Consider the following 57,117-nt stretch of genomic DNA (forward strand, 5'->3'; position numbering starts at 1 on the left):
CAGCGGCAGCCGGCCGAATATCCGACCGACGAGATCACCGATTGGCAGTTGGCGGCCAACGCCGAGCACACCTCGACGGGTCTGCGCTCGGCTGAGGTCGAGGCGCTGGAAGCCCTGCCGGACACCGAGATCAAAGCTGCGCTGCAGGAGCTTCCGGAGGAGTTCCGGATGGCGGTGTACTACGCCGATGTCGAGGGCTTCCCGTACAAGGAGATCGCCGAGATCATGGATACCCCGATCGGGACAGTGATGTCCCGTCTGCACCGCGGCCGCAAGATGCTGCGTGATTTGCTAGCTGACGTCGCCCGCGATCGGGGCTTCATTCGCGGTCAGGAGGTGTCGTCATGAGCGAACAGCGAGGAGCCGAAGGCGGATCGCGCATGGGTGACGAATTCACTCGTCCGGAAGGACATACGTTCCAGCCGCCGATCGGTCCGGTCGACCCGGATCATCCGGAATGCGCTGCGGTCATCGCCGAGGTATGGACGCTGCTCGATGCCGAGTGCACCGACGAGACCCGCGACAAGCTGCGTCATCACCTCGAGGAATGCCCGACCTGCTTGCAGCATTACGGCATCGAGGAGCGAGTCAAGGCGCTGATCGCCACCAGATGCAGCGGCGAGAAGGCCCCTGACAGTCTGCGGGCGCGGCTCCGGCTGGAGATCAGCCGGACCACCATCGTCCGCGGCAGTTAGAGACCGTTAGCCGCGCGTTTCCTGCGCGGTTGACTGATGGACCGCGGCAGCCCGACGGTGGCTTGGCGCGGCGTGTGGGCATGGTTTCAAGACAGACAAAACCGCCCGGCTCCACAAGGGATCCGGGCGGTTGGAAATGCAGTCGATCAGGCGTTGGGACGCCGGCCGTGGTTGGCCTTCGAGTGCTTGCGGTCACGCTTCTTGCGGCCACGCTTGGCCATGATGGTCCTCCGTAGGGTCAGTTAAGTGTTTCCCATTGTCTCATGAGCACACCACGCAATGACAATCCGACGGTTGTGGTTCGATATACGGGCAGGCGGCGCCTGCACACAAGACGCCTGGCGACGCCCGGTGTCTGCCGAAGACGAGTGGGGTGAAGATGGCCGAGGATGTTCGCGCTGAGATCGTGGCCAGCGTGCTTGAGGTCGTGGTTTGCGAGGGCGATCAGATCGGCGAAGGGGACACACTGGTCCTCCTCGAGTCGATGAAGATGGAGATCCCGGTGTTGGCCGAGGTGGCCGGAACGGTGACGTCGGTGAACGTCGCCGTCGGTGACGTCATCCAGGCCGGCGACCTGATCGCCGTCATCGGCGAGGTACCCGCTTCCGACGGATAGTGCATCGTGTCCACACTCGGTGACCTGCTTGCCGAGCACACAGTTCTGCCCGGCAACGCGGTCGACCACCTGCATGCCGTGGTGGCTGAGTGGCAGCTGCTGGCTGACCTTTCGTTCGCCGATTACCTGATGTGGGTGCGCCGCGATGACGGTGCACTGGTCTGTGTGGCCCAGGTGCGGCCCAACACCGCTCTGACGGTGTTGCTCGCCGATGTCGTCGGCACCATCAACGTTTCGGCCGACATGCCGGTGATTGCGGCGGCCTTCGAGTCCGGCCATATCGGCCGGGAAAGCGATGCGGGACAAGACAATTCGTCGGGCAGTACGCGACTGAACGTCGAGGCGGTGCCGGTTCGCTACCGCGGCAACGTGGTTGCGGTGCTGGCCCATCAGACCGCTCAGGCCGAGCGGCGCAAGGCCAGCCCGCTCGAGCGGGCGTATCTGGACTGTGCCCGGGATCTGCTGCGAATGCTCGCCGAGGGCACCTTTCCGAACGTCGGTGATGTGGCGATTTCCCGTTCCAGCCCACGGGTGGGTGACGGTCTCATCCGCCTTGACGTCGACGGCGTGGTGTCGTTCGCCAGCCCCAATGCCATCTCGGCGTACCACCGCATGGGCCTGGTCGCCGAACTAGAGGGCCAGAACCTGGTCAGGGCCACCAGGCCGTTGATATCAGACCCGTTCGACGCGCAGGAGCTGGCCAATCACGTCAGCGACTCGCTGGCGGGCGGCTCCAGCATGCGCATGGAGGTCGACGCCGGCGGTGCCGCGGTGTTGCTGCGAACCATCCCACTGGCGGTCGGCGGCGCAGGGCTAGGGGCGGCGGTGCTGATCCGCGATGTGACCGAGATCAAGCGTCGGGACCGCGCGCTGCTGTCCAAGGACGCCACCATCCGCGAAATCCACCACCGGGTGAAGAACAATCTGCAGACCGTCGCGGCCCTGCTGCGCCTGCAGGCCCGCCGCACCAAACACGACGAGGCCCGCGACGCGCTGATGGAGTCGGTGCGCCGGGTGTCGTCCATTGCGCTGGTGCACGATGCGCTGTCGATGTCGGTCGACGAAGAGGTCAACCTGGACGAGGTGATCGACCGGATCCTGCCGATGATGAACGACGTCGCATCGGTGAACACACCCATCCGGATCAGGCGTGAGGGTGATCTGGGCGTGCTGGATTCGGACCGGGCCCACGCGCTGATCATGGTCATCACCGAGCTTGTGCAGAACGCGATCGAGCACGCGTTTGAGCCGGGGACCGCGCAAGGGTGCGTCACGATCCGCGCCGACCGGTCCGCCCGGTGGCTGGATGTGGTGGTCAACGACGACGGTCGTGGCCTGCCCGATGACTTCAGCCTGGAGGATTCAGACCGGCTGGGCCTGCAGATCGTGCGGACCCAAGTCTCGTCGGTGCTCGACGGTTCGCTGGGCATGCGGGCGGTGCCGGGGGGCGGTACGGATGTGGTGTTGCGGGTGCCCATCGGGCGCCGTGGCCGAGCCGCGCACTAGGCCGAGTGGCCGAGCCGCGCACTAGGCCGAGTGGCCGAGCCGCGCATTAAAGCTGAACCGCGCAATTAATGGCGCGGAATTGACAGTAATTGCACAATTTGTCAAGCATTTGTGTCGCACGTGACCATTCGGCTGACGAACATCACAAAAAAAGACGACCCCGACAATTTGTCGGGGTCGTTGGGATGCCGATGCAGGCTAGACGCTTGTACGCGTCTTGGTGCGGGCGTTGCGACGCTTGAGCGCGCGACGCTCGTCCTCGCTCATACCGCCCCACACGCCGGCGTCTTGGCCGGACTCCAAAGCCCAGCTCAGGCACTCGGTGGTCACCGGGCAGCGGTTGCACACCAGCTTCGCGTCAGCGATCTGAGCGATCGCCGGGCCGCTGTTTCCGACGGGGAAGAACAGCTCAGGATCCTCGTCGCGACAGACCGCCTTATGGCGCCAATCCATGATTCCAACTCCTTACTGAGTGCGCAGCAAAGCGCACAAGCTTTTCTTGGCTGTTAACGCGTGCACACGAAATGTTTCTGCACTGTTGCATCCGATGCTTTCACAGGCTGGACAGAAGTCAATAGCGACGCGTTAACACGTGGGCAATGTCACTGCGGACCCGGGTTACCGGACCCATAACCCCGTTGTACTACACTAGGACCACTTCTGCCCTAAATTCGGCAAAATGTAACCGAGATCGCAGGTCAACGGGCTTTTGCCGGCGGCGCAACCACGTTGAGAGCCTCGGGTACCGAAGTGAACGTCATGCATTCGCGCAGGCCAACGAAATCTCCGTCAATCTGGCAGGCGATGGGTGTGTCACTACTCACGTGCAGCCGTGGAACGTCGTCGTCGCGGATCAAGTGCGCTGCCTCGATCTGCGGCGAAGCGGACAGCATCCGGCGGACTAGTCGCAGGTTCGCCCACACGTTCATGCTGGTTGTGGCGAATACCCCCAGACCGGACTCGAACGTGGTCGTCGGGTTGGTCCACACCGGCCGGGTGTTGGCGTACGTCCAGGGGCTGGAGTTGGACACGAAAGCGAAGTGCACGCCGGTCACCGGCTCGCGGCCAGGTAGGTGCAGTGTCAGGTGCGGCGGTTTGCGCGCACTGGAGACGAGTTCGCGCACCGCAACCCGGATATAGCGCGATGCGGTGACCTTGCGGCCCTTGGCACGCTGGGCTTCCACTGCGGCCACCACCTCGCCATCGGCACCCATCCCTGCGGTGAATACACACCAGCGCTCGCCGCAGTCCATTAGGCCGATCCGACGCCACGGGACGCCGCGTCGGTAATCGGTCAGCAGGTCGACAAGTTGGTTGGTGGCCTCGAGGGGGTCGCAGCTGATGCCGAGTGCTCGGGCGAAGACGTTCGCCGACCCGCCAGGCACGACACCGACTGCGGTCCGGGACGACCCGGGCACCCCGTCAGCGTGCCCGAGAATGCCGTTGACCACCTCGTTCACTGTCCCGTCGCCGCCATGAACGATCACTACGTCCACCCCGTCGGCCGCCGCAGCGTGGGAGATCTCGATGGCGTGGCCGCGATGGTCGGTGTGGGCGACGGTCAGGTCCACGCGACTTTCCAGCGCGTGGGCGAGCAGGTCCCGTCCCGCTGGGGTGGTCGAGGTCGCGTTCGGGTTGACGATCAGCACGGCGCGCACGAATTACGACCATAGTTGCCGACGCTTCCACAAGCGAGTGAACGTTTCGGTACTGCAGGCTGTGGCCGGTCCGACTGTTGCCTGAATCACATTGCTGCCCAATGTGATTCACTACTGACGCCCACGTGGTCGGCTGCGCTGGATCAAACGGCAGCGTTGGGCAGCAGTGGTGGACAGTTGCCGGCCGCATCGGTAGCCAACTCGAAATGCCACAGCTCGTTGGTGTAGATACGGCACAAGCCGAACCGTGCCCCATTGGCTATGAGCCATTGGTCGGCTCCGGTACCGCCGACGTCGACCGCCGCGCCGATCACATGTTTGGACTGCTCAGGCGTCTGCACATACTGACGTGCCGCAGCGAGGCTGCCGTAGGTACTCACAGCTTGATCGAGCAACGCCTGCTGAAACGCTGGGGAACGCCAACCCGAGGTAATGGTCATGTGGATTCCGTCGGCGGCAGCAGCGGTGGTGGCCTGCTGGATGGCGGTCAGTAGCGCTGGCTCGAGCCGGCCGATTGCCGGGTTCTGAACGTCGAATGCGGTCAGGGTCTGGCCCGCGGTCAGTGATCCGTCACCGGCATCGGCCTGGGCTGACGGCAGCATGCCGAGCAGCAGCATGCCGACAAACGCCATGGCTGCCACCGCTACGGCCGGTATCGATCGTGTCTGCATGGAACTCACAGACCCACCCTTTCACGGTTGCAAGAACACCTTGATGGCGCGGCGCTGGTCCATCGCGGCGTACGCCTCTGCTACCTCGGAGAGTGGCAAGGTCTGGTCGAATACCTTGCCGGGGTTGATCTTTCGACTGAAGATCAACTCGATCAGCTCTGGGAGGAACCGGCGCACGGGGGCTGGGCCGCCGTGGACACCCACGACAGAGCGGAACAGCGTGTTGCCGTCAATGCTGACGTCGTGAGGGACGCCGACGAATCCGACCATTGCACCGGGCCGAGCAGAGGCGATCGCCTGCCGCATCGATTGGTCGGTGCCGACGCACTCAAGCACGGCGTCGGCGCCGATGCCCTCGGTCATGTCCTTGATCCTGGCCACTCCGTCGTCACCACGTTCTTCGACGATGTTGGTGGCACCGAACTCGAGCGCCAATCGCTGTCTGGGCTCATGCCGACTCATCGCGATGATTCGCGCGGCGCCGCGCTGAGCTGCCGCGATCACCCCGCACAACCCGACCGCGCCGTCACCCACCACCGCGACGGTCATGCCGGGCGCTACCTGGGCGGCTTCGGCGGCGAACCAACCGGTGCCCATGACGTCGGAGGCCGCCAGCAAGCTAGGGATCAGATCGGCAGTCGGCTGCTCGGGCGTGGCGACCAGGCTGCCGTCGGCCCATGGAATCCGGATGGCCTCGGCCTGGCAGCCCGACATCAGCTCCTTGTGCAGGCATGAGGTCTGAAAACCGTTGCGGCAGTTGGGGCAGGTGCCGTCCGAGGCGAAGAACGAGCCGATGACGAAGTCGCCCGGCTTGACAGTGGTGACCGCATCTCCGACTGCCTCGACCACACCGCAGTATTCGTGGCCGAACGGCGTCGGCTTGGACGGCGCGGGGTTGATGCCCCGGTAGTGCCACAGATCCGAACCGCACACGCAGGTGGCTGCGGTGCGGACGATGGCGTCGGTGGGTTCGACGATCGTGGGGTCGGGCAACTGCTCGAACCGGACGTCATCCTTGCCGTAGAGGACCGCACCTCGCATGATGGTTCTTACCTTTCGTGGTTTGTGTGCACTTCGCCCAAGTGGTCCGATTATGTTGTGATGCTTGGCAATTCGCAGCAGTCAGTCGGTGATCTCACCGTGCAGGTAGACCCATTGCCCGTTGACGCGGGTGAATCTGCTGCGCTCGTGCAGCACTTCGTGTTGGCCGTCGCGAACGCAGGTGGCACGGAACTCCACAACCCCTTCGTCGTCGTCCGTGTCACCGGCCTCGGTATCCACGATCTGCAGCCGCCGCCAGATCACCGAGTCGTCGAGTTCCACTGCCCGCGGCCGGGTTTCGGGATGCCAGCTCTTGATCAAATATGGCGCGTCGCCGACCGAGAAGGCGGTGAACCGGGACCGCATCAACGCCAAAGCCGTTCCGGCTGGGCGGTCACCGCGGTGCACCGGTCCGCAGCAGGCGTCGTAGGTCTGGCCCGATCCGCACGGGCAGGCTCCGGTGTTGGGCATCGGGTCCATTATGTCCCGGTTCGCAGGCAATGTGGCCGGCTCGGCGGCGGCGCTTCGACAAACGTGGCTCAGACAATTGAGATAACAGCGGCAACGCGCCGGTGCGTCTTGCCATCGGGTGGGCCGTAGACCAACTGCTGCCGGTACCGTAGTTTCGTGACCCAACGCCGCTTGCTCCTCGTCAACGGGCCGAACCTCAATTTGCTCGGTACCCGGCAGCCCGAGGTTTACGGGGCCACCACCTTGGCCGAGATCGAAGCCAGTGTCACAGCCCTGGCCGCCGAGTCGGGGCTTGAGGTGCGCGCAGTTCAGAGCAACCACGAGGGCGTGCTCATCGATGCCATCCACGCTGCCCGCGGCGATTGTGGAGGCATCATCGTCAATCCGGGTGCCTACAGCCACACTTCGGTGGCCATTCGTGATGCGCTGACCTCGGTTGAGCTACCGGTGGTGGAGGTGCATCTGAGCAACATCCACGCCCGTGAGGAGTTCCGCCACCACTCGTATGTGTCCGGTGTGGCTGCGGTGGTGATCGCCGGCGCCGGGCCCGCGGGCTACGAGTATGCGGTCCGTTATTTCGCTGAGCGGCTGGGCCGGTGAACGACCGGGAAAGTACGCCGCCGGACGAGCCGATGCTCACGCCGCCCTCGGTCCGCTACGCGGGGTATCTGGTTGCTGCCGAAGGGGCTATCGGTCTGCTCGTGGCCGCCGTGCTGGTGGCGCGCGGTCTGGGCGGCGCAGACCAACACAAGGTCAATGGCTTCGGTACGGCGCTGTGGTTCGTCGTGACGAGTGGCGCGGTGGCGGTTGCCGGCTGGGCGCTGATCAACGGAAAGCGGTGGGGCCGCGGCATTGCGGTGGTGGCCAACCTGTTGTTGCTCGGGGTGGCCTACTACATTTTTGGTTCGCACCAGCTGCAATACGCCATCGTGGTTGCCTTGGCCGCGTTGGCCACGCTGGGGCTGTTGTTCAGTCCGTCGACCGTGCAGTGGATGGTCAAGCGCGACTGAGCTTTTGCCTGATCAGCTGTCGGCGAGCGCAGTCAGTTCCGCGCCGCTGACCCGGTAGGTGGTCCACTCCGTCTGCGGTTTGCCGCCCACTTCGTCGTACAGCGCAATGGCATTGACGTTCCAGTTCAGCACTGCCCACTGCAGCCGGGAGTAGCCGTTGTCAACGCATTCGCGGGCAAGTATCGACAACAGGGTGCGGGCCAGGCCCCGGCGCCGGAATTCCGGACGCACGAACAGATCTTCCAGGTATATGCCGGATACCCCGTCCCACGTGGAGAAGTTGAGGAACCACAGTGCGAAGGCGGCGGTCCGGTCATCGATCTCCACCAGATGTCCGAATACCACCGGGGCCGTGCCGTCGGCGCCGAAAAGCGCTGTGCGAATCTGGGTTTCGGTGACCGTGCACTCGTCGGCAGCCTTTTCGAAGGCGGCCAGCTCATGGATCATCGCGGTGATCTCGACTTCATCGCCGGGCCGGACGCGGCGGATGGTGACGGTCATTGCGGTACCCCCAATGCGGTCAGGATGGTTTTGAATTTCGTCGTGGTCTCGGCGACTTCGTCGTCGGGGTCGGATTCGGCGACGATACCGCCACCGGCGCGGGCGTTCACGGTGCGGCGGTCGGCGGACAACTGACCGCACCGGATGGACACCACCCAGCGGCCATCACCGTCGGCTCGGCACCAGCCGACCGCACCTGCATAGAACCCGCGGTCGCCCTCGAGTTCGGTGATCAGGTCGGTCGCGGCCGCGGTGGGGACGCCGCCGACCGCCGGTGTCGGGTGTAGTGCCACTGCCAAATCCAGTGCGGTCGTTGATGGGTCGCGCAGCTTGCCGACGATCGGTGTGCTCAGGTGCCAGACCGCGGAGGTGGCGCTGAGCCTGGGCTCCGGCGCGATCTGCAACTCGGAGCACAGCGGTTCGAGCGCCTCGCGCATGATGTCGACCACCAGTTGGTGCTCATGGCGGTTCTTCGCCGACGCGGCCAGCGCGGCTCCGTTGGCGCTGTCGGTGTCGGGATCTGCGGAACGGGGTGCAGAGCCCGCAAATGGCTTGCAGGTCACCACATCTCCACGGCGGGCCACCAGCAGTTCCGGGCTGGCGCCGATCAGCGCGGTACCCGCGTAGTCCGGTCCGGCGGCAGACAGGTCGGTGAAAAATGCTGTGGCGGTGTGGTCTTCGGCAAGTCGGGTGATCAGGGTTGATACATCCAACGGTGCCTCGGCGGTCAGCTGCAGCGCCCGGGCCAGTACCACCTTGTGCAGTCCGCCGGTCGGGTCACGCAGCGCCGACACCGCCGCGGCGACGCGGGCCCGGTGTACTTGCGGGGCCGGCAGCATCGCCTCAACCTGTACCGGGGGCAGCTCGGTCCGCGGCCAGGGCGGCAGCGCGGCTCCGAACGCCACCCGCTCGGGTGACATCAGTGCCGCCGGTGCCGAGAGGTCAAAAGGTAAGGCACCCAACAGGATTGGTACTTCACGGCGGGACAGTGCGGCGCGCGCCGAGGCCAGGTCGGCGAACCTGCGGGCAGGGCCGTCGGCCAGTACGACACCATCGGGACCGGCCAGCACAAAGACCGGAGTCACGCCGGCAGACACGGGTTGGGGTGGCCGGTCAGTCCCAGCGCAACGAGTTGACGCACACTGTGTTCAAAACCGCACACCGAGATCGACGCGGCAGCCATCGACAGCCGGATACCGTCGGACACCGGCAGTTCGATCCACCGGGTCATCACTGCCCGGGAGAAGTGGCCGTGCCCGACGAACACCACATCATGGGTCACGAGGTGCTCCAGTGCGAGCAGCACGGCACGGTCGGCCCGAGCACTGACGTCGGCCGCGCTCTCACCGCCGGGACACCCGTGCGTCCACACCAGCCAGTTGGGCTCCTGCGCACGGATCTGCGCTGTGGTGAGGCCCTCGTACTCGCCGTAGTCCCACTCGGCCAGCAGCTCGGTGGTCTCGGCGATGTGCAGACCGGCCAGTTCGGCTGTGGTGACGGCGCGTTGGCGGGGGCTGCTGATCACAATGGGGTCGGACAGTTGCAGCTCGGCCAAGGCATCGGCGGCCAGGCGGGCCTGCTCTCGACCTTCGCTGGTCAATTCGAGATCGGTTCGCCCGGTGTGCCTGCCGATGCTGGACCATTCCGTTTCACCGTGTCGAAGCAACATCAGCCGGTGTGCCAGCTGATCCCCTCCGTTACTCACGCCCGCGATTCTGCCTCACAGCAGGCGCGACCGGTTGATTGCATGCCAGGATGAATGGTGTGACGCGGGTACTGGTGGTCGCCAATCAAAAGGGTGGGGTCGCAAAGACGACGACAGTGGCATCGCTGGGGGCGGCGCTGACGGCCGAGGGGCAGCAGGTTCTGCTCGTCGACCTCGATCCGCAGGGATGTTTGACGTTTTCGCTGGGCCAGGATCCGGACAAGCTGCCGGTTTCGGTGCACGAGGTGCTGCTGGGGGAGGTCGAGCCCGATGCTGCGCTGGTCTCGACCGACGAAGGCATGACGCTGTTGCCGGCGAACATTGATCTGGCGGGTGCCGAGGCCATGCTGCTTATGCGGGCAGGCCGTGAATATGCCCTGAAACGGGCGCTGGCCAAGCTGGACGGCTTTGACGTCATCATCGTCGACTGCCCGCCATCCCTGGGGGTATTGACCCTCAACGGGCTCACCGCGGCCGACGAAGTGATCGTGCCGCTGCAATGCGAAACGCTCGCACACCGCGGTGTCGGACAGTTCCTGCGGACGGTCAACGACGTCCAGCAGATCACCAACCCGAATCTGCGCCTGTTGGGTGCGTTGCCCACGCTCTACGACGCGCGCACCACGCACAGTCGCGACGTCCTGCTGGACGTGGCTGACCGCTACAGCCTGGTGGTGCTGGCCCCGCCGATTCCACGGACTGTGCGCTTCGCCGAGGCCAGCGCGTCCGGGTCATCGGTGTTGGCCGGACGAAAGAACAAGGGCGCGTTGGCATATCGGGAGCTGGCGGATTCGCTGCTCAAGCACTGGAAGAAGGACAAGGCGCTGCCGATCTTCACCCCTGAAGTGTGATTTATGCACGAAAAGGGGCGGTCAGCCCCCTAAAACGTGCACAAATCACTCGCCCAGCGCGACCAGTTGATCCCCACGCTGCTCCAGCAGCACCGACCCCGCGACCGCCGGGATCACCGCGCCGTTGAGCGGTTGGCGGTCCAGCGGGATATGGGACTGGCCTGCTCCGGTCTGGGTGTCGAAGGTGTCGTAGCCGGTGGTGACCGGCACCAAAAGGTGACCCGCCATGACAGTGGCGGGCCCGATCGGAGCCTGTCCGTCCTGCGGGCTGATCGTGTACTTGTAGTTCAGCCCTGCGGCGTCGAACACCATCACCGAATCGCCGGTGTACCAGGTGATCAGGTCTCCGGCCCGGGTCATCGCGGTCACCGGTGTGGCCGGCGCCGGCATCAGCGTGCTGGCTATCGTGCCGCCGGTCCCGTCGATCAGGTTGACCGCCGGCTGGGGCGTCGGCACATACACCGCGACTTTGGTCTCGGAGACAGCGATTACCTTCGCGTCGGAGTCAACGCTCACCCCGGGCTGAGATACCCGCTTGATGTCAGGCTGGTCTTCCTCTTTGGCCGGCTTGAGCAGCGTCAGCCGCATGTCGGCCTGCTTCGGGCAGGCCTCCATAACCGCGATCGACGCCGGGCTGGCGGCCGCCGAGACCAGACGGCACAGCGGCGAGGCCGGCACACCCGGCTTGACGTGGGCGTCCAGGTAGCCGTAGCTGATCATTCGGACCATGTCCGAGCGCCACTGCTCCAGTCGACTGTCGCCGTACGACAGGACGGTGCTGCCGTCAGTGGACAGCGTCACCTCGTCGTCGGCGACGCTACTGCGGGCCGGTCCCCGATGACCGGTGACCGCGTTGACGGTGCTGATCTGTCCGCAGCCACGGACGTCGGGGTAGGCAGCCACCGCGTACTGGGCCACCGAGGTGACGCCGCAGAGGTCGACGCCGCGCGCGAAGCTCCACAGTGACGCGCCGGTGGCCGGGTCGCGGCCGTCGACCTGCTTGCCCTGACCGGTCACCACCGAGCCGCCGACCACCACCGGTTGGGTGGTCTTGGCGCTGGGCTGCGTCCACAGTTCATGCAGCGCGGTCGGCACCGACCTGGCGGTGTGCAGTGCAGGCACGGTCGTGGCTGCCTGTTTGATGACGGTTGCGCGCGCGTCGCTGTTCCACCAGATCAGCGTCGCGCCGACTGCGACCGCCAGCACGATTGCGGCGGCGGCGATCAGGTCGGCTTTGGTGCGTCGTTCGGGTTTGACCATCTGTGGGCGCCGACAGACCTGCGGCTATTCGGCTGTGGACGAAATGGGGGCCGCAGCCTGAGCCTCAGCTGCCGGGGTCGCCGATGCCGAGTCCTTGCGCGGGCGGCGGCGCCGACGACGGCGCCCCGAGTGGGTGGACTCGGCAGTAGCATCGTCAGCCTGGGTGGCGGCCTCGGCGGGCGTGGCCTCGGTCGCTCCCTCGACGTGACCCGTCGCGGCCTCGCCACCGCGGGTGCGGCGCCGCGACCGGCTGCGGGCGCGGGCCGGTCGGTCGGCGTCGGCGCTCGATTCGCGCTTCGCGCCCGGTTCGTCGGTACGCGACCGCTTGGCGGGCTTGACCGTCGACGGACCGATCGAGCCGGTGACGTCTGTCGGGATGTTCAGTTCCTCGTACAGGTGCGGCGAGCGCGAATAGGTCTCGGCGGGATCGGGGCAATCCAGACCCAGTGCCTTGTCGATCAGCGCCCAGCGGGTCAGCTCGTCCCAGTCCACCAGCGTCACCGCGATGCCGGTCTTGCCGGCGCGCCCGGTGCGGCCGATGCGGTGCACGTAGGACTGCTCGTCCTCGGGGATCTGGTAGTTGATGACGTGGGTGATGTCGTCGATGTCGATGCCGCGAGCTGCCACGTCCGTGGCAACCAGCACGTCGATGCTGCCCTGGCGGAACGACTTGAGCGCCTTCTCGCGGGCGATCTGGCCCAGGTCACCGTGCACGGCGCCGACCTTGAAACCACGCTCGGCGAGTTCGTCGGACACCTTCTGCGCGGTGCGCTTGGTGCGGGTGAAGATCATGGTCGCGCCGCGGCCATCGGCCTGCAGGATGCGGCTGACCATCTCCACCTTGTCCAGGGCATGTGCGCGGTAGACGAACTGCTCGGTGGTGTCGTGGGTGGCCGCCGAATGCGGCGCTTCGGCCCGGATGTGGGTCGGCTGGTTCATGAAGGTGCGGGCCAGCGTGATGATCGGGTCCGGCATGGTCGCCGAGAACAGCATCGCCTGACGTGAGTCCGGAGTCAGCCGCAGGATGCGCTCGATGTCGGGCAGGAAGCCCAGGTCCAGCATCTCGTCGGCCTCGTCGAGCACCAGGACGCTCAGCCCGCCGAGCTGGAGGTGGCCCTGCTGGGCCAGGTCCAGCAGGCGGCCGGGCGTGCCGACGACCACGTCGACGCCCTTCTGCAGGGCTTCGATCTGCGGCTCGTAGGGACGTCCGCCGTAGATGGCTTCCACGCTGAACTTGCGGTCATCTGCAGGCAGATGTTTGCTCGCCATCGCCAGGTCGCCATGGACCTGGATGCACAGCTCGCGGGTCGGGACGACGACCAGGGCGCGCGGCGTACCCGTCAGGGGGCGGTTCTCGTCGGACGAGACGCGGTGCAACAGCGGGACGCCGAACGCCAGGGTCTTGCCCATGCCGGTGCGGGCCTGGCCGATCAGGTCGTCGCCGGCGAGCGCGAGCGGCAAGGTCAGCTCCTGGATGGCGAAGGGATGTTCCTTGCCGTCCTCGGCCAACGCGCGCACGATTTCGTCGCGAACGCCCAGGTCAGAGAATGAAATTTCAGGGGTTGTCTTGTTATTCAGTGCGGTCATGCGGGGTGTGGATGCCTTCCGGTGTCTTCCGAGTCAGTTACTCGCATTTGTCCACGCGCGCACGAGTCTGACGAGAAAACACTGGGCCCAGGGGCGAGGCTCGAACACTCCCGGAGGGGCCGGGGTGTCTGAGTTACGCCAACCAACTGCTCACGCGAATGGTCGCGGGCGGAGGGCGGGCCAACACGTGCACGCACATTTCTTTGGTCGCGGCCGGTTCGGCATCGTCTGAACGGAACCCGTGAACCAGGCCCTGAATTAGCTCAGAACTTGCTCGTCACTGGCCGCAGCCAGCTCTATTGTAGCTGGTCGTATCCGCCGTTCCGCCACGTCGCGCCGAGCGGACTACAGTTGGGCCATGCCTTCGACGTCCCAGGCGCAGCCCGAGCAGGCGGCAACTCCGGTCAAACCGGGCGTGTCCGCGGACCATCCCGGTATCACCGAGCTGTTCGCCTTGCTCGCATATGGCGAGGTCGCGGCGTTCTACCGGCTGACCGAGGAAGCGCGGATGGCGCCCAATCTGGCCGGGCGCATCAACCTGGCCCGGATGGCCGCTGCTGAGATGGGGCACTTCGACCTACTGCGCGAGGCGTTGGCGCGCAGGGGCGTCGATGTTGTTCCGGCGATGACGAAATATGCTCCGGCACTTGAGAATTACCACCGGCTGACCACACCGAGCACCTGGCTGGAGGCGTTGGTCAAGACCTACATCGGCGATGCGCTGGCAGCCGATTTCTACTTGGAGATCGCAGATTCGCTGCCCGCGGAGCCCGCCGATGTGGTGCGCGCAGTGCTCTCGGAGACCGGTCATTCACAGTTCGTGGTGGCCGAGGTGCGGGCTGCGGTCGCCAGCAGCGACCGGCAGCGGCACCGATTGGCGTTGTGGTCGCGCCGACTGCTCGGCGAGGCCATCACCCAGGCCCAGTTCGTCATGGCCGAACGTGAGGATCTGGTCGACCTGGTGCTCTCCAGCGGCGAGGGACTGACCCAGATGACGGAGTTCTTCGGCAGGTTGCAAGAGACGCATGCGAATCGGGTGCGTGAACTCGGCCTCGACTGAGCTCACCTCACCCGACTTTCACCCCACGAACGAGAACTGGCCGGCGAGAATCCTCGCCGGCCAGTCTGTTGTTCGAGCACTACCTGGTGCAGGTGGTGATCATCGAGTTGTTGTTCTGGGCGGCGATCGGCGCCCCTGAACCATCGGTGATCGAGCAGTTCAGCTGACCGGTCACACTGGTCGCGGTCACCGAGCTGAGGGTCACTCCCGGGTTCAGTGTCACCACCTTCGACCACGGCAGGGCGACGTTGAGGTCGGTCTGCAGCGCGCCCTGAGAGTCGGTGTAGATCACCGTGACGAGGTCCAGCAGAGGCCTGTTGCCGGTGACCCGATAAACGACCGTGTTCGCAGCCGCTGAGGCCGGCGCGGGCACGGCGTCGGGAGCCGGTACCGCCGGGGCAGCTTCGGTGGGTACCGCCGCGGTCGGCGACGGCGTGACAGTGGTGACCGTCTCAGGCGCCAGCGCGCTGGTAGAAGGAGTGGCCGGGCGGCCCGTCGGTGACGGGGCGGACGCCGACGGCGTCGTCGTCGGCGCGGCGTGGCTGGTGGTTGGCGCGGCCGGGGTCAGCGTCGCGGTTACCGGGCCGCTGTCGCCGCCACCGAGGATGATGACGGTGCAGATGACCGCAACCAGCAGGATGGCGCCGGCGACACCAGCCACCCAGATCCAGCGGCGATCGATCGGTTCGTCGTAGGCATAGACGTCGTCGTCGTCGTAATCGTCGTCGTCCGGTGCGGCGTCATGGTCGGCGTCCGGGTGGCTGTTGTCCAAGCGGTCGGTGTCCGGACGGTCGGCCAGGCCGGTGGCAGCCCCGGCGGGGCTGTATGAGCCATATGCACCGCCGGAGTACGAGCCGGGACTGTCGTAGCTGTCGGCGGCCGGAGCAGGGCTGTCCCCGTAGCCACCGGCCGATTCCGGTGTTGATGTGGAATATCGTGAATATGGCCTGGTCATGGCAACTGTCCCCGATCGATTAGCGCTTACCTGGCCGATGCTAGTGGTGTGAAAGTGACAGATGAGGCTGACGCGCTGACGATCAGATAACGGTCGGGACTCGGTTCGCTGACGACGCTTTATCTGACAGCGAACGACCACAGCGGCACGCGGGGCGCACTGTCCACTAGCCTTCCTTCCACAGCCTTGACGCCATGGTCTGTGTCACCGTCGGTGCCATTGATCCGGGGCATATGGGACGACGAGCTCATCGAATGAAAGGGGTCAGCGTGGAGGTCAAGATCGGTATCTCCGACAGTCCGCGTGAACTGTTCTTCAACAGCGGGCAATCACCCGAAGAAGTGGAGAAGCTGATCACCGATGCGCTGGGCAACGACGCCGCTGTCCTGGCGCTGACGGATGAGAAGGGCCGACGCTTCCTGGTCCAGACCGCCAAGATCGCCTATGTCGAGATCGGTGCAGCCGACTCTCGCCGGGTCGGCTTCGGCGTCGCGGCGGGCATGGACGCCTGAGGCGTATGGAGCGGGTGCCGCTTACGAACGGGTGAGCGGCACGTGCGACAGTCCGCCCCAGGCGAACTGCACGGTGCCCTCGACGGCCGCTTCCTTGGTGATCGGCCGGTTGTTGTTGAGCCAGTAGCGGGCGCAGTCCACGCTGGTTGACACCAGTCCGACGGCGATCATCCGCGCGCGGTGGGCCTCCAGGCCCGAATCACTGCTGATCAGCTCGAACACAGCGTCGGTACACGCGCCGGTGGCAACGTTCACCTGCGCCGCGACCTGCGGTTCGGAGGTGTAGTCGTTCTCGAAGATCAGCCGGTAGCCCTGGCTGTCGTGCTCGACGAAGTCGAAGAACGCCTGCACCGCTGCGCGCAGTCGCTCGTGGTTGTCGGTGGTGGTGCGCAGCGCCAGGCGAACCCCGGACACCAGGTTCTCCACATGTCGCTGGAGCACCGCGAGATACAGCTCGAGCTTGGATGAGAAATGTTGATAAAGAACGGGTTTGCTGACACCGGCGCGATCGGCGATCTCGTCCATGCCGGCTGCGTGGTAGCCACGGTCGACGAAGACGTCGCTGGCCGCCATCAACAGCTGGCCGCGCCGCTCGTCGCGGGGCAGCCGATTGCCACGTCGGTTCGTGGTAGAGCCGCTCTGCGCGCCGCCGTTGTCGGCCGGCGCGGCCCTGTGCTCTGAGGTGTTGGCGACCTCGCTCATCACGTCCTCATCTGGATTCATCGGTACGGATACCGTGACGTTCGGCACTCGGTCATGCGACCGACCTCGCTGCGTCGCGCAGTGTTCATACTGGGCGAACCGGCAGTTTATCGCCACGACACTACTACCGTGAGGTCTCGGCGGGTGTCAGCCGGCCCGCCCTACCGATGTCGGTCCCGGGCGTCGCGGCATTCGGTGGCGTGCCGTCATCTGCGTTGGCGCAGGTCTGTGCCATCCTGGTTCGGTGACCTACGACCCGGGCCAAGGCGGCGCCGGTCGCGTTCCCGTGCTGCGCAACGAATGGCATGAGCCGTTGCGGGCCCAGCGCGACCCGGTGGCCGAGGGGTCAGGTCGTTTGCGGTCCAACCGAGACGGGCGCGAGCATTTGCCTAAACAGAGCTGGTTGGGTCGATTTGTGTCGACCTATGGCTGGCGCGCGTACGCGTTGCCAGTGCTCGCCGTGGTCACCAGTGTCGTGGTGTATCAGGCCGTCGGCAACACGCCTACGGCCCAGCCCACGCAGGTGCACGGTCCGCTGGTCGGACAGCCCACCATCAACGGCGGTGGCACCGCCATCGTCGGCGCACCGCCCAAGGGGCTCACCCAATTCGATGTGAATCTGCCCACCGGGGTCTTGCCCGAGGGCGGTCAGTACACCGAGGCCGGGGACAAGACCTGGCACATCGTGCCGGGCACGACGCCGAAGATCGGGCAGGGCACCACCCGCTCGTTCACCTACACAGTCGAGGTGGAGGACGGCGTCGACACTTCCAGTTTCGGTGGCGACGAGGCGTTCGGCCGGATGGTCAGTGAAACCCTGGACAACCCGAAGAGTTGGACGCACGACGCGAAATTCGCACTCACCCGGATCGACGCCAGTGTGCCCGAGCAGCCGGATTTCCGGGTGTCACTGACCTCGCCCATGACGGTCCGTGAAGGCTGTGGGTACGACATCGCGTTGGAGTCTTCGTGCTTCAACCCGGCCTATTTCCCGGGTGACGGCGGCAAGGCCCAGTCCCGCGTGTTCATCAATGAGTCCCGCTGGGTGCGGGGAGCGGTGCCGTTCCAGGGCGATATCGGGTCGTACCGGCAGTACCTGGTCAACCACGAAGTTGGGCACGCCATCGGGTACCGGTTGCACGAGCCGTGCGGCGACAACGGCGGGCTGGCCCCGATCATGATGCAGCAGACCTTCTCGACCAGTAACAACGACGACGCCAAGTTCGACCCCGACTCGGTCAAGGTGGACGGCAAGACCTGCCGTTTCAATCCCTGGCCATACCCCATCCCCTGACGCCCGGCCTGGAAGCTGCCGAGATCGGTAGTCGAGTCGGCCCGAATAGGATGTAACCAGGGTGGCTGATCACGATGAAGGAGATGCGGTGTCGACGCCGTTGCCGCCGCTGGTTGAGCCGGCAGCAGAACTGACCAGGGCAGAGGTCGCGCGCTACAGCCGCCATCTGATCATCCCGGACCTGGGTGTCGACGGGCAGAAACGGCTCAAGAATGCGCGCGTTCTGGTGATAGGCGCCGGCGGACTGGGTTCGCCGACGTTGCTGTACCTGGCCGCGGCAGGCGTCGGGACCATCGGCATCGTCGAGTTCGACGTCGTCGACGAATCCAACCTGCAGCGCCAGATCATCCACGGCCAGTCCGATATCGGCAGGTCCAAGGCGCAGAGCGCGGCTGAGTCGATCCACGAGATCAACCCGCTGGTCGGGGTCAACCTGCACGAGTTCCCGCTGGACGCCGACAACGCCGTCGACCTGTTCGGCCAGTACGACCTGATTCTGGACGGCACCGACAACTTCGCCACCCGCTACCTGGTCAATGACGCCGCGGTGCTGGCGCACAAGCCGTATGTGTGGGGCTCCATCTACCGCTTCGAGGGTCAGGTTTCGGTGTTCTGGGAGGATGCTCCCGACGGCCTGGGCCTGAACTACCGCGACCTCTACCCCGAACCACCCCCACCGGGCATGGTGCCGTCTTGCGCCGAAGGCGGTGTGCTGGGCATTCTGTGCGCCTCGATCGCCGCGGTCATGGGTACTGAGGCCATCAAGCTGATCACCGGTATCGGCCAACCGCTGCTGGGCCGGCTGATGATCTACGACGCGCTGGGAATGACCTACCGCACCATAGGGATTCGCAAAGACCCGGCGGCCCCGAAGATCACCGAGCTGATCGATTACGACACGTTCTGCGGAACGGTGTCCGACGACGTCGCTGCGGCAGCGGCCGACAGCACTGTCACGCCTGCTGAACTGCGGGAGATGCTCGTCGCCGGCAGCAACATCGCCCTGATCGACGTCCGGGAACCGGTCGAGTGGCAGATCAACCGGATCGATGGCGCCGAGCTGATACCCAAATCGACGCTGGAGTCCGGGGCCGGGCTGGCCGAGCTGCCGCACGATCGCACGCCGGTGTTGTACTGCAAGACCGGTGTCCGCTCGGCCGAGGCGCTGGCGATGGTGAAGAAGGCCGGATTCGCCGACGCGCTCCATCTGCAGGGCGGAATTGTCGCCTGGGCGCGGCAATTCGAGCCCGACATGGTGATGTACTGACGTCGGGTTGGGCAAAGCACACCTTAGGCTGAGGCGGTGACCGTCGAGCGTCCTCCCGAACATGTGCTTGCCGCGTTCGGTCTGGCCGGTCTTCGACCGGTATCGCTCGGTTCGAGCTGGGAGGGTGGCTGGCGCTGCGGCGAGGTGGTGCTGTCCATGGCCGCCGAGAACGCTCGGGCGGCCTGGTCGGCAAAGGTTCGCGAGACGTTGTTCGTCGACGGCGTGCGACTGGCTCGTCCGGTGCGTGCCACCGACGGCCGCTACGTCATCGCAGGATGGCGGGCAGACACCTTCGTCACGGGCACACCTGAGCCGCGGCACGACGAGGTCGTCTCGGCCTCGGTCCGGCTGCACGAGGCCACCGCCAAGCTGGAGCGGCCGAGGTTTCTGACCCAGCCGCCCGCGGTGCCTTGGAGCGACGTCGACGTATTCATCGCCGCGGACCGCGCGGCGTGGGAAGACCGACCGCTTCATTCGCTACCGCCCGGGGCACCGACCCCGCCCAACACTCCGGACACCAAGCGGTGCATCGAGCTGATCAATCAGCTCGCGCCGCTGCGCCGCTCCACTCGTAACCCCAGTCAGTTGGTGCACGGGGACCTTTACGGCACAGTGCTTTTCGCCGGTGCGGCGGCTCCCGGGATCACCGACATCACACCGTACTGGCGGCCGGCGTCCTGGGCTGCGGGTGTGGTGGTGGTCGATGCGCTGGCCTGGGGTGAGGCCGACGACGGCTTGATCGAACGGTGGGCCTCACTACCTGAGTGGCCGCAGATGTTGTTGCGTGCGCTGATATTCCGCTTGTCGGTGCATGCGTTGCACCCGCGGTCCACGGCTGCGGCATTCCCCGGTCTGGTCCGTACTGCGGCGCTGGTCCGGTTGGTTCTCTAGGTTCTGCCCACAGCTGCTGTCCAGCGTCAAAAGGTGTGTCGCACAGAGTCCTTGCCGCGCAGTGGAACCCGGCCGTCCACCGCCAGTACTCCCTCGGCGCGCAACCGCTCCAACTGCCGGGTGGCCAAATGAGGTGCAGGCTTGCCGGAAGCGGTGATCACCCGGTGCCAGGGCAGGTCTGACGAGTCGGTTCGCATGATCCAGCCGACAATGCGAGGGCTGGAAAGCATTGCAGCACAAGCGATATCGCCGTACGTTGACACCCGGCCGGGCGGTATCGAAGCGACCAGCGCCCGAACCTGCTCCACCTGTTCGTCCGTGACGGCGGCCATGCTCAGTCCAGGTGCCGGCGGATCACCTCGGCGGTCTGGGCGGGCATCGCCAGATTCACCATGTGATCGCAGTCGAATTCGGTCAGCACGAAATCCGTGCCCAGACGAGACTGAAGTCCGGACTGCAGCTCCGTCGTCACATAGGCCGGTTGGGTTCGGCGGGCCACCACCACGGTGGTCGGAGTGCCCAGGGGCGGCAACACAATTGGCCGAGCCAGCTCGCTCCAGTACGACATCATCGCCGGGACGCTGATCCGCCAACTGAAACGTCCAGAGGGCAGCGTGATCAGATGCTCGTCGAGTTCGCGGTCGAGCACCGCGGAATCGAGCTCGCCCCAGGACCCATGCACCTTCTCATCGCGGGCCTGCTGCCGGTCCGGATAGTCGGGGGAGCCGAACATGCCGTCGGCGATCTGGCGCATCCAGGCGCCGTCCAACCCGGTCGCAGGGTCCAGCAGTACCAGTGCCGACACCAAATCCGGGTGCGCCGCAGCAAGATTCATGGCCACAGCCGAACCGAAGGAATGCGCTACCACGACAACCGGGCCGTCCGCCTCGGCGCGCAACAAGTCTGCCAGCGCGGCCACGTTGGCATCGATGGTCCACGGTGCATCCCACGACGAGTGCCCATGGCCCAGCAGATCTGGTGCCAGCAACGCGTACTCAGGCAGATGCTCGTCGGCCAGGGGTTGCCAGCGTTGACCGTGACCGGTCAGGCCGTGGATCGCCAAAATCTGCGCCGGCCGCTGCGGGCCGTAGCGGTACACCTGCAAGCTCACCCCGTTGATGCTGCCAGCACGCTCTCCGACCGAATTTGTCGGTACCCCATGGTTGCATCCCAAGCCATGGCCGCCCCGCACACCGCACTGACCGCCCCCGGTTCGGTTCACGCCCTGACCGAGCCAGGTCAGCGCGGCATCGTGCGGGTGCTCGGCGGCCCCGGCACCGGCAAGACCGAGTTGCTCATCGATACCGCCGCTGCGCATATCGCTGCGGGTGCTGACCCGGAGTCGGTGCTGCTGCTGACCGGTTCGGCGCGGCTGGGTACCCACGCCCGGGGCCGGGTGACTGCGGCGCTGCTGGTCGGCGCGGGCGAAGTCACGCGCGAACCGTTGGTCCGGACGTTGCACTCGTACGCCTTCGCCGTGCTGAGGCTGGCCGCCCAGCGCGCCGGTGATCCACCGCCCCGGCTGATCACCAGCGCCGAGCAGGACGGCATCATCCGGGAACTGCTGGCCGGGGACCTCGAAGACGGTGACCGCGGCAGCGTCAACTGGCCGTTGCACCTGCGCCCGGCATTGGGCACCACCGGGTTCGCCACCCAATTGCGGGATCTGCTGGCCCGCTGCACCGAACGGGGTGTGGACGGGGCTGAGCTGCGCCGCATCGGCCGTCGGGCGGACCGGCCGGAGTGGGTCGCTGCGGGACGGTTTGCACAGGTCTACGAGCAGGTCATGCTGCTGCGCAGCGCAGTCGGCATGGCCGCCCCGCAGGCCACCGTGCCGGCGCTGGGCGCCGCCGAACTGGTCGGTGCCGCGTTGGAGGCCTTCGCCGTCGACCCCGCGTTGTTGGATGCTGAGCGATCCCGCATTCGGTTGCTGCTGGTCGACGATGCCCAGCATCTGGACCCGCAGGCCGCGCTGTTGGTTCGGGTGCTGGCCGCCGGCGCGAAGTTGACGGTGATCGCCGGCGACCCGAGTCAGACCGTGTTCGGTTACCGCGGTGCTGACCCGGCATTGCTGCACAGCCCGGGTGACCAGCCGACGGTGGTGCTGACCGAGTCCTACCGGTGCGCCCCCGCGGTGGCCCGTGCAGTCTCCGCGGTGGCGGGCCGGCTGCCTGGGGTGGATCCTTCCCGGGCGCTCACCGCTGTCGATGGCTCCGAGCAGGGCGCACTGGCCGTGCGGATCGCCGGGTCACCGCACGCCGAATCGGCACTGATCGCCGATGCTCTACGGCGCGCACATCTGGTCGACGGGGTGCCGTGGTCGCAGATGGCGGTCCTGGTCCGGTCGGTGCCGCGTACCGGTATTGCCTTGGCGCGGGCATTGACCGCGGCCGGAGTCCCGGTACAACAACAGCCGGACACCGCGCCGCCGGCTGAACACCCTGCGGTCGCGGCGTTGTTGACCGCGCTGGAGGCCACTGCCGACGGGCTGACCGGTGATCAGGCCCTGGCGCTGCTGTGCGGCCCGATCGGCCGGGTTGACCCGGTGACGCTGCGCCAGCTTCGTCGTGCGCTGCGTCGACTCGATCGGGGACAGGTGCCACGTGAATTCGGCGAACTGCTCGTCGAGGCCGTCACCACGGACCTCGACCTGCCCGATCAGCTCGCCCGTCCGGTGCGGCGGGTGCGTGCGCTGCTCGATGCGGCACGCCGCTCCGCGGCAGCAGGCCAGGACCCTCGGTTCGCGCTGTGGCAGGCCTGGCACCACAGCGGGCTACAGCGCCGCTGGCAGGCCGCGCTTCAGCGTCAGGGGGCGGCCGCGGCAGCCGCCGGACGGGATCTGGATGCGGTTACGGCGCTGTTCGACACCGCTGAGCAGTATGTGGCTCGCACCGCGGCCGCGTCGCTGACCGGCCTGATTGATCATGTCCGCGCGCTGGCTTGGGCTGGTGCGGGTGACGACGGAGCCGATACCGAGGGCGTCACCGTACTCAGCCCGCATGCGGCATTGGGTAGGGAATGGGACTTCGTGGTGATCGCCGGACTGCAGGAAGGGTTGTGGCCCAACACCATTCCACGCGGGAGCGTGCTGGGAACCCAGCAGCTTCTGGACATCGTCGATGGCGTGGGTGATGTGCCCGGGCTGTCTGCATCGGCGCCGCTGCTGGTCGAGGAGCGTCGCCTGCTGGTCGCTGCGCTGGGCCGGGCCCGCCGCCGCGTTCTGGTGACTGCGGTCGACAGTGACACCGGTGATGCGGCACTGCTGCCGTCGGCGTTCTGCGATGAGTTGGCAGCGCTGGCTGCGGGGGACGACGAGGGCTTTGTCGCTGCCCCGGTGCACGCCCCGCCGGTGTTGGCGCCGGCCGCGCTGGTCGGCCGCCTGCGTGCCGTGGTCTGCGCTCCGGAGGGTGCCGTAGAGTTGCGGGACAGACATTGTGCAGCAACGCAGTTGGCGCGTTTGGCGGCTGCCGGAGTGCCTGGTGCCGACCCGGCGCAATGGTATTCCAGCACCACCATGTCCACCGAGGCGCCGTTGTGGGACGGCGGCCAGCACACCGTGACGTTGTCGCCGTCAACCCTGCAGACCCTGACCGACTGCCCGCTGCGTTGGCTGTTGGAACGCCACGGCGGCGGTGCGGGCCGAGACCTGCGTTCGGCACTCGGGTCGTTGGTGCACGCGATTGTTGCCGGCTCAGGTCGCACTGAGGCGCAGCTGTTCGCCGAGCTCGAAAAGGTATGGCAACAGCTGCCTTTCGATTCACCATGGTATGCCGACAACGAGCTGGAGCGGTACCGCGCCATGCTCTCGACCTTCACCACCTGGCGTGAGCAGACCCGCGGTGAGCTGACCGAGGTCGGCACCGAGCTCGACGTCACCGGTCTGGTCGCCGATGGCTCGGACGGCCCGCGGGTGCAGGTCGGTGGTCGGGTCGACCGGTTGGAGCGGGACTCCGAGGGCCGTCTGGTGGTGGTCGATGTCAAAACCGGCAAGAGCCCGGTCACCAAAGCCGACGCCCAGCAACACGCCCAGCTTGCCCTGTACCAGCTAGCCATCGCTGAAGGTGTTGTGCCACAGGGTGATCAGCCTGGTGGCGGTCGGCTGGTCTACCCGGCCAAACCCAGTCGGGACGGCGCCACCGAGCGGCAGCAGGACCCGATGGGCGAGCAGGACCGTCAGGAATGGCTAAACCGGGTCACCGCTGCCGCGGCAGCGACTGCAGGTCCGCACTTCGTCGCACGGATCAATGACGGCTGCGCGAACTGCCCGGTGCGGGCCATGTGCCCGGCACAAGTTACGAAGGACGGGTGCGCATGACCTACAGCCCAGTTGAACTGGCCGAGGTACTCGGACTGTTCGCGCCGACCGAGGAGCAGGCAGCTGTCATCGCCGCACCACCGGGGCCGTTGGTGGTGATCGCCGGCGCCGGCGCGGGTAAGACCGAAACCATGGCGGCCCGGGTGGTCTGGTTGGTGGCCAACGGGTTTGCCACGCCGTCGCAGGTGCTTGGGTTGACATTCACCCGCAAGGCCGCTGGGCAGTTGATGCGACGGGTGCGCACTCGCCTGGCCCGGCTCGGCGGGTCCGGCCTGCTGCCGGGTGTCTCACTGGCCGACGAACACGCCACCGTCGGCACGTACCACGCCTTCGCCGGCACGCTGCTGCGCGAGCACGGCCTGCTGCTGCCGGTCGAGCCGTCCACTCGGCTGGTCACCGAAACCGAGTTGTGGCAGTTGGCTTTTCGTGTGGTATCTGGCTATCCGGGAGCGCTGGACACCGACAAGACCCCGGCCGCGGTCACCGGCATCGTGCTGCGGCTGGCCGGTCAGTTGTCCGAGCATCTGGTCGACACCGGGGCCTTGCGCGACACCCACCTGGAACTCGAGCGGTTGGTACACACCTTGCCGGGCGGTCCGGGGCAGCGTGGCGGACCCACGCAGTGGCTGTTGAACATCCTGGCCACCCAGACCCAGCGCGCCGAATTCGTGCCGCTGATCGACGCCGTGCGGGACCGGATGCGCGCCGAGCAGGTGATGGACTTCGGCGCCCAGATGTCCGCCGCGGCCCGGCTGGCTTCACGTTTTCCTCAGGTAGGTGAGCAGCTGCGGCAGCGCTATCGGGTGGTGCTGCTCGACGAGTACCAGGACACCGGGCACGCGCAGCGGGTTGCCTTGTCGTCGTTGTTCGGCGGCGGCGTCGACGACAACCTGGCACTGACCGCAGTGGGTGACCCGATCCAATCCATCTACGGCTGGCGTGGTGCTTCGGCGACCAACCTGCCTCGGTTCACCACCGACTTCCCGCGCTCCGACGGATCGCCCGCACCGACCCTGGAACTGCGGACCAGCTGGCGCAATCCACCGCAGGCTCTGCGGCTAGCCAATGAGGTGTCAGCCGAGGCGCGAGAGCGCTCGGTGAGCGTGCGCGAACTGCTGCCGCGGCCGGGCGCCGAACCCGGCACCATCGCATGCGCATTGCTCTCTGACGTTGTCGCTGAACGTGATTGGGTGGCCGACCACCTGGCCCGGCGCTATCACGCGGCGGTCGCTGCGGGCGATCCGATTCCGACGATCGCGGTGCTGGTCCGCCGCAACGCCGACGCTGCACCCATCGCCGAAGCACTCGCGGCACGCGGCGTGCCGGCCGAGGTGGTGGGGCTGGCCGGGCTGCTGTCGGTTCCCGAAGTGGCTGACGTGGTCGCCATGCTCCGCCTGCTCGCGGAGCCCACCGAGGGCGCGGCGGCCATGCGGGTCTTGACCGGTCCACGCTGGCGGTTCGGGGCGGCTGATCTGGCGGCTCTGTGGCGGCGGGCCTCGGAGTTGGACGCGCGACCGGCCGGCCCGCAGATATCAGCCGCCGAACAGGCCGTCGCGCAGGTTGCCCCCGACGCCGACACCGCGTGCCTGGCCGACGCCATCGGTGACCCCGGCCCGGCCGAGCGCTATTCGCCCGAAGGGTATCGCCGGGTGGTGGCACTGGCCGCCGAACTCACCGCGCTGCGTGGCCATCTGCACCAACCGTTGCCGGACCTGGTCGCCGAGTTGCGTCGCGTCCTGGGTGTCGATGCTGAAATCCGTTCCACCAGTGGGGTTTCCGAGGGTTGGTGGGGCACGGAACATCTCGATGCGTTCGCCGACGTGGTGGCGGATTATGCGGCCCGGCCGTCCAGCACCGATGTCGCCGGTGGCGCGGTGGCCGGGCTGCTGGCCTATCTCACCGCCGCCGCCGATGTGGAGAACGGCCTGGCACCGGCACAAGTCATGGTGGCAGCGGACCGCGTCCAGATCCTCACTGTGCATGCCGCCAAGGGATTGGAATGGCAGGTCGTCGCGGTGCCGCACCTGAGCACGCGGGTGTTCCCGTCGACGGCCTCACCGCGGACCTGGCTGACAGACCCGTCAGACCTGCCGCCGTTGCTGCGCGGGGACCGTGCCGAGCTGACCGAACACGGTGTGCCGGTGCTGGATGTCTCCGACATCAATGATCGGAAGATGCTGGCGGACAAGATCGCTCAGCACAAGGCAAGCCTGGATCAGCGGCGGACCGATGAGGAGCGACGGCTGCTGTACGTGGCGCTTACCCGGGCTGAGGACACCCTGCTGCTTTCGGGTTATCACTGGGGTGCCACCGCGTCCAAACCCGCCGGGCCATCAGAGTTCCTGACCGAGATTCGCGACATCATCGAACGCGCAGACGCCGAGGGTGACCCGTGCGGAGTGATCGAGCACTGGGAGCCCGAGCCGGCTGAGGGTGTGGTGAATCCATTGTGCGACAACGTAGTTGAATGTGCATGGCCGATAGATCCGGCGGGTTCTCGGCGCACGGATATTGATCGGGGCGCGCAGTTGGTCCAGTTGGCACTCGCCGACCAGACGGGCCTCGACCAGACGGGTGCGCCAGACCCGCATGGCTGGGCCGCCGACGTCGACGCGCTATTGGCCGAACGGGAACGCGGGCAACGACAAGTCCCGATCGAGCTGCCGCCGCAGTTGTCGGTCAGCACGCTGGTGGATTTGGGCCGTGACCGCACAGCCGCACTACAACGGTTGCAGCGCAGGTTGCCTACTCGCCCGGACCCACATGCGCTGTTGGGCACGGCATTTCACGACTGGGTTCAGCGCTATTTCTCCGCCGAGCGGCTCTTCGATCTCGACGACCTACCGGGCGCCGTCGATGCCGAGTTGGGTCGGGCCGTCGCGGAGGAACTCGCGGAACTGCAAGAGCAGTTCGCCGTCTCGCAGTGGGCCACCCGAACCCCGACCGACATCGAGGTGCCATTCGACATGGTGATCGGGGACCGCGTGGTGCGCGGCCGCATCGATGCGGTGTTCGCCGATACAGACGGCGGCTTCACCGTGCTGGACTGGAAGACGGGCGAGCCGCCAACCACGCAGGAGGCCTTGCAGCACAACGCAATCCAGTTGGCGGTGTATCGCCTGGCCTGGTCGTTGATGCAGGGGGTGCCGGTGGAGTCGGTGCGGGCGGCATTCCACTATGTACGGACCGGCCAGACCGTCGCACCAGCAGACCTGCCTGGTGCCGATGAGTTGGCGCTGCTAGTTCACGCCGGGTGAGTTGCGATACGCCTTGACCGCTTCGGTCACCATCGGCACCTGCAACGGCAGCCGGGCCAGCGCCACGATGCGGGCGGGCCAGCCTTTGGGCCACCACAGCCGGACCATGTTGACATTGCCCGGGAACACGCCGATGAACACTGCGATCGCGGCCAGCGCTCCGAGTCGCCGCAGCCGCGGCGCGAGCAGGGCTGCGCCGGTGGCGACCTCTGCTACGCCGGAGGCGTAGGTGTATAGCCGTGGGCTGCCGGGTAGTTCGGTCGGAATGATCCCGTCGAAGGGTTTGGGCGCCAGGAAATGTAGGGACCCGACACCCAAAAGCAGCGCGGCCAATCGGTGTGCGGAGGACTGGCTCGCCGAGGTGTTCCCTGCTGCACCGGATGTAGTCATGGTTACATAGTGCTGTGCCGAGCCGTGCTGCGCTGTGCCTCAGGCAGAAAGCAGGCCCCAGTGGCCAGGGTTAGGTTGCGTCAGCGGTTGGCTCCCATCGACCAGAATCTGACCTCGCGAGACAACGCCGACCTGGTCGAGATACTGCGCATTCCGGAGCCGTTCGTCAGTCCCGGGACCAAGATTGCGCGACGGCTGTTCTACGCGTTGGTGGTGTTGTGCGCTGCGGTGATGGTGGTCTACGTCGACCGGAGCGGGTACCACGACATCAAGGAACAGCCGCTCACGCTCCTGGATTGCATCTACTACGCGACGGTGTCGTTGTCGACCACGGGGTATGGCGACATCACGCCTGTCTCGGAGTCCGCTCGAACGGTCAACATCCTCATCATGACCCCGCTTCGGGTCGCGTTCCTGATCGTGCTCATCGGTACCACCGTCGAGACGCTGACCACGCAGTCCCGACAGTCCTTGAAGATTCAGCGATGGAGGAAGTCCGTGCGCAATCACACCATCGTCGTCGGCTATGGGACCAAGGGCCGTACCGCCGTGTCGGCGATGGTCGGTGACGAAGTCGCCCCCGGGGACATCGTCGTCGTCGACGACGATCCGGCCGCACTGGATCGAGCGCGAGCCGCGGGATTGGTCACGGTGGCAGGCGATGCCACCAAGTCGGAGGTGCTGAGATTGGCGGGTGCGCACCACGCGAAGTCGATCATCGTGGCGACAGACAAAGATGCCACCGCGGTGCTGGTCACTCTGACCGCTCGCGAACTGGCGCCGCAAGCCAAGATCATCGCCTCGGCTCGGGAAGCCGAGAACCAGCATCTGCTGCGCCAATCCGGCGCGGATTCGACGGTGGTGTCCTCGGAGACGGCAGGCAGGCTGCTGGGCATCGCCACGGTGACTCCGAGTGTGGTGGAGATGGTCGAGGATCTGCTGACGCCGGATGCCGGGTTCACCATCGGCGAGCGGGAGGTCGAAGCCAAGGAACTGGGCGGGTCGCCGCGGCACCTGAGCGACATCGTGCTCGGAGTAGTCCGTGAGGGCAGGCTGCTGCGAGTTGACTCGCCGGAAGTTGACGCACTGGCCGCTGGGGACCGGCTGCTCTACATCCGCAGTGCTGAGACCGCACGATGAACAGCTTCGAACTACGCAACGTCCCGCTGCTGTCCCGGGTCGGGGCCGACCGCGCTGATGCCCTGCGCACCGACGTCGACGCCGCCGTCGCGGGCTGGAAGGACGCCCTGCTGTTGCGGGTCGATCGGCGCAACCAGGTGCTGATCTCCGGCGGCAAGGTGGTGCTCGGCAGCGCCGGCAAGCTGGGTGACACGCCTGACGAGCAGGCGGTATTCCTCGGCCGATTGTTGAACGGGCAGCACGTGTGGGCTCTGCGGGCGGCGCTCGACCCCGAGGATCTCACCGACGAGTCCGAGGTGCTCGATCTGCGTCGGGCCGGGACGGTCTTTGATGACGCCAGTGCCCAACTGGTGGCGACTGCAACCGCGCTGTTGAACTGGCATGACGGCGCCAGATTCAGCGCGGTCGACGGAGCGCCGACCAAGTTGGCCAGGGGCGGTTGGGCGCGGACCAACATCGTCAGTGGTCAGGAGGAGTTTCCGCGGATCGACCCCGCGATCATCTGCCTGGTGCACGACGGGCACGACCGGGCGGTGCTGGCCCGGCAGGCGAACTGGCCGGAGCGCCTGTTCTCGCTGGTGGCGGGATTCGTGGAGGCCGGTGAATCGTTCGAGTCGTGCGTGGTGCGTGAGATCGCCGAGGAGATCGGGCTGGCCGTCACCGGTGTGAAGTACCTGGGCAGTCAGCCGTGGCCGTTCCCGCGCTCACTGATGGTGGGATTCCACGCAGTGGGCGACCCCGAGCAGCCGTTCTCGTTCAACGATGGCGAGATCGGCGAGGCCGCGTGGTTCACCCGTGCCGAGGTACGCGCGGCACTTGAGGAGGGCGACTGGAACAGCCAGTCCGACGCTCGGCTCCTGCTGCCCGGCTCAATCTCGATCGCCCGCGAGATCATCGAATCCTGGGCTGTCCTCTAACCGCCGGCACGGACAAACGAGCCGCAAAGAACGGGTAGATCCTGCCATTTCGTCGATCTTGGCGATAGCCGGGATAGCTAACCCAGCTTGGCTTTGACCTGCTTGATGTTCGGGTTGGTCAGCGCCGAGCCGTCGGGGAACTTCACGGTCGGAACCGTCTGGTTGCCGCCGTTGACCGACATCACGAAGTCCGCCGCCCCGGGGTCGAGCTCGATGTCGACCTCGGTGTAGGAGATGCCTTCGGCCTTCAGCGCGGTCTTGAGCCGCGAGCAGTAGCCGCACCAGGTCGTTGAGTACATGATCAAGTCACCCATAAGACCTTCAACGTATCTGATCGGCCAATGCTGCCGCCTGTAGGTTGCCCACCCCGTCACATGGTCCGCGGTGCGCACGGTGTCAGACAGTCGGCAGTGCGCACGGTGTCGCTGCCGGCTGCCATGATGGGGCCATGCCAGCCGGGGCCCCACCATCGTCGCTTCTGAACGACCTTGATGACGAGCAGCGTGAGGCCGTGCTCGCACCCCGCGGACCGGTGTGCGTGCTGGCCGGTGCCGGAACCGGCAAGACGCGCACCATCACCCGGCGCATCGCCTACCTGGTGGCCGCCGGTCACGTCGCTCCCGGACAGGTGCTGGCAGTGACATTCACCCAACGCGCGGCCGGCGAGATGCGCGGCCGGCTCCGCAGCCTGGACAACGAGGTTGACGGCGCGCAGGGCACCGGCGCAGTGCAGGCCATGACTTTTCACGCTGCAGCGTTGCGCCAACTGCGGTACTTCTGGCCGCGGGTGGTCGGCGATACCGGGTGGGAGCTACTGGATAGCAAGTTCGCCGTCGTCGCGCAGGCCGCCAACCGTGCCCAGATGCAGGCCAGCACCGACGATGTGCGTGACCTGGCCGGTGAGATCGAGTGGGCCAAGTCGTCGCTGATCAGCCCTGAACAATACGCACAGCGGGTGGCAGATACCGAGCGGGACATTCCGTTCGACGCAGCGAAAGTCGCTGCGGTGTATGCCGGATACGAAAACCTGAAGGCCCGCCGCGACGGCAGCACCATGCTGGACTTCGACGACCTGCTCCTGCACACCGCTGCGGCCATCGAGAACGACGCCGCGGTAGCCGGCGAATTCCGGGATCGATACCGGTGTTTCGTCGTTGACGAGTACCAGGACGTCACGCCGTTGCAGCAGCGGGTGCTCGACGCTTGGCTGGGCGAGCGCGACGATCTGACCGTCGTCGGCGATGCCAACCAGACCATCTATTCGTTCACCGGCGCCACTCCGCAGTACCTGCTGGACTTCCCTCGGCGCTTCCCGGACGCAGCACTGGTCCGCCTGGAGCGCGACTACCGCTCCACCCCGCAGGTGGTGTCGCTGGCCAACCGGGTGATCTCGGCGGCAACCGGCGCCATGGCCGCCAGCCGGCTGCAACTCGTCGGTCAGCGCGATCCCGGCCCCAAGCCGATCTTCCGTGAGCACCCCGACGAGGTTGCCGAGGCCAACGCGGTCGCCGCCGCGATCAAGAAACTGATCCAATCCGGCACTGCCCCTTCCGAAATCGCGGTGCTTTACCGGATCAACGCGCAGTCCGAGGTGTACGAGGAAGCGCTCACGGAGGCCTGCGTCGCCTTCCAGGTGCGCGGTGGCGAAGGATTCTTCAGCAGGCAGGAGATCCGGCAAGCACTGTTGGCATTACAGCGCGCCGCCGCTCACCAAGGAGATGTCGCCGGCCCGGAATTGCCGGTCATGGTAAGGGAGTTGCTGGAACCGCTGGGACTGACCGGTGAGGCGCCGGCCGGTACCCGCGCGCGCGAGCGGTGGGAGGCGCTGGTCGCGTTGGCAGAACTGGTCGACGATGAAGTCGCGGTACGCCCGACGCTGGACCTGCGCGCGTTGCTGGCCGAACTGCGGCAGCGGGCCGATTCCCGGCATCCGCCGGTGGTACAGGGCGTCACGCTGGCGTCGCTGCATGCGGCCAAAGGCTTGGAATGGGACGCGGTGTTCCTGGTCGGTCTGGTGGACGGCACGCTGCCCATCTCGCATGCGTTGTCGCACGGCGCCGACAGTGAGCCAGTGGAGGAGGAGCGTCGGCTCTTCTATGTCGGAATCACCAGGGCCAGAGTGCATTTGACCATTTCCTGGGCGCTGGCCCGGGCGCCGGGTGGTCGCCAGAGTCGCAAGCCGTCGCGGTTCTTGAACGGGTTGACCCCGCAGAGTCAGCGGGATGCACCCAAACAGCAACGCAAGCGTGGCCCGGCCCCGCGCTGCAGGGTCTGTAATTCTGCGCTGACCACGTCGACGGCAATCCTGTTGCGCCGCTGCGAAAGTTGCCCGTCCAACTTGGACGAGGAGTTGCTGGCCCGGCTCAAGGAGTGGCGACTACACACGGCACAGGAGATGAAGGTGCCCGCATACGTGGTGTTCACCGACAACACGCTGATCGCCATCGCCGAGGCGCTGCCCACTGATAACGCCGCATTGGTCGCCATTCCAGGGATCGGGGCGCGCAAGCTCGAGCAGTTCGGACCTGACGTACTGGCCTTGGTTAAGGCGTCCACATAGCGCCAATCATGGTGCATATAGCGCCAAAACCGCTGGTCAAAAAATCGCTTGTCGGTTTTGCGTGCTACCGTCTAACCTCGAAGTCGCAAGGAATTGCGCAGATTGCAGACCCGAGAATCACTAATAGACCGCTGAGGAGGTGGCCCGAGATGATCAATTTTGACGCGTACCCAGGCGCCGCCTTTGGTGGCGCCTGCAGTGCTGCTTTGCTCGCAGCTGCATCCCAAAAAGCTTCGGTAGCTCGCGTTGGCGCCAGCTGGCGTCTCGCTGTCCTGGCTGCTGGCGCGGCCGCCGCTATGCCGGCGGCACGTCCCGCAGTTGCCGGACATGTCGCCGACATCCCGCAGCGCAAGCATGCCGAGACCTTTGCGTCCGTGAATCGGGGTACTACTTAGGTAGCGCCCAACGATAGCCACCTGGCCACGGACCCGAAACTCACCGGATCCGTGGCCAAAGTTTTTGGGGCACACCCGAAAACGCCAAACCTGGTCGCGGGTCCATCAGACAAAAGATGGCCCACCACAAAGACGACGACCAGGAAGCAGGTGATACGGACATGACTAGCCAGACTTGCCGGCAAAGGCTGGCGGTGCCATGTCGCGTCGGTGACCCCGACATGTGGTTCGCGGACAACCCCGCCCAACTGGAGCAGGCCAAGGCGCTGTGCTCCGACTGCCCCATTCAGCGGCAGTGCCTGATCGAGGCGCTGGAACGCGAAGAGCCATGGGGTGTTTGGGGCGGGGAGATCCTCGACCGCGGCAGCGTCATTGCGCGCAAGCGCCCGCGCGGGCGCCCGCGCAAGGACGCGAAAGAGCCAGTCGCCGCTTAGTTTTCACGCACCAGTTTTCAGCTAGCGACAACGCGTGAAAACTGGCGCGTGAAACTCGTTAGACCGCATCGGGGTTGGCGAACCCCGGCACCATCGTGTCGGCGATCCGGCGGGTTGGGACGTGTGCGTCCAGCTGGCAGGAGATCGCTACGACCGATGCCATCACCCGCATCGGAATGGCCAACTTCGGTGGGATGTCCATCTGGCGGGCGGTCTTGATCTGTCCGGCCGCGCGATCCAGCTCGATGTTGGTCATGCGCTGCAGCCACTTGCGTCGGTAGTGGAACACCGGAACCTCAAGGGGCTCAACGTATTGCTTGAGCATGTCCTCGACATCAGCGGGCGACACCTGCTCGCCCTTCTGGATGAAGCCGGCTTTCTGCATGGTCGGCAGCAGCTTGTCGTAATTCCTGTCCACCGCATACCGCAGGATTTGGCCGAGTTCCACCGGCCAGCCGCCGGGCATCGGGCCAACGGCACCGAAATCGATGACGCCCAACTTGTCGCCGGGCAGGAGCATGAAGTTGCCCGGGTGGGCGTCACCGTGCACCATCTCGAGGCGCCGCGGGGCGTCGTCGCAGAACTCGAACAACCGGGTGGCCATCAGGTCGCGCTGCTCCTGGGTGCCTTCGCGGATGATGTGCGACATCGGGATGCCGTCGATCCATTCCTGGATGACGACCTTGGGTGCGCTGGCCACCACATGCGGGATGAGGAAGTGGGGGTCGCCTTCGTAAGCTTTGGCAAAGGCGCGCTGGTTGTCGGCCTCCAGCCGGTAATCCAGCTCCATCTCGGTGCGGTCGATCAGTTCGTCGACTACGCCTTGGATGTCGGCGCCGGGTGCCAGCTGTTTGAACACGTTGACCAGCCGCTGCAGGGTCTTCAGGTCGGCGCGCAACGCTTCATCGGCGCCGGGGTACTGGATTTTGACAGCAACCACGCGTCCGTCGGACCACACGGCCTTGTGTACCTGGCCGATGCTCGCCGAGGCGACGGGTGCGTCATCGAACGAGCTGAAGCGCTCGCGCCACCTGGTGCCGAGTTGGCCGTCGAGCACGCGATGCACCTTGGCCGCGGGCAGCGGGGGAGCGTCCTTCTGCAACTTGGTCAGGGCCTCGCGGTACGGCTTGCCGTACTGCTCGGGGATGGCGGCTTCCATGACGGACAGCGCCTGGCCGACCTTCATGGCGCCGCCTTTGAGCTCACCCAGCACGGTGAACAACTGGTGGGCGGCCTTGTCCATGAGTTCGGCGTTGACCTCGTCTTTTGACTTTCCGGCCAGTCGCTTACCCAGTCCGAGCGCGGCGCGGCCGGCCATGCCACCGGCCAGGCCGGCGAGCTTCGCATTGCGTGCCACACTGCCGCGTTTGATATCTGCCACGGAACCATCATCCATGACGTGGTTGAACAAGTGAGACGGGTGCTGCGACGGCGGTTGTCACGGTGTGCCGCTGCAGCCGCACTGGGGATGCTTGGTCCACTTGCGCACCACAGTCGTACGTGTGCGTACGTCGAATTCCAGGGTGGCGTCCAAAGTGTCCGGAGGCGGGTCACCTCGCTCGGTGCCGCGGATCGCGCCGATCACCTGGTCGACCTGTTGCAGCGCGACAGCGGCGGTGGCCAGCACTGTCGCCCGATCCGCGGTGCCCACGGTGCCCTGCAGTTGGGCGGAAACCACGGGCCAGGATTCGTCGCGATCCCGGCGATGCAGGTCTGCGCAGTGTAGGCATCTGTTCTACCATCATGATGACAGGTTGTCTAGCCTTAGGATGTCGTCATGACTGGCCGCGCCGCGCTGTATGCCCGAATCTCGTTCGACAGGTCTGGCGAGGCGATCGGTGTTGACCGCCAGCTCCACGACCTGCGGGCGCTCGCCGACACGCGCGGTTGGCGGGTGGTGGCCGAGCTGTCCGACAACGACATCAGCGCATCCAAAGGGCAGGAACGCCCCGGTTATGAGCAGGTGTGGCAGTTGGTCCGCAGTGGGCAGGTCGATCACGTTGTGGTGTGGCAGACCTCGCGCTTTGTGCGTAGCCGTGCGGACCGCGCCCGGGTCATTACCGAATTCGGAAAACTCGGTGTGGACGTTGTTGCCGCGCAAGGGCCGAGTCTGGACTTGCGGAGCGCCTACGGTCGTGGGGTTGCTGATCTGATGACGACCTTCGACACGATGGAATCCGAAGTGAAGTCCGAGCGGGTGGCCGCAGCGATCGCCGACAACGCCCGTCGGGGCAAGGCGTGGGGAATGGTCCCGTTCGGATGGGACCGCACTAATGGCGTGCAGACCATAAATGAGGATGAAGCGGCGATAGTACGGGAACTTGTGGACCGACTTCTGGCCGGCGAGGCGCTGTCGGCGCTGCGGGAGGATATGAACCGGCGCGATGTCCCGTCGCCGGGGTGGGCCTCGTGGCACAAACTCCCCGAGGATCGGCGCAAGCAACTGCTGGCCAACAAGGAGCGTGAAGCACCCCCGAGAACATGGGGCTCTGCGACGATTAGAGCCCTGGTGCGACGTGACGCCAACGCTGCGATCCGCAAGCGCACCGGTGACACCACTGTCCCCGGTGCGTGGCCCGCCATCATTGAGAAGGCCAAGCACGACAAGATTCTCGCGATGATGACGTCGCCCGAACGTCGCACGCACACCGGACCACGGCCCGGCGCGCGTAAACATCTGTTGTCGTATGGCATCGGCGTGTGCGGCGTGTGCGGTGGCCGCTTGCGCTGGGTGTTGCGACAAGGTCGCAAGACGACGCAACCCATATATCAGTGCACTCCGAAGGGTTGCACGGGTCGCCGCGTCGACTATGTCGACAACATGGTGGGCCGGGTGGTCGTCGCACGACTGGGGGAACCCGACGCACTGAGTCGCGTCCTGGGCAGCGACACGACAGCGAAGGCGGCGAGCGACAAATTCGACGAGCTGCAGCGACGGTTGGATGAAGCCGCCGATTCGCAGGCTGACGGCAAGATCACCATCGGCCAGTTGGAGCGGATCACCGCGCGACTATCGCCGGAGTTGGAAGCGGCGAGGCGTGAGCGTGACGCTGCGGTGCGGGCCATCGATGTCGACGTGTTGCGCCTGCTTGCTGGTCCGCAAGCGTCGCAGCAGTGGGCGGCAATGCCTGTCGCCGCGAAACGGGCCGCGCTGGAGACGTTGGGCGTGGAAGTGGTGATCAATCCCCGTCAGCTGCATGGGCCGGGGTTTGAGGCGGACTCGATCGAAATTCGCTGGAAAAACTAGCGTGTATACTGAGGGCACATAGCCGGTTCTGGAATGTTCGCGGGCTCCAGTGCGGAGCGGAACATGAGTCGGTACGAATAGCTCGATGATCTCCAGCGATGGGCCAGGCCCTGTGTGGCGTCCCTAGGAAGATGCGATGAGCACTCTATATAGACATCGCGAGTAGATGCACCGGGAGTCTGCCTGTTGGCAGGCTCCCTTTTCATTTTCACTGACTTAAGCGACGACGGTCTGACTGTCGTCGCTTTTTTGTACCCATAGGACCAAACATGAACGAAGACAACGGGATTGACGAGTGGGTGCGGCGGCAAGTCGCCGCTGCCCCACCACTGCGAGACGACCAGATCGCCCGCCTGCGCGAGATTTTCCGCCCGGTGATTGTCGAGGAGGTTGCGTGAGGACATCGTGGCAACCCAAGCTCGCCAACTGGCAGGAAGACTACGACGTCGCTGTCGAGGGGATCGACCGCGCCGATCCCGCCAGGGAGCGCACCATCCACATCGGCGAGGAATGGCTGGATGAAAGCGACGGCTATTTCAAGGGCACGAGACACCGCACTATCAAACCGGGGCCGCGCAACATTCCCGAATACTGCGGGTGCGGGCGCCCGCTGCCGATTGAGTGGCAGTGGCGGGGCGAATGCGAATTCGACGGCCCGCTCGGGTGGCGCACCATCAACCCCGCGATGGAGTCGGTGCTTGACGATGACCCGCTTTTGTATCGGGTGCTGCCGTGGTTGTGGACTTTCTGCCACTGCAATGCGTGTATCGGCCTGAAGCGCAAAAAGGGCCGACCATTCGGGTATTGCGGGCCACGGTGTGAAGCCGACGCCAAGAATGGCCGCAGGAAACACAGGAGGCACGCCAAAGGTGCTAAACCGCGGAACAGAAAACGTGCTGAAAGTCACACCTGATTCACTTGACTTTCGGGCTCTTATGGTCCGTTAAATGGCTTATCTATAGAGGGTTGTTTCCCTCGCATTTTTTTGCCACGAATACGTGGAACCATTACATACAAGGGAGGGGTTGCAGTGTGCGCCCATGACGAGGTTTACCTAAACGGCCAGTGCAAAACCTGCGACCGTGAGCGGAACGACAAGTACCGCCAGCGCCGAAAGCTCGCCATGGCGCTGCTGCATTCCGCGGAGGCTCGCGGACTGTCCGGCACCGAGGCTATCGCGGCTCTGCAGAACATCGGCTATTGGGAATTACAGGAGTGCGTATCGGCGGGGATCAAACCGCTGTGAACCACGCCCAAATCGAATTAGCCCAGCGCGGCCTGCTCCGTCATCTTGTTGGCGTTATCGATCGCGCGCATTTTGATCGCTATCTCGATGCGGTGCCGAACTATTCCGGTGGCGCGCCCACCGCTGATGACGTCTCGGATTTGATCGCGGCGACGGCGTCACCGAAGTGGCTGAAAGATATGCGCGAACGAATAGGGGAATTGTGAAGATGGATCAATGCATGATGCCCTTCCCGGCGCGTAAGTACGCCAAGATCATGGGCAAAATATCCGAAGACGGAATGAACGCGATCATTGATCGGGCCGCGTGCATGCTCAACCACGTTGATGGCCCCGATGAAGAGGCCGTCAGTGTGGCCGTGGTGGCTCATCTCATCTTCGGGACCGATAGAGGATTCACCGAAGGGCAGTTGATAAAAGCGTGCTCGGATGACGGGGTGATGCTGACGGCTCGGGGAATCGTCAAGCTAGCCAAGGACGGCATGCGCCTGTGACAACCATCGAATTGCCGTGGGCGCCCAGTAGGGCGCATCCCGGTTCGATGCATCGGCAGTCCACCTGGCGCGAGCGGGCCATGGACTTCAACCGGCCCTTGCCGTTGTGGATGCGGGTGGCCTTCATGGGATACGCGCACCATCAGTCCAACGGGCACGCCAGTTTCGCCAAGGGTGAGCTCTTCAAGGAATTCAGCACTGCCGCCGGCAGTGCGCTAGTTCCGCGCAAGCTCTCGGAGAAACAGTTGTACAACGCCCTGGCCGATGCGAAGGAATATGGCTACCTGGACGGTCGGTCGTCGCTGCGGTGCCTGATTGTCCCGCCGTCATCGGTGTGCGGCGGCCTTAACGACCTGCGCGCACCATGCGGTTATTGCGACGGCAGGAAGACCGGAAGGCGCAAATAGTCACAAATAGTGTGACCAAAAGTCATAAATAGTGTGACCAGAAATCGGCTCTACCAGCAGGTTTAAAAACGGCCCTTCTAAGACTCTAAAGGATGGCGGGCCATTGGGCAGTCTCGTCTGGAAGCCACTAGGCAGTTTTGTCTGAAAGCCTGTTGAACACATTTCGCCAGGGGCCGGTGACGGCCCCACTGGAGCTATCGGGTTCTGGAGTACCCGACTTTCGCTTTGTGGGCGGGTGCGTTGTACATGATCTCCCCGTTAACCATAGAAATCTACTTTCTCGTTAACTGTGGATATCTACTTCTCGTTAACCATAGACATCTACTTACACCCGTCCGTTTGGCGGCGTATATCAGCGCCCGGTTGAACGTGTTCTGCTGGCTCGCTTCGCTCGCGGCGGTCGCTGGCGCTCCCTGGCGTGCCATTAAGGGCATGGAGGGATTTGTTCAGCAGCGCCGGACAACCCATGGCTTGTGGCACGCCAAGCGAGCGCAGCGAGCCGAACAGCTAGCCGCGCGCCGGGTTCCGTTTAAAAGATCCTGTCTATAGAAGGCCGAAAAGCTTGCCGCCCGCGGTGGATGACGAACAATGGCGAAGAGCAATTGCGTCGGCAACCGGACTCAACAAGGAGACCGTCAACAGCCGCCTCCCGTCGGGCAAGAGGTTCCGGAAAATTTTCCGGAACCTCTTGCTTGGGGTGGGCCTCTCCGTATCTGGAGCCGGCTTCCATCACCATGACGGAGGTCGATCCCGCCAACGTAACGCGCGAATTGTCCGGAAACCGGACACCTGCCACCTGTCACAAATGTGGCACCTGCCGGGTTCTCAAACTTTGACCCCGCGCCGCCCGCCAAGCCGCTCCTCACGGCTCTTCGCCGGCGCGTGGGTCCCGGCAACCCGAGTGCCCCGACATTGTCGGACGGGTTGCCGGTCGGTGGTGCCGCAGTGGCGGGAGCGGCACCACACCCTCCATGCGTGATTCTGCGGCCTGAAAAGGCCGCTCCGCACTCTTCTATCCAAAATGCTATTACGTCGCTCCTAGACCCGTCTAGGCGGGCGGGAATCGCTATCCCTGCGGAAGGTGACCAATGGCAACCGTAAAAATCGGTATTGATGCCCGAATTCTCAAGGACCGGCTCGACAAGTCCGCCGCCGAGGCGCACAGGCTGGCGCGAACTTGGGGTGGCCGGGCCGGTGAAGGCTATTCCCGCGAGTTCGGCAGGGCCGCGCACCTGCGCCCCAAGCTGCCTGACAGCGCCAAGATCGCCGCAGCCGGTGCCAAGGATGGCGCCGCCTACGCCCGTGGGTTCAACACTGCCGTCCATGGCTCCGGTGTCCACGGCCAGCTCAAGGAACTGATCCACGGCACGGAGCAGTTGGGTGGTGCGCTCGGCAAGCTGGCAATGCCCGGTGCCGTGGCTGGCCTGGTGGCTGTGGCCGGCGCTGCCGCTACCGCTAGTGGTGCGTTGGGTCTTCTGCCCGCTGCGCTTCTCGGTGTCGGCACCGCGGTCGGTGCGGTCACGGTCGGTCTGCACGACTTCTCCAAGGCACTCGGCGACAGCAACGACATCGAGAAGTTCGGCACCGATCTTAAGCATCTCGCACCCGCTGCAGCCGAAGCTGCGACCGAGCTCCGCAACCTTGTTCGTGGCCCGCTGCATGACTTACGGATGGCAACACAGCAATCGTTGTTCACCGGTGTTGCCGGCGAACTCCACGACCTGTCGTCAGCGTTCGGTCCGCAACTGAGGTCCGCGCTGACCGGTATCGCCGGGGCGATGAATTCCGCATTCCACGGCATTGGCAACCAATTGTTGAGCCCTGGAACTTCGGGCGCATTGAGTGCCACGCTGAATAACATCGTCGCCGGTTTCCAACAGTTGGCCCCGGCTGCCGCACCATTCACCGACGCGATGGTGAAGATCGAACAGATCGGTAGTCAATTCTGGCCGCAAATGGCTAAAGGCATCACTGATGCCGCGGTGAAATTCCAGACGTTCATCCAGAACGCTGCACAAACTGGAAAGCTTCAACAGTGGATGCGCGACGGAATGGACGCCGCCAAGGAATTAGGCAAGATCGTTGCCGATGTGGCACGCATATTCGGCGACCTGTCGCCGGTCGGTAAAGTCATCCTCCCGCAAATCGAAGGATTGTTGCGCAGCACCGCCGACATTCTCGGGAAACACCCCGGCTTGATTAATGCCGTCTTGGTGGCCTACACGGCGTGGAACACGATTAGCGGCGTATCAAGCCTGATCACCGCGCTGACCACGGTCACCACGGCACTGAAGGCCATCCCGGCGCTGGCGGCTACCGCTGGCACTGCGATGACCACGAGTCTGGCTGGTGCTGCAATGTTGTTGGGGGACATGGCGATTGCTGCTGGCGCGGTGCTGGCCGTGATGAAACTGAACGACGATGCCAAAAACTCCAGCATCAACACCTACGGGAACGATTCACCTGCCCAACGGTGGATGAATGCGCACCCGCAGTTTGCTACACCACCACCGGGCGGGATTCCGGGGAGCTCGAATTACACACCGCCGGCTGCACCGAACCTGAATCCCAACGACTACATGCCGAAATACGATTTGGGTCCGCAGGTGCAACCCAATTTCAACGGCAACCCGCACCAAGCCGGCCCGCTGCAATACGGCACTGACACGCCGTGGTCGAAACCGGGTCTCGGGTATTTCGACAAAGACACCAACCAAATCTGGGAAGACCAGAATAAGGTGGTTCAGCAGGCGCAATCGTTGCGTGATTCGCGGATGGATTTGGCGAAACTCCAGCAGGACACCAATGCCTCGGATGAGCAACTCTTGCACGCGAAAGAGAAAATCGCACAGCAGGAACATGCGTTCACTCAGTCGCAATTAGATTTGGCTCAAGCCCAGCGCGGTAAATGGACGAAGGTAGAGAACGCCTTCGACGCTTTCGGCGAGTTGGGCGCGCACCTTGATAAAGACCTCGGCATCTCCAAGGGACTGCCTGGATTGGCTGACAACCTGGTGAAGTTCGTGGCCAGCCTGGCCACCGCACCTTTGATGGGTAACCTGGCCATGACGGCCTCACAAGGCAACGGTGCCTACGGGCTGATCGGCTCGCTGTTCGGTGGATCGAAAGTTCAGGAAACACCCGGTTTCGATCAAATCCAGTCCAGCGCAACAACTTTCGACACGTCGGCGAACACATTCTCCAACGCGGTTACTCAATTCACATCCGCGGTGACCGGCAACCCTGGTCAGCCCGGTAGCGGTGGTCAGCCGGGTTTGGGCAACGCCGCGACGATCACCGCGGGCGGCACTACGGGTAATTCCCCGATCCCGCTGACCCAACTACCTAATGGTTCGTGGACTTCACCCAACCCGGCGTGGGCGCATCTGATCCAGCGCGAATCGGGCGGCAACCCCGGTATCGAGCAGCAAATCTATGACGCCAACGGTGGACCCGGGTCGCCCAATTCGGCGCGCGGACTGTTCCAGATCACCCCGAACACGTGGGCGCGCAACGGTGGTCCAGCGTTCGCCCCCGACCCGCGTTTGGCGACACCGCAGCAGCAGGCGATTGTCGCGGCAAACATTCTCCGGGCCAACCCCTCCGGTGGCGACTGGGGCGCTGGCGGTCCGGGCCGCGAGAATGCGGGACAGCTTCTTGCCGGACTGCTGCCCACTGGCGGTGGTCAAGGGTTGCCGATCCCGGCAGGACCGAAGTTGGATTTCAACAGTCCAGCATTCTCGATCGGCAACGCCGGCAGCATCCCTGGTACGCCAAAACCGGGAATGCCGTCAATCGGACCGGCCGGAAACCTGCCCGCTGGACCACTGCCGGGACCGTTGTCCATCGGCAATGCGGGTTACACCCCGCAAGCACCACCCCAACCCCAGCCGGGCTGGCAACCGCAAAGCGCCGGACCGATCGGGCCGTCCGGTAGTGGAGCGCTCGGCGTGGCAGCAGCATCAGGTGGTGGACTCGGCGGCATGAGTGCGGCGGCGGCGCAAACCGCGATCAAAGCCATCGAGCGCACCGTGTCCTTTGGTGGTCAGGTCGGCGGCATCTTGACCCAAGGTTTGATGGACACATTTTCTGTTTCCGACCCTGACACCGGCAAGTCGCCGGCCCGTGAATCCTGGATGGCCCGCATCGCAGGCGCATTGGCGGGAGCGGCCCCGGCGATCGGTACCGGTGGCAGCGCCGCGATTGATAAGGCCGTCGCGCAACGCATGGCGCAACAGCAGCAAAGCAACCAGACCAGCACCGACAATTCGGTAACGCACAACGCGCCGATTCTGAACATCGAGAATCTTCACACCGGTGATCAGTCGGGCAAGTCATGGGCAACGGACGTGGTGAATCAGCTTGCGCTCAACGGTGCCAACGCTTCATTCAGCGGTTCGTACGGATGATCAAACGCCCGTGTCTGGACTGTGGTCGGCTCACTACAACCACCCGTTGCATCACGTGTCATCGCTTGCGTCGCAACGCAACCTACGACCATCCGGCATACCGCGCGCTCGGCAGACCGTCTGGCAAATGCGCTTTACGCATTCTTTGCGATGGCGCACCTGCCACGACGTTTGACCACATAGACGGCGACAACACCAATCATGCCCGGTCGAACATTCAACCGGCCTGCGGTCGGTGCAACCCAAGTAAAGGGTCTAAACGATGACAGCAGTTGACGGCGTAGAGCTACTGATCACCGCACTGGAGGCGCTGGGGCGCGACATCGAGACAGAACGCAGCACCAACGCGACAATGCCTAGTTACGTGGTGCGGCGCATCGGTGGCGGCAACGATCTCCTCACCGACCACGGCAGCTACAGCGTGCACACGTTCGCACTGACCGATGACGAATGTCAGTCTGCCGCAAGCGATGCCGATGATGTGATCACCGCGCTAGCACCCCGCTACGGCGTGGGTCAGCCGGTCGCCATCAGCACCGGCAAGGTGTGGGTGGATCGGGTGGAGGTCACCGAGGCGCCTATCGATACGACGTACACCAGTGACCGGTCCATCATCCGCTACACCGGGACCTACACGCTGCACATCCGCAACCGCTAGCAAACATCCACCCATGCATGACGATGTATGACTATGTATCCCACCTGCGGATACGCCGCACGGGCCATCCATCACCCACCCGGCATAGTCACCGCAGCTCAGCAAAGCCACGCAAGCCTGTGACCAGCAGTTATGTCGCTGCCGCAACCGAAAAGTCTGCAACCCTCCGACCCTTCTCGACGTCCGCGCCGTTTCGCACACATACAAAGCGGCTCGCGCAGACGCGATTTTGTCGCGTAAACGCACTGGTCAGCGCATGTTTATGCATGGTTTTATGCATGAAACGTAGCTACAAAACCGCAGGTGGCAAATGAAGCAAACACCCGATTTAGGACCTATTTTGACGCAAACAGACGTTTTTGAAACGCACAATCAGGAACTCGCCGCTTTCTTCGGGTTCACCCCGAGCGTGACCATCACGACCGGCACCGGCAAAGCTTTCACCATCCCGAACCCGGCCCTTCTGGATGACGACCAGCAAGAGCGATGGGATGACCTCCAGTTTCTGCTGGAGCGGGCCGACACCGACGACCAGGGCGAACCGCTGACCCCGTACCGCATTGATGGGGAGCTGTTGAAGCCGTCCTACAACGTGCGCCTGGCTACGGCGCTGTTCGGTGAGGCCGGCTACAAGGAGTTTAAGGCTGTCGGCGGTTCTGGCGCGCAGGTGGCGCTCACGTGGGCGCGCATGGTGAAGGAATCCGAGTGACTGACTCGACGGTCAGCGACTTCAAGCAGGCCATTATCGCTGCCATCAACGAGGACCCTGACGACGAGCTCCGCTCGTTGCTGATGAGCATTCCGGAGCGCATCGAGAAGACCGTCAAGGACTTCACGCCCGTGGGTGGCGCGAAGGACCCGCATCCCGGCAGGACCCTGGAGTCGATCGAAATCAAGTCTCGCCGGGGTGAATACAAGCGTCTTTCTACCAGGCCGGTGAAGATCGGCGAGGTTTTCTCCGACGATGATCCCGAGCGGGTGATGGCGATCGAGTTCGGCCGGCATGAAGGCGACAAGTACGGTGCCACACCGGAATTCGCGATGTTCCGCAAGTCCGCTGCCGCGTGGAACCAAGTGGAGTTGTAGTTGGCTGGCCGGGGCAACGCCAGTTTCAAACTTGCCGACACGTCCCCTCCGCCCTGGCTGCGCTGGCGCGAGAAAGACCCCGCTAAGCGTGCGACGAAATTCATCGAAACGTATTGCCGCTCACCAAAAGGCGCGGGACATGGTAAGCCGATCAGACTGGCCGAGTTCCAGAAGGCGTGGATAGCCGAGATTCTGAAACCCGGTATCCGCGAGGCCGTCCTACAGGCTCCCCGTGGTCAGGGTAAGTCCACGTTGTTGGCGGCTATTGCGGTGTGGGCGACGTTCGACAAGTGCCCCACTGGCCAGCCACAAGTCCCGATCATGGCCACCACGGTGGGTCAGGCCGTCCGCTCTGTGTACGACGTGGCGCTCAAAATGGTTGCCGCCGAACCGGAATTGGCTGACCGGGCGCACATCTACCGAGGTGTGGCCACGCCCAAGATCGTGGTTCCCTTCAACGGCGGAGAGATGTTCCCGATCTCCCACGACGTGGACGGCCTTCAGGGCTTGGACCCATCGCTCGGTGTGTGCGATGAAGTCGGTTTTCAGCCGTGGGAGTCGTGGGAAGCGTTGTCTTACGCCTCTGGCAAGCGCACCACGTCCCTTGTGGTGGGCATCGGTACACCAGGCACGGACCGCTCAAAATCGGCGCTGTGGCACCTGCGGGAGCTTCACCGATCCGGTGATGTCCCCGAGGGTTTCAGCTTCACCGAACTGTCAGCTCCCGATGATTGCGATTACCGCGATGAGGCCAATTGGTTGATCGCCAATCCGGCGATCACCGAGGGCTATCTCGACATCAAGGTTCTGCGCAATGACGTGAAATCCAAGCCTGAAGCGACATTCCGCATGTTCCGGCTGGCTCAGTGGGTGGAGGGTACTGACTGCTGGTTGGGCACTGACGGCCGGAAAACCTGGCGTGACCTCACCAGCGATTACCAACACAAACCCGGCGCTGATACGTGGGTCGGTGTGGACGTGGGCCTGGCGCGCGACACGACGGCAATCGTGGTGGGCCAGTGGAACAACGGCGTTCTGCACACCACGGCCAAGACCATCGCACCCACCGAGTCGCAAGCCGTCGATATCTCGGCGGTGCTGCACCACATCCGGCAGTTGGACAAGACATACAACCTCGTTGAGGTTGCGTATGACCCGAAGCATCTGGAGATGCACGCCACGATGCTGGCCGATGAAGGCATTCCGATGGTGGAGTTCCCGCAGTCGGTGACGCGCATGGTTCCCGCGTGCGGCGAGCTGTACGGGGCGATCTTGCGCGGCGAGATATCCCACGACGGCTCAGCGGACTACGAACGCCAGATTCTCAACGGGATGCTGGCGTACACCGATGACGGTTTCCGGCTCACCAAAAAGAAATCCCGCGGGCATATCGACGCCGCGATCGCCCTGGCGTTGTGCCATTCCCGCGCCCAACAGCCGGTGAAGAAACGCCATCCCATTGTCTGCATTGTTTAGGAGAGAAACCTTTGAGTTGGTTCACAAAGATTTTCGGTGAACGCGAGGTTCGCAGCGGTATCAGTATCAGCGACCCCGCGGCTATCGGGTTGTTCGGCATTCAGCCGTCCATCGCGGGGGTATCGGTTACCGAGTTCTCAGCCCTCGGGGTGGCGTCGGTGTTCTGCGCGGTGTCGCTGATCGCCGACGCGATCGCGAAGCTGCCACTGTCGGCGGTGAAAACTCAGGGCGGCGTGACGCAGCCAGTCCCATCGTGGCTCGACAGCCCCGGTTTCAACTGCACCAAGTTTGACCTGGTCAAAACGGTTCTGGCGCATCTGCTGCTGTGGGGCAACAGCTACCTGGCCCACGTTTACAACAGTGCCGGCGCGCTGATGGCGCTTCAGCCGATGCACCCGAGTGCCGTCACGGTGACTTGGGACGCCGCCGGTAACCCCACCTACCGGGTTTCTCTGCGGGACGGCACCGTTGCCACGTTCACCGACGCCACGATGAGCCACGTCAAGGGCTTGTCTATGGATGGCCGTCTTGGACTGTCGCCGATGGCCCTGGCCCGCAACAGCGTGTTCGGCACGTCGATCGCTGCTGATCGTTCCGCCTCAAGGCTTTTCGGTCAGGGCGCGCTGATGTCCGCGGTGGTCACCCCGGCTGGTGACGCGGCTATGACACCGGAAGAGGCGCAGGCCGTCCACGATTCGCTGACTGTCTCGATGTCCGGTGAATCCAATGCCGGGAAGATCGCCGTTATCAATTCCAACCTGAACATCAAGCAGTGGAGCTTGAGTAATGAAGACGCGCAGTGGTTGCAGTCCAGAACGTTTCAGGTCGAAGAAGTGGCCCGGTGGTTCCGCATCCCAGCGCACATGATCGGCCTATCTGACAAAACTTCATCTTGGGGTTCGGGCGTTGCTGAGATGAATCAGATGTTCGCCGGTCTGACTTTGTCGCCGTGGACATCGAACATCGAAGACCAACTGTCGGCGCTGCTGCCCCGCGGGCAGGTGGCCCAGTTCGACTACCACGACATGCTGAGCCCCGATCCGGAGGCGCAGGTCGGTCTGCTGATCCAGCAGGTGGACGCGGGTCTGTTGACACCGAATGAGGCCAGGCAGGTTTTGAACCGGACACCGCTGCCCAACGGTGACGTGGCTAAGCCGTCCCTTGTCGCCCCGCCAGCCGTACACAACGAAAAGGGCTGATATGACCGAAAGACGTTTCGCACCACTAGAAACCGAGATCACAGGCAACAAGTTGGGCGGGTATGCGGCGGTGTTCAACACGATTACCGACATCGGCCAGTACCGGGAGCAGTTGCTACCCACGGCGTTCGACAAGGTTCTAGGCCAGCCGCACAACGTTGCCGGTCTGCTCAACCACGACCCGAACATGTTGTTGGCGCGCACCACAAACGGCAGCCTGCGGTTGTCCACCGATAGCACGGGTCTGGCTTTCGAGCTTGACCTACCGGACACCACGACGGGCCGGGACGTGCGGGAGATGGTTGCTTCTGGCCTGATCACTCAATGCAGTTTCGCGTTCGTCGCCGGTGAGCAGTCGTGGACAGAAAACCGCACCCTGCGCACCCACAGCAGTCTGGCCAACGTCACTGACGTTTCTGTCGTCACCAACCCCGCATACCCAACCACGTCAGTGTCAGTGCGTTCAGCAACCGATGTGGACCTCACCACCCAAATCATCCGTGCGCGTGCACGGGCCAACCGAAAGGTTAAGTAATTGAAGAGCATTGAGCAGATTGTTGCCGAGCAGCGGGCCATCGTGGAGCTGTCCGAAACCGAGGACCGCAACCTCACTGATGACGAGGTCGCCCGGTACGAGAAGCTGGAAGGCAAGCTGAAACTTGCCCAAAAAACCGACGAAATCGTCAAGCGCCAGAAGGCCTATGAGGCTCCCAGCGCGTCGCTGGCCGCTGTGGTGAACGTCGCCGCACCGAAGGCTGACGACACCGAGGCACGGGCGTTTGACGCTTATCTGCGCACCGGGCAGGAAAACCAGGACCTCACCGAGTTGCGTTCGCAGGTGGTCGGCACCAATAGTGCCGGTGGCTACACGGTCCCTACTGAGTGGCTGCCGAAGATCACCGAGCGGCTCAAGGCGTTCGGCGGGCTGGCCAACCAGGCCGAAATCATCAACACGGCCAACGGCGACCCGCTGCGTTGGCCGTACAACGACGACACCGGCAACACTGGTGGCATCGCCGCCGAGGCCGGTAACTCCGGTTCGGGCGCTGACATGGTGTTCGGTATCAACACCCTTGGTGCGTACTCCTATGACGCTCTCGGTGCCAGTGGTAACCCATTGACCGTCTCGCGGGAACTGTTGGCGGACAGCGCCTATGACATCGAATCGTTCGTCATCCGTAAGCTGACTCAGCGTATCGCCCGCAAGCAGGCTGCCGATTACGTCAACGGCACTGGTGGTGGCACCGCACCCACCGGTATCTCAACGTCAACGAACACGCACACGTTCTCGACCACATCGGGTACGCAGGCCATCGCCTACGCGGATTTGGTGGCGGCGGTGCACGCGGTGGACCCGGCGTACCGTGACGGCGCGGTGTGGACGTTCAACGACTACACCATGGCGCAGATTGAGACCCTGGTGGATGGTCAGGGCCGACCGCTGCTGAACATGATGACCGACGGCATCAACGTGGGCCGCAGCAACCAGATGCTACTTGGTTACCCGGTGCAGATCGATCAGGCGTGGGCGAACTGGTCGGACCCGTCGACCCACAAGTTCGGCGCGTTCGGCAACGTCAATGAGGGCTTTGTGATCCGGCAGGTTCAGGACATCAGCTTGTTTGTTGATCCGTATTCGAACAGCGCGAATCGCCTGGTGGCTTACAATATGTGGTCTCGGACCGACTCGGCGATTCAGGACGCAAACGCTTTCGTCATTCTGTCGAATGTGACCCCGTGACTTGGGCTCCTAGTTACGCCCAAACTTCTGATCTGGCAAGCTGGTTGGGGACCGCTGACGCTCCCCAACTGGCCTTGCCGATCGAGGCCGCATCGCGGGCGATCGACAAAGAAACGGGCCGGCAGTTCGGTTTTGATGAACAAATCCGCGAGTACGTGCCCAAGTGGCACCGGGATCGGTGGTATGTGTCCACCGACGACATGTGTTCGGCCCCGACATTGGTGCAAACCATCAGCGAATGGGACGGCTCGGTGCTCAACACGGTGACCAACCTTGTTCTGACACCGAGGAATGCGGCGGCGAATGGCCGCGTGTTCACCGGTTTTCACTATCCGATGGTTCCCGGTGGTGACGGCTGGTACGGCTATGGCTATGGGCCGTTCTGGCCGCGGCATCAGGTCATTCAGGTGACCGCCACGTTCGGCTGGCCAGAGATACCGAACACCATTCAGCAGGCCACCGTAATGCAGGCGGCGCGCTGGTGGAACCGGCAGGACACCGCCGAAGGCACACCGACCCGCCACCGGGTTGATGATGTGGAGTACGGGTTCGCGCCGGGCCAGGGTCTTGATCCCGACGTGCTGGCGATGGTCGCCCCGTACCTGCGTTGGTGGGGCGCGGCGTGAGAGCGGGCAACCAGACCCTGACGTTCGTGGCGGTCACCGAGGGCACCGGCAAGAGCCGCTACAACAAACCGACCACGGTGTCTACGAGTACCGACGTGCCGGGTTGTAGGTTCCGGCCTTTGACCGCCGACGAGAAGATCGACATCGGCGATGTGGTGACCGATCCGTGGAAAGCGACGTGTCCACCTGTGCCGGCTGTCTTAGCGGCGAAGGAGGGCGACCAGGTCGTCTACGGGGGCGTCTCTTACCGGGTGTTCGGTGCGGTGCGGGTGTTCCCGGATCGGGATGGCACGCCGTTCAAGGTCACGGTCCTGGTCAAGGCGATCGAGGGCTGACATGGAACCGCCCCCGACAATGGCGTCGGGGGCGGTTCAGTGGTTGTCGTGCTGGTCCTCAAGCTGTCCACCATGCAGAGCCCACCACACAAACCAGGCGACACTGCTCACGCCCACGACGATGCCCGGCGTGTAGTCGTGGGTCACCCGGTGGGACAGGTAGACGACGATGGCCAGCCACGCGGCAGCGAACACGGTGGAGAGCAAGACTGCCCTGATGAGGTGGATGTGGGGTATCGCCCGGAGCATGCGGAGGAATTTCTCATGCCATGGGTTTTCGGTCAATGGTGTGCCTTTCGTGGGTGGTTGCGAGCGGAAACCCTACGGGTTGCCCTGGCTTGATCCCCTCCCCAAACAACCCACGAACCATCCGCCCGATATCGCGTCTCGGCCCACGACTTGAAGACCGACCGTTTTTCGGTCAGTCTGATCTATGGGCACCCGTCGTAGGTCGCGAAGCTGGCGGCGGGTGGCCCCCGGCGCAGACGGGGGACTGGGCTACTGCGCTCCGGTCGGTTAACGTCGGACTCGGCTGATAGCGACGGTGGGCTCGGCTGTCACGCTTGGCGCAGTGTAGGCAGCTGGTTACCCCTGGCAGGACCAGTGGGCCGATCAGGCCGGTGCCGTCCCGGATGCGTACCGGTAGGTGGGGTACGTTGGCGGCCTGGAGTTCGCGAACCAGGCGGGGATCGGCCACCAGAGTGTCTGCCAGCACCACCAGGTCGGCCGCCGCTCGAGTGGCGGCCACGTGGCGCAGCCGGCTGGTGCGCACCCGGTTGCCCGAACAACTCAAGGCACTGGCCAGCAGGTCGGACAACGGCCCACTGCCGTGGACACGCACCACCGCCGCGCGGGCATCTTTGTGTGCGGTGGCGCGGTGCAAGAGGCCGGCGGCCGCCAGGGCAGAGATCAGGTCGGTCAGCGCGTCGAGATCGGTCAGGCCGGCGCTGACGGCACGCGTCTCCAAGTCATCAGCAGCGATGCCGGATTGCATGGCGCGCAGCAGCTCGGTGAGCGCGTCGATCGACATATCGGCCGGCGGCCGCACCACGACGGCCCGTCGCGGGTCCCAACCGATCTGGACGGTGTCGTCTGGTCTCCGCAGCACCGGCATCGCCGGATTCAAGGTGTGCCGCGCTGCTACGGGTTCCATGGCCCAACTGTGCCAAGGGCGTGGTGATTCGGCGAATCAGTTATCCACAGGCGTGGGCTACTGGTCCTCGGGTCCTCGGTTCAGGTCTTTCTCCAGGTCGGCCAGGGCTTGGTCGATCCCGGAGGTGTCACCGCCGAGCGCCCGGTCGATGAACCCCGCGGGCTCGTCGAGGTCGGACGCGCCGGGCAGCAGGTCGGGGTGCTGCCAGACGGCATCGCGTCGGTCGTTGCCGACGGCCTCGGTCAGCTTCTCCCATAGCGCCGCGGCCTCCCGCATCTTGCGTGGACGCAGTTCCAGGCCCACCAGCGTGGCGAAGGTCTGCTCGGCTGGCCCGCCGGTGGCGCGGCGCCGGCGCAAGGTTTCGCTCAGGGCCGAGGTGCCCGGCAGCCGGTCACCTAGGGCAGCGGTGACAACGGTCTGCACCCAGCCTTCGATCAGCGCCAGCAGAGTCTCCAGGCGTTCCAGCGCGGCGGTCTGCTCGGGCGTGGCCTTGGGCTCGAACATGCCCTGGCTCATCAGCTTCTCCATGGCGGCCGGGTCGCCCAGTGCGGTCGGATCCAGACCTTGGGCGAGTTCCTCGAACCCGCTCATGTCGACCTTGATGCCCTTGGCGAACGCCTCGACGGCGCTGAGCAGCTGGCTGGACAGCCAGGGCACGTGGCTGAACAGGCGGTGGTGGGCTGCCTCGCGGGCCGCCAGGAAGGTCAGGACCTCACTGCGCGGCTGTTCCAGGCCTTCTCCGAAGGCGTCGACGGCCGTGGGCATCAGCGCGGCCACTCCGGCCGGGCCCAGGGGCAACCCAATGTCGGTGGAGGTCAGCACTTCCTTGGACAACGTGCCCAACGCCTGGCCCAGCTGCGAGCCGAACGCCATGCCGCCCATCTGCGACATCATGGCCATCAGCGGCCCGGCCATGGACTTGGCTTCCTCGGGCAGCGCCGACACCCACATGTTGGACAGCTGCTCGGCCACCGGATCACACAGGCGCTTCCAGGTGCCAAGCGTGTTGTCCAGCCAGTCGCCAGGTGTCCACGCGACAGCACGTGTGGTGCCGGCCGGCAGGGGGGTCACCCCGTCGAGCCAGGTGTCGGCCAGCCGCACTGCGTCGGAGATCGCCGTATGGGTCTGTTCGGGAATCGGTGCGACAAACCCGATCGAGTCGGACGCCAGCTTGCGGGCCAAGTCGTAGTTGACCGGTCCGGCCTGCGGGTTCGCCATGGAGGCGCCGGCGCCGCTGAACATCTCGCCGAGCTTGGTGAAAATCTGGCCCAGGTCGGCCATGCCGAACTCGCCGCCACCCGCGCCGAACCCGAACGGGTCCGAAGCACCGCCGGAAGGGCCTTGACCAGGCTTCTTCTCGGATTTGTCGCGGTCGGGGTCTTCTCCAGCGGAGAAGCCAAAGGGCAGGTCAGCCATACAGTCAACGGTACTGCCCGAACCGACTAGAGGTGACTTCGCGGGTCACGCTGACAGCGAACCGGCGGTAGAGCCTTAATGTGGGCGACGTGAACAGGCGGATTTTGACGCTGCTGGTGGCGCTGGTGCCCATCGTGGCATTCGGTGTGCTCGTCTCAGCAGTGACGGTGCCATTCGTATCGCTGGGGCCGGGTCCGACCTTCAACACGCTCGGTGAGGTCGACGGCAAGAAGGTTGTCGAGATCAAGGGCGACGTCGTGGTCCATCCGACGTCAGGCAACCTGAACATGACCACGGTGTCCCAGAGCGACGGCCTGACCATGGGCCAGGCGCTGGCGCTGTGGATGTCGGGGCGCGAGCAACTGGTGCCGCGCGAGCTGGTGTATCCGCCGGACAAGTCCAAGGACGAGGTGGACCAGGCCAACAACACCGACTTCAAGAACTCCGAAGACGACGCCGAGTTCGCCGCCCTGTCGTTTCTGAAGTACCCGAAGGCGGTGACCGTCGCCGCGGTCAGCGATCCGGGTCCGTCGGTCGGCAAATTGCAGGCCGGCGATGCCATCGACATGGTCAACGGCATCCCGGTGGCCAACGTCGAGGAGTTCACCGCGGTGTTGAAGAAGACCAAGCCGGGGGACCAGTTGGTGATCGACTACCGGCGCAAGAATGCGCCGATCGGCACCGTCACGATCACGCTGGGCGCCAACAAGGACCGCGACTACGGATACCTGGGGACTTCGGTGCTCAACGCGCCCTGGGCCCCGTTCGCCATCGACTTCCATCTGGCCAACATCGGCGGTCCGTCGGCCGGGCTGATGTTCAGTCTGGCCGTGGTGGACAAGCTCACGGACGGGAACCTCAACGGCGGCAAGTTCGTTGCGGGTACTGGAACCATTTCCGACGACGGCAAGGTCGGCCCGATCGGCGGCATCACGCACAAGATGTACGCCGCCCGGGAGGCCGGCGCGACGGTGTTCATGGTGCCTGCCGGTAACTGCGCCGAGGCGTCATCGGCCCGTTTGGACGGCCTGCAGTTGGTGAAGGTCGACACCCTCGGTGGCGCCGTCGATGCATTGCACGCGGTTTCCGCTGGTGGCGAACCTCCCCACTGCTGACTTGCTGTCGATGCTGCACTTGACGCTCTTTGCGTAGAGTTTGTGGCGCACGCTGGGATACCAACTACAGACGGAGCTGACGAGTGGGTATGCGACCCGCGGCAAGGATGCCGAAGCTGACACGACGTAGCCGGATCCTGATCGGGTTCGCGCTGTTGTTCGTGGGCCTGTTGCTGATCGGGCCGCGCCTGGTCGACGCGTACGTCGACTGGCTGTGGTTCGGCGAGCTCGGTTATCGCTCGGTGTTCAGCACCGTGTTGGTGACCCGGCTGGTGGTGTTCCTGGTGGCTGGGGTGTTCATCGGCGCGGTGGTGTTCGGGGCAATGGCACTTGCGTACCGGTCTCGGCCGGTGTTCGTGCCGTCGTCGGGGCCCAATGACCCCGTGGTCCGCTACCGCACCGCGGTGCTGTCCCGACTCAGGCTGTTCGCTATCGCAATTCCCGGGTTCATCGGGTTGCTGGCCGGTTTCGTTGCGCAGACCTACTGGGTGCGGGTGCAGTTGTTCCTGCACGGCGGCTCGTTCGGGGTCGCCGATCCGGAATTCGGCAAGGACCTGGGTTTTTATGCGTTCGACCTGCCGTTCTACCGGCTGATTCTGGGCTATCTGTTCGTTGCGGTCTTCCTGGCGTTGGTCGGAAATCTGTTGGGTCACTATGTGTTCGGTGGCATCAGGCTGTCCGGTCGCCAGGGTGCGCTAAGTCGGGCGGCCCGTATTCAGCTGGTGACGCTGGTGGGAATCCTGGTCGTGCTCAAGGCGGTTGCCTACTGGTTCGATCGCTACGAGCTGCTGAGCCACACCCGCGGGGGCAAGCCGTTCACCGGTGCCGGGTACACCGACATCAACGCGGTGCTGCCGGCCAAGCTGATCCTGCTGGCCATCGCGGTGATCTGTGCGGTGGCGGTGTTCTCTGCATTGATCTTGCGGGACTTGAGGATTCCGGCGATCGGCGTGGTGCTCCTGCTGCTCAGTTCCATGATCGTGGGTGCCGGCTGGCCCATGCTGGTCGAACAGTTCAGCGTCAAACCTAATGCGGCGCAGAAGGAAAGCGAGTACATCGGCCGAAGCATCACGGCCACCCGCGACGCATACGGGCTGACCGATGACGTGGTGACCTACCGCGACTACAGCGGCAATGCACCGGCCACAGCCGAGCAGGTGGCCGCCGACCGGGCGACGACATCGAACATCCGGTTGCTTGATCCGACCATCGTCGGCCCGGCATTCACCCAGTTCCAGCAGGGCAAGAACTTCTACAACTTCCCCGATCAGCTGTCCATCGACCGCTATGTCGGGCCGGACGGCCAGCTGCGTGACTACGTGGTGGCTGCCCGCGAATTGAACCCGGACCGGCTGATCGACAACCAGCGCGACTGGATCAACCGGCACTCCGTGTACACGCACGGCAACGGTTTCATCGCCTCGCCGGCCAATACGGTCCGCGGAATCGCCAACGATCCCAACCAGAACGGCGGATATCCGGAGTTCCTGGCCAGTGTGGTGGGTCCCAACGGCGCGCCTGTGTCGCCGGGGCCGGCTCCATTGGATGAACCTCGGGTGTACTTCGGTCCGGTGATCGCCAGTGCGAGTTCCGATTACGCGATTGTCGGCAAGAACGGCAATGACCGCGAGTACGACACCGAGACCAAGAACTACACGTATGACGGCGCTGGTGGTGTGCCGCTGGGTAACTGGTTCGCCAGGTCGGTATTCGCAGCCAAGTTCGCCGAGCGAAACTTCCTGTTCTCCAACGTAATCGGAGCCGACAGCAAGATCCTGTTCAACCGTGACCCGGCGCAGCGGGTCGAGGCGGTGGCGCCGTGGCTGACCACCGATTCGTCGGTGTACCCGGCCATCGTCAACAAGCGGATGGTGTGGATTGTCGACGGTTACACCACGCTGGACAACTACCCGTATTCGGAGCTGACGTCGCTGTCGAGTGCGACCGCGGACTCCAATGAGGTTGCGGTGAACCGGCTTCTGCCGGATAAGCAGGTGTCCTACATCCGTAACTCGGTGAAAGCGACCGTCGATGCCTATGACGGCACGGTGACGCTGTACGAGCAGGACGAGCATGATCCGGTGCTGCAGGCCTGGATGCAGGTGTTCCCGGGGACTGTGAAACCGAAGTCCGAAATTTCCAAGGAACTTGCCGACCACCTGAGGTACCCCGAAGACCTGTTCAAGGTACAGCGCATGCTGCTGGCCAAGTACCACGTCAACGATCCGGTGACCTTCTTCTCGACGTCGGATTTCTGGGACGTGCCGCTGGATCCCAACCCGACGGCCAGCAGTTACCAGCCTCCTTACTACATAGTCGCCAAAGATCTTGCTACCGGCGCTGATTCGCCGTCCTTCCAGCTGACCAGTGCGATGAACCGATTCCGGCGCGACTTCCTGGCCGCATACATCAGCGCAAGTTCAGACCCGGCGACCTATGGGAAGATCACGGTGCTGACCATTCCGGGTCAGGTGAACGGGCCGAAGCTGGCCAACAACGCGATCACCACTGATACCGCTGTCAGCCAGGACCTCGGCGTCATCGGACGGGACAACCAGAACCGGATCCGGTGGGGCAATCTGCTGACTTTGCCGGTGGCGCAAGGTGGTCTGCTGTACGTGGAGCCCGTCTATGCCTCCCCGGGAACCAGCGATGCGGCGTCGTCGTACCCGCGGCTCATCCGGGTGGCCATGATGTACAACGACAAAGTCGGTTACGGGCCGACAGTGCGTGATGCCTTGAACGGCATCTTCGGAGCGGGTGCGGGTGCTACCGCGACGGGTCCGGCGCCGGCCGACCTGCCGGCCAGCCCGCCGCCCGCGGCGGCGCCGGGTGCGGCACCACCCGCG

At 64.7% G+C, this 57,117-nt stretch carries 57 protein-coding genes and 1 pseudogene (2 of these 58 running past the window's edge); 37 read left to right on the forward strand and 21 right to left on the reverse strand.

Translation table 11 applies throughout. From position 1 onward, the window contains the following. The 4 genes from M2432_RS00550 to M2432_RS00565 form a co-directional block, all read left to right on the forward strand. Window positions 1-348 carry the 3' portion of a sigma-70 family RNA polymerase sigma factor gene (locus M2432_RS00550; protein WP_280825272.1) on the forward strand. 291 nt of this gene lie to the left of the window's left edge, so the window shows 348 of its 639 coding nt (coding positions 292-639); its start codon lies beyond the left edge, outside the window; its stop codon occupies window positions 346-348. Window positions 349-380: 32 nt separating this feature from the next. Further along, window positions 381-695, forward strand: coding sequence for a mycothiol system anti-sigma-R factor (gene rsrA / locus M2432_RS00555; RefSeq protein ID WP_280825273.1), 315 nt, complete (start codon window positions 381-383; stop codon window positions 693-695). Window positions 696-1,074: 379 nt separating this feature from the next. Beyond that, on the forward strand, window positions 1,075-1,311 hold the full coding sequence (locus M2432_RS00560; RefSeq protein ID WP_280824791.1) for a biotin/lipoyl-binding carrier protein: 237 nt from the start codon (window positions 1,075-1,077) through the stop codon (window positions 1,309-1,311). Window positions 1,312-1,317: 6 nt separating this feature from the next. Further along, window positions 1,318-2,817 (forward strand): sensor histidine kinase, encoded by a 1,500-nt coding sequence (locus M2432_RS00565; protein ID WP_280824792.1) that lies wholly within the window; start codon window positions 1,318-1,320, stop codon window positions 2,815-2,817. 198 nt (window positions 2,818-3,015) lie between these two features. On the opposite strand, the gene M2432_RS00570 is transcribed toward M2432_RS00565, so the two are convergent. From M2432_RS00570 to M2432_RS00590, 5 genes are all read right to left on the reverse strand, one after another. Continuing rightward, a complete protein-coding gene (locus M2432_RS00570) occupies window positions 3,016-3,270 on the reverse strand; it encodes a WhiB family transcriptional regulator (RefSeq protein WP_280824793.1) in 255 nt (84 codons plus the stop codon). A 245-nt stretch (window positions 3,271-3,515) separates the two neighbouring features. Further along, window positions 3,516-4,475 carry a diacylglycerol kinase family lipid kinase gene (locus tag M2432_RS00575; protein ID WP_280824794.1) on the reverse strand — a complete coding sequence of 320 codons (960 nt, stop codon included), beginning with the start codon at window positions 4,473-4,475 and terminating at the stop codon, window positions 3,516-3,518. A gap of 143 nt (window positions 4,476-4,618) precedes the next feature. Next, complete coding sequence (locus tag M2432_RS00580) at window positions 4,619-5,077, reverse strand: M15 family metallopeptidase (protein WP_280825274.1); 459 nt, start codon at window positions 5,075-5,077, stop codon at window positions 4,619-4,621. Between the two features lie 90 nt (window positions 5,078-5,167). After that, complete coding sequence (locus M2432_RS00585; RefSeq protein ID WP_280824795.1) at window positions 5,168-6,187, reverse strand: zinc-dependent alcohol dehydrogenase family protein; 1,020 nt, start codon at window positions 6,185-6,187, stop codon at window positions 5,168-5,170. Between the two features lie 81 nt (window positions 6,188-6,268). Continuing rightward, window positions 6,269-6,658 (reverse strand): YchJ family metal-binding protein, encoded by a 390-nt coding sequence (locus M2432_RS00590; protein WP_280824796.1) that lies wholly within the window; start codon window positions 6,656-6,658, stop codon window positions 6,269-6,271. Between the two features lie 156 nt (window positions 6,659-6,814). Here M2432_RS00590 and aroQ point away from each other — a divergent pair, with 156 nt between their 5' ends. Both aroQ and M2432_RS00600 read left to right on the forward strand, forming a co-directional pair. After that, on the forward strand, window positions 6,815-7,258 hold the full coding sequence (aroQ, locus tag M2432_RS00595; RefSeq protein WP_280824797.1) for a type II 3-dehydroquinate dehydratase: 444 nt from the start codon (window positions 6,815-6,817) through the stop codon (window positions 7,256-7,258). A 32-nt stretch (window positions 7,259-7,290) separates the two neighbouring features. Continuing rightward, window positions 7,291-7,668: a hypothetical protein gene (locus M2432_RS00600; RefSeq protein ID WP_280825275.1), complete on the forward strand. Its 378-nt coding sequence runs from the start codon at window positions 7,291-7,293 to the stop codon at window positions 7,666-7,668. A gap of 12 nt (window positions 7,669-7,680) precedes the next feature. Here the strand turns inward: M2432_RS00600 and M2432_RS00605 are convergent, their stop codons facing one another. From M2432_RS00605 to M2432_RS00615, 3 genes are read right to left on the reverse strand one after another with little or no spacing between them, the layout of a single operon-like run. After that, on the reverse strand, window positions 7,681-8,169 hold the full coding sequence (locus M2432_RS00605) for a GNAT family N-acetyltransferase (protein WP_280824798.1): 489 nt from the start codon (window positions 8,167-8,169) through the stop codon (window positions 7,681-7,683). Beyond that, window positions 8,166-9,254, reverse strand: a complete 1,089-nt coding sequence (locus M2432_RS00610) for an isochorismate synthase (protein ID WP_280824799.1) — start codon at window positions 9,252-9,254, stop codon at window positions 8,166-8,168. The genes M2432_RS00605 and M2432_RS00610 overlap by 4 nt, the downstream gene beginning before the upstream one ends. Then, window positions 9,251-9,838 (reverse strand): acid phosphatase, encoded by a 588-nt coding sequence (locus tag M2432_RS00615; RefSeq protein ID WP_280825276.1) that lies wholly within the window; start codon window positions 9,836-9,838, stop codon window positions 9,251-9,253. Before M2432_RS00615 ends, M2432_RS00610 begins: the two co-directional genes overlap by 4 nt. Before the next feature lie 86 nt (window positions 9,839-9,924). Between M2432_RS00615 and M2432_RS00620 the strand changes: the two genes are divergently transcribed. After that, window positions 9,925-10,725 carry an AAA family ATPase gene (locus M2432_RS00620; protein ID WP_280824800.1) on the forward strand — a complete coding sequence of 267 codons (801 nt, stop codon included), beginning with the start codon at window positions 9,925-9,927 and terminating at the stop codon, window positions 10,723-10,725. Window positions 10,726-10,770: 45 nt separating this feature from the next. On the opposite strand, the gene M2432_RS00625 is transcribed toward M2432_RS00620, so the two are convergent. Together M2432_RS00625 and M2432_RS00630 are read right to left on the reverse strand one after the other, a co-directional pair. Beyond that, window positions 10,771-11,985: a hypothetical protein gene (locus tag M2432_RS00625; protein ID WP_280824801.1), complete on the reverse strand. Its 1,215-nt coding sequence runs from the start codon at window positions 11,983-11,985 to the stop codon at window positions 10,771-10,773. Between the two features lie 24 nt (window positions 11,986-12,009). Beyond that, window positions 12,010-13,572 (reverse strand): DEAD/DEAH box helicase, encoded by a 1,563-nt coding sequence (locus M2432_RS00630; protein WP_280824802.1) that lies wholly within the window; start codon window positions 13,570-13,572, stop codon window positions 12,010-12,012. 358 nt (window positions 13,573-13,930) lie between these two features. Here M2432_RS00630 and M2432_RS00635 point away from each other — a divergent pair, with 358 nt between their 5' ends. Beyond that, window positions 13,931-14,632, forward strand: coding sequence for a ferritin-like fold-containing protein (locus M2432_RS00635; RefSeq protein ID WP_280824803.1), 702 nt, complete (start codon window positions 13,931-13,933; stop codon window positions 14,630-14,632). 79 nt (window positions 14,633-14,711) lie between these two features. Here the strand turns inward: M2432_RS00635 and M2432_RS00640 are convergent, their stop codons facing one another. Then, window positions 14,712-15,587, reverse strand: a complete 876-nt coding sequence (locus tag M2432_RS00640) for a hypothetical protein (RefSeq protein ID WP_280824804.1) — start codon at window positions 15,585-15,587, stop codon at window positions 14,712-14,714. A 269-nt stretch (window positions 15,588-15,856) separates the two neighbouring features. Between M2432_RS00640 and M2432_RS00645 the strand changes: the two genes are divergently transcribed. After that, window positions 15,857-16,099 (forward strand): DUF3107 domain-containing protein, encoded by a 243-nt coding sequence (locus M2432_RS00645; protein ID WP_280825277.1) that lies wholly within the window; start codon window positions 15,857-15,859, stop codon window positions 16,097-16,099. A 21-nt stretch (window positions 16,100-16,120) separates the two neighbouring features. Here M2432_RS00645 and M2432_RS00650 read toward each other — a convergent pair whose 3' ends face one another. Continuing rightward, window positions 16,121-16,801 carry a TetR/AcrR family transcriptional regulator gene (locus M2432_RS00650; RefSeq protein WP_280824805.1) on the reverse strand — a complete coding sequence of 227 codons (681 nt, stop codon included), beginning with the start codon at window positions 16,799-16,801 and terminating at the stop codon, window positions 16,121-16,123. A gap of 244 nt (window positions 16,802-17,045) precedes the next feature. Between M2432_RS00650 and M2432_RS00655 the strand changes: the two genes are divergently transcribed. The 3 genes from M2432_RS00655 (at window position 17,046) to M2432_RS00665 (ending at window position 20,253) form a co-directional block, all read left to right on the forward strand. Further along, window positions 17,046-18,095 (forward strand): DUF3152 domain-containing protein, encoded by a 1,050-nt coding sequence (locus tag M2432_RS00655; RefSeq protein WP_280824806.1) that lies wholly within the window; start codon window positions 17,046-17,048, stop codon window positions 18,093-18,095. Window positions 18,096-18,183: 88 nt separating this feature from the next. Next, on the forward strand, window positions 18,184-19,362 hold the full coding sequence (gene moeZ, locus M2432_RS00660; protein WP_280825278.1) for an adenylyltransferase/sulfurtransferase MoeZ: 1,179 nt from the start codon (window positions 18,184-18,186) through the stop codon (window positions 19,360-19,362). 36 nt (window positions 19,363-19,398) lie between these two features. Beyond that, on the forward strand, window positions 19,399-20,253 hold the full coding sequence (locus M2432_RS00665; protein ID WP_280824807.1) for a TIGR02569 family protein: 855 nt from the start codon (window positions 19,399-19,401) through the stop codon (window positions 20,251-20,253). Between the two features lie 26 nt (window positions 20,254-20,279). Here M2432_RS00665 and M2432_RS00670 read toward each other — a convergent pair whose 3' ends face one another. Both M2432_RS00670 and M2432_RS00675 read right to left on the reverse strand, forming a co-directional pair. Then, window positions 20,280-20,585: an MGMT family protein gene (locus tag M2432_RS00670; RefSeq protein WP_280824808.1), complete on the reverse strand. Its 306-nt coding sequence runs from the start codon at window positions 20,583-20,585 to the stop codon at window positions 20,280-20,282. A gap of 2 nt (window positions 20,586-20,587) precedes the next feature. Continuing rightward, the gene (locus tag M2432_RS00675) at window positions 20,588-21,364 is read right to left on the reverse strand and encodes an alpha/beta hydrolase (RefSeq protein ID WP_280824809.1); all 777 of its coding nucleotides are present in this window, start codon (window positions 21,362-21,364) and stop codon (window positions 20,588-20,590) included. 66 nt (window positions 21,365-21,430) lie between these two features. Here M2432_RS00675 and M2432_RS00680 point away from each other — a divergent pair, with 66 nt between their 5' ends. Next, window positions 21,431-24,568, forward strand: a complete 3,138-nt coding sequence (locus tag M2432_RS00680) for an ATP-dependent DNA helicase (RefSeq protein ID WP_280825279.1) — start codon at window positions 21,431-21,433, stop codon at window positions 24,566-24,568. Beyond that, window positions 24,565-27,825, forward strand: coding sequence for an ATP-dependent DNA helicase (locus M2432_RS00685; RefSeq protein WP_280824810.1), 3,261 nt, complete (start codon window positions 24,565-24,567; stop codon window positions 27,823-27,825). Before M2432_RS00680 ends, M2432_RS00685 begins: the two co-directional genes overlap by 4 nt. Here the strand turns inward: M2432_RS00685 and M2432_RS00690 are convergent. Then, a complete protein-coding gene (locus M2432_RS00690; RefSeq protein ID WP_280824811.1) occupies window positions 27,808-28,215 on the reverse strand; it encodes a hypothetical protein in 408 nt (135 codons plus the stop codon). The genes M2432_RS00685 and M2432_RS00690 overlap by 18 nt on opposite strands. A gap of 60 nt (window positions 28,216-28,275) precedes the next feature. Here M2432_RS00690 and M2432_RS00695 point away from each other — a divergent pair, with 60 nt between their 5' ends. Continuing rightward, a complete protein-coding gene (locus M2432_RS00695) occupies window positions 28,276-29,355 on the forward strand; it encodes a potassium channel family protein (protein WP_280824812.1) in 1,080 nt (359 codons plus the stop codon). Beyond that, window positions 29,352-30,272, forward strand: a complete 921-nt coding sequence (gene nudC / locus M2432_RS00700) for an NAD(+) diphosphatase (protein ID WP_280824813.1) — start codon at window positions 29,352-29,354, stop codon at window positions 30,270-30,272. Before M2432_RS00695 ends, nudC begins: the two co-directional genes overlap by 4 nt. 77 nt (window positions 30,273-30,349) lie before the next feature. Here the strand turns inward: nudC and M2432_RS00705 are convergent, their stop codons facing one another. After that, the gene (locus M2432_RS00705) at window positions 30,350-30,586 is read right to left on the reverse strand and encodes a mycoredoxin (protein ID WP_280824814.1); all 237 of its coding nucleotides are present in this window, start codon (window positions 30,584-30,586) and stop codon (window positions 30,350-30,352) included. A 134-nt stretch (window positions 30,587-30,720) separates the two neighbouring features. Between M2432_RS00705 and M2432_RS00710 the strand changes: the two genes are divergently transcribed. Beyond that, entirely contained in the window at window positions 30,721-32,832 is a 2,112-nt protein-coding gene (locus M2432_RS00710; protein ID WP_280824815.1) for an ATP-dependent DNA helicase UvrD2, read from the forward strand. Between the two features lie 556 nt (window positions 32,833-33,388). After that, window positions 33,389-33,661 carry a WhiB family transcriptional regulator gene (locus M2432_RS00715; protein WP_280824816.1) on the forward strand — a complete coding sequence of 91 codons (273 nt, stop codon included), beginning with the start codon at window positions 33,389-33,391 and terminating at the stop codon, window positions 33,659-33,661. 58 nt (window positions 33,662-33,719) lie between these two features. On the opposite strand, the gene M2432_RS00720 is transcribed toward M2432_RS00715, so the two are convergent. Together M2432_RS00720 and M2432_RS00725 are read right to left on the reverse strand one after the other, a co-directional pair. Next, complete coding sequence (locus M2432_RS00720) at window positions 33,720-35,057, reverse strand: AarF/UbiB family protein (RefSeq protein WP_280824817.1); 1,338 nt, start codon at window positions 35,055-35,057, stop codon at window positions 33,720-33,722. Between the two features lie 42 nt (window positions 35,058-35,099). Then, window positions 35,100-35,390: pseudogene (locus M2432_RS00725) on the reverse strand (cyclodehydratase); the annotation flags it as partial. Window positions 35,391-35,438: 48 nt separating this feature from the next. On the opposite strand from M2432_RS00725, the gene M2432_RS00730 reads away from it, so the two are divergent. The 17 genes from M2432_RS00730 to M2432_RS00810 all read left to right on the forward strand — a co-directional run bounded on the left by M2432_RS00730 (window position 35,439) and on the right by M2432_RS00810 (window position 50,584). Then, the gene (locus tag M2432_RS00730; protein ID WP_280824818.1) at window positions 35,439-36,908 is read left to right on the forward strand and encodes a recombinase family protein; all 1,470 of its coding nucleotides are present in this window, start codon (window positions 35,439-35,441) and stop codon (window positions 36,906-36,908) included. A gap of 269 nt (window positions 36,909-37,177) precedes the next feature. After that, the gene (locus tag M2432_RS00735; protein WP_280824819.1) at window positions 37,178-37,306 is read left to right on the forward strand and encodes a hypothetical protein; all 129 of its coding nucleotides are present in this window, start codon (window positions 37,178-37,180) and stop codon (window positions 37,304-37,306) included. Continuing rightward, on the forward strand, window positions 37,303-37,821 hold the full coding sequence (locus M2432_RS00740) for a hypothetical protein (RefSeq protein ID WP_280824820.1): 519 nt from the start codon (window positions 37,303-37,305) through the stop codon (window positions 37,819-37,821). The genes M2432_RS00735 and M2432_RS00740 overlap by 4 nt, the downstream gene beginning before the upstream one ends. Before the next feature lie 117 nt (window positions 37,822-37,938). Then, window positions 37,939-38,154: a hypothetical protein gene (locus tag M2432_RS00745; RefSeq protein WP_280824821.1), complete on the forward strand. Its 216-nt coding sequence runs from the start codon at window positions 37,939-37,941 to the stop codon at window positions 38,152-38,154. Beyond that, window positions 38,151-38,360: a hypothetical protein gene (locus tag M2432_RS00750; protein ID WP_280824822.1), complete on the forward strand. Its 210-nt coding sequence runs from the start codon at window positions 38,151-38,153 to the stop codon at window positions 38,358-38,360. Before M2432_RS00745 ends, M2432_RS00750 begins: the two co-directional genes overlap by 4 nt. 14 nt (window positions 38,361-38,374) lie before the next feature. After that, entirely contained in the window at window positions 38,375-38,647 is a 273-nt protein-coding gene (locus M2432_RS00755; RefSeq protein ID WP_280824823.1) for a hypothetical protein, read from the forward strand. Next, the gene (locus M2432_RS00760; RefSeq protein WP_280824824.1) at window positions 38,644-39,054 is read left to right on the forward strand and encodes a hypothetical protein; all 411 of its coding nucleotides are present in this window, start codon (window positions 38,644-38,646) and stop codon (window positions 39,052-39,054) included. The genes M2432_RS00755 and M2432_RS00760 overlap by 4 nt, the downstream gene beginning before the upstream one ends. A gap of 1,088 nt (window positions 39,055-40,142) precedes the next feature. Next, a complete protein-coding gene (locus tag M2432_RS00765) occupies window positions 40,143-43,463 on the forward strand; it encodes a transglycosylase family protein (protein WP_280824825.1) in 3,321 nt (1,106 codons plus the stop codon). A gap of 262 nt (window positions 43,464-43,725) precedes the next feature. Continuing rightward, on the forward strand, window positions 43,726-44,121 hold the full coding sequence (locus M2432_RS00770; protein ID WP_280824826.1) for a hypothetical protein: 396 nt from the start codon (window positions 43,726-43,728) through the stop codon (window positions 44,119-44,121). A 310-nt stretch (window positions 44,122-44,431) separates the two neighbouring features. Further along, window positions 44,432-44,830 (forward strand): hypothetical protein, encoded by a 399-nt coding sequence (locus M2432_RS00775; protein ID WP_280824827.1) that lies wholly within the window; start codon window positions 44,432-44,434, stop codon window positions 44,828-44,830. Continuing rightward, window positions 44,827-45,207: a hypothetical protein gene (locus M2432_RS00780; protein ID WP_280824828.1), complete on the forward strand. Its 381-nt coding sequence runs from the start codon at window positions 44,827-44,829 to the stop codon at window positions 45,205-45,207. Before M2432_RS00775 ends, M2432_RS00780 begins: the two co-directional genes overlap by 4 nt. Further along, window positions 45,208-46,683 (forward strand): terminase TerL endonuclease subunit, encoded by a 1,476-nt coding sequence (locus M2432_RS00785; RefSeq protein WP_280824829.1) that lies wholly within the window; start codon window positions 45,208-45,210, stop codon window positions 46,681-46,683. An 11-nt stretch (window positions 46,684-46,694) separates the two neighbouring features. Further along, window positions 46,695-47,882 carry a phage portal protein gene (locus M2432_RS00790; RefSeq protein WP_280824830.1) on the forward strand — a complete coding sequence of 396 codons (1,188 nt, stop codon included), beginning with the start codon at window positions 46,695-46,697 and terminating at the stop codon, window positions 47,880-47,882. Between the two features lies 1 nt (window position 47,883). Then, window positions 47,884-48,417, forward strand: coding sequence for an HK97 family phage prohead protease (locus M2432_RS00795; RefSeq protein WP_280824831.1), 534 nt, complete (start codon window positions 47,884-47,886; stop codon window positions 48,415-48,417). Then, entirely contained in the window at window positions 48,418-49,623 is a 1,206-nt protein-coding gene (locus tag M2432_RS00800) for a phage major capsid protein (protein WP_280824832.1), read from the forward strand. Beyond that, window positions 49,620-50,249: a hypothetical protein gene (locus M2432_RS00805; RefSeq protein ID WP_280824833.1), complete on the forward strand. Its 630-nt coding sequence runs from the start codon at window positions 49,620-49,622 to the stop codon at window positions 50,247-50,249. Before M2432_RS00800 ends, M2432_RS00805 begins: the two co-directional genes overlap by 4 nt. Then, window positions 50,246-50,584, forward strand: coding sequence for a hypothetical protein (locus M2432_RS00810; RefSeq protein ID WP_280824834.1), 339 nt, complete (start codon window positions 50,246-50,248; stop codon window positions 50,582-50,584). The genes M2432_RS00805 and M2432_RS00810 overlap by 4 nt, the downstream gene beginning before the upstream one ends. Before the next feature lie 36 nt (window positions 50,585-50,620). Here M2432_RS00810 and M2432_RS00815 read toward each other — a convergent pair whose 3' ends face one another. From M2432_RS00815 to M2432_RS00825, 3 genes are all read right to left on the reverse strand, one after another. After that, entirely contained in the window at window positions 50,621-50,869 is a 249-nt protein-coding gene (locus M2432_RS00815; RefSeq protein WP_280824835.1) for a hypothetical protein, read from the reverse strand. Window positions 50,870-51,005: 136 nt separating this feature from the next. Continuing rightward, entirely contained in the window at window positions 51,006-51,737 is a 732-nt protein-coding gene (locus M2432_RS00820) for a cyclodehydratase (protein ID WP_280824836.1), read from the reverse strand. Window positions 51,738-51,794: 57 nt separating this feature from the next. Beyond that, window positions 51,795-53,153 carry a zinc-dependent metalloprotease gene (locus M2432_RS00825; RefSeq protein ID WP_280824837.1) on the reverse strand — a complete coding sequence of 453 codons (1,359 nt, stop codon included), beginning with the start codon at window positions 53,151-53,153 and terminating at the stop codon, window positions 51,795-51,797. Between the two features lie 89 nt (window positions 53,154-53,242). Here M2432_RS00825 and M2432_RS00830 point away from each other — a divergent pair, with 89 nt between their 5' ends. Further along, window positions 53,243-54,268, forward strand: a complete 1,026-nt coding sequence (locus M2432_RS00830) for a PDZ domain-containing protein (RefSeq protein ID WP_280824838.1) — start codon at window positions 53,243-53,245, stop codon at window positions 54,266-54,268. 83 nt (window positions 54,269-54,351) lie between these two features. Next, a protein-coding gene (locus M2432_RS00835; protein WP_280824839.1) for a UPF0182 family protein crosses the window boundary here: on the forward strand, window positions 54,352-57,117 show its 5' portion. The gene runs 210 nt beyond the window's last position; 2,766 of the gene's 2,976 nt are visible here — the first part of the coding sequence; it begins with the start codon at window positions 54,352-54,354; its stop codon lies off the right edge, out of view.

Source organism: Mycobacterium sp. OTB74, assembly GCF_029892685.1.
In the GTDB taxonomy this organism is placed as follows: domain Bacteria; phylum Actinomycetota; class Actinomycetes; order Mycobacteriales; family Mycobacteriaceae; genus Mycobacterium.

Excerpts from the sequence above, each read along its gene's own strand:
- M2432_RS00685 (WP_280824810.1), top strand. The coding sequence starts at position 24,565 with ATGACCTACAGCCCAGTTGAACTGGCCGAGGTACTCGGACTGTTCGCG.
- M2432_RS00710 (WP_280824815.1), top strand. The coding sequence starts at position 30,721 with ATGCCAGCCGGGGCCCCACCATCGTCGCTTCTGAACGACCTTGATGAC.
- M2432_RS00630 (WP_280824802.1), bottom strand. The coding sequence starts at position 13,572 with ATGACCGCACTGAATAACAAGACAACCCCTGAAATTTCATTCTCTGAC.
- M2432_RS00560 (WP_280824791.1), top strand. The coding sequence starts at position 1,075 with ATGGCCGAGGATGTTCGCGCTGAGATCGTGGCCAGCGTGCTTGAGGTC.
- M2432_RS00765 (WP_280824825.1), top strand. The coding sequence starts at position 40,143 with ATGGCAACCGTAAAAATCGGTATTGATGCCCGAATTCTCAAGGACCGG.
- M2432_RS00640 (WP_280824804.1), bottom strand. The coding sequence starts at position 15,587 with ATGACCAGGCCATATTCACGATATTCCACATCAACACCGGAATCGGCC.
- M2432_RS00620 (WP_280824800.1), top strand. The coding sequence starts at position 9,925 with ATGAATGGTGTGACGCGGGTACTGGTGGTCGCCAATCAAAAGGGTGGG.
- M2432_RS00755 (WP_280824823.1), top strand. The coding sequence starts at position 38,375 with ATGATGCCCTTCCCGGCGCGTAAGTACGCCAAGATCATGGGCAAAATA.
- M2432_RS00730 (WP_280824818.1), top strand. The coding sequence starts at position 35,439 with ATGACTGGCCGCGCCGCGCTGTATGCCCGAATCTCGTTCGACAGGTCT.
- M2432_RS00580 (WP_280825274.1), bottom strand. The coding sequence starts at position 5,077 with ATGCTGCCGTCAGCCCAGGCCGATGCCGGTGACGGATCACTGACCGCG.
- M2432_RS00590 (WP_280824796.1), bottom strand. The coding sequence starts at position 6,658 with ATGCCCAACACCGGAGCCTGCCCGTGCGGATCGGGCCAGACCTACGAC.
- M2432_RS00650 (WP_280824805.1), bottom strand. The coding sequence starts at position 16,801 with ATGAGCGAGGTCGCCAACACCTCAGAGCACAGGGCCGCGCCGGCCGAC.
- M2432_RS00570 (WP_280824793.1), bottom strand. The coding sequence starts at position 3,270 with ATGGATTGGCGCCATAAGGCGGTCTGTCGCGACGAGGATCCTGAGCTG.
- M2432_RS00770 (WP_280824826.1), top strand. The coding sequence starts at position 43,726 with ATGACAGCAGTTGACGGCGTAGAGCTACTGATCACCGCACTGGAGGCG.
- M2432_RS00825 (WP_280824837.1), bottom strand. The coding sequence starts at position 53,153 with ATGGCTGACCTGCCCTTTGGCTTCTCCGCTGGAGAAGACCCCGACCGC.
- M2432_RS00795 (WP_280824831.1), top strand. The coding sequence starts at position 47,884 with ATGACCGAAAGACGTTTCGCACCACTAGAAACCGAGATCACAGGCAAC.
- M2432_RS00720 (WP_280824817.1), bottom strand. The coding sequence starts at position 35,057 with ATGGATGATGGTTCCGTGGCAGATATCAAACGCGGCAGTGTGGCACGC.
- M2432_RS00820 (WP_280824836.1), bottom strand. The coding sequence starts at position 51,737 with ATGGAACCCGTAGCAGCGCGGCACACCTTGAATCCGGCGATGCCGGTG.
- M2432_RS00705 (WP_280824814.1), bottom strand. The coding sequence starts at position 30,586 with ATGGGTGACTTGATCATGTACTCAACGACCTGGTGCGGCTACTGCTCG.
- M2432_RS00670 (WP_280824808.1), bottom strand. The coding sequence starts at position 20,585 with ATGGCCGCCGTCACGGACGAACAGGTGGAGCAGGTTCGGGCGCTGGTC.
- M2432_RS00585 (WP_280824795.1), bottom strand. The coding sequence starts at position 6,187 with ATGCGAGGTGCGGTCCTCTACGGCAAGGATGACGTCCGGTTCGAGCAG.
- M2432_RS00680 (WP_280825279.1), top strand. The coding sequence starts at position 21,431 with ATGGCCGCCCCGCACACCGCACTGACCGCCCCCGGTTCGGTTCACGCC.
- M2432_RS00775 (WP_280824827.1), top strand. The coding sequence starts at position 44,432 with ATGAAGCAAACACCCGATTTAGGACCTATTTTGACGCAAACAGACGTT.
- M2432_RS00615 (WP_280825276.1), bottom strand. The coding sequence starts at position 9,838 with ATGTTGCTTCGACACGGTGAAACGGAATGGTCCAGCATCGGCAGGCAC.
- M2432_RS00605 (WP_280824798.1), bottom strand. The coding sequence starts at position 8,169 with ATGACCGTCACCATCCGCCGCGTCCGGCCCGGCGATGAAGTCGAGATC.
- M2432_RS00735 (WP_280824819.1), top strand. The coding sequence starts at position 37,178 with ATGAACGAAGACAACGGGATTGACGAGTGGGTGCGGCGGCAAGTCGCC.
- M2432_RS00600 (WP_280825275.1), top strand. The coding sequence starts at position 7,291 with ATGCTCACGCCGCCCTCGGTCCGCTACGCGGGGTATCTGGTTGCTGCC.
- M2432_RS00625 (WP_280824801.1), bottom strand. The coding sequence starts at position 11,985 with ATGGTCAAACCCGAACGACGCACCAAAGCCGACCTGATCGCCGCCGCC.
- M2432_RS00715 (WP_280824816.1), top strand. The coding sequence starts at position 33,389 with ATGACTAGCCAGACTTGCCGGCAAAGGCTGGCGGTGCCATGTCGCGTC.
- M2432_RS00690 (WP_280824811.1), bottom strand. The coding sequence starts at position 28,215 with ATGACTACATCCGGTGCAGCAGGGAACACCTCGGCGAGCCAGTCCTCC.
- M2432_RS00635 (WP_280824803.1), top strand. The coding sequence starts at position 13,931 with ATGCCTTCGACGTCCCAGGCGCAGCCCGAGCAGGCGGCAACTCCGGTC.
- rsrA (WP_280825273.1), top strand. The coding sequence starts at position 381 with ATGGGTGACGAATTCACTCGTCCGGAAGGACATACGTTCCAGCCGCCG.
- nudC (WP_280824813.1), top strand. The coding sequence starts at position 29,352 with ATGAACAGCTTCGAACTACGCAACGTCCCGCTGCTGTCCCGGGTCGGG.